The sequence below is a fragment of the Microbacterium sp. EST19A genome (genome assembly GCF_019969685.1).
GTDB lineage: Bacteria > Actinomycetota > Actinomycetes > Actinomycetales > Microbacteriaceae > Microbacterium.
In genome coordinates this window covers 1626241-1681786 of sequence record NZ_JAHXYZ010000001.1, presented here as the reverse complement: position 1 = coordinate 1681786, position 55546 = coordinate 1626241, and the positions used below count along the sequence as shown (strand labels likewise).

At 65.3% G+C, this 55546-nt stretch carries 59 protein-coding genes and 2 pseudogenes (2 of these 61 running past the window's edge); 27 read left to right on the top strand and 34 right to left on the bottom strand.

The window, feature by feature from the left end; translation table 11 throughout:
* Window positions 1-424, top strand: the 3' end of a protein-coding gene (locus LC452_RS08325) for an MFS transporter (RefSeq protein WP_223624070.1). It extends 815 nt beyond the left edge of the window; the window shows 424 of its 1239 coding nt (coding positions 816-1239); the start codon falls outside the window, past its left edge; it ends in the stop codon at window positions 422-424.
* Window positions 425-578: 154 nt separating this feature from the next.
* Here LC452_RS08325 and LC452_RS08320 read toward each other — a convergent pair whose 3' ends face one another.
* Window positions 579-2000 carry an MFS transporter gene (locus LC452_RS08320; RefSeq protein ID WP_223624068.1) on the bottom strand — a complete coding sequence of 474 codons (1422 nt, stop codon included), beginning with the start codon at window positions 1998-2000 and terminating at the stop codon, window positions 579-581.
* A gap of 91 nt (window positions 2001-2091) precedes the next feature.
* Window positions 2092-2658 (bottom strand): TetR/AcrR family transcriptional regulator, encoded by a 567-nt coding sequence (locus LC452_RS08315; RefSeq protein WP_223624066.1) that lies wholly within the window; start codon window positions 2656-2658, stop codon window positions 2092-2094.
* Between the two features lie 101 nt (window positions 2659-2759).
* Here LC452_RS08315 and LC452_RS08310 point away from each other — a divergent pair, with 101 nt between their 5' ends.
* Together LC452_RS08310 and LC452_RS08305 are read left to right on the top strand one after the other, a co-directional pair.
* Entirely contained in the window at window positions 2760-3248 is a 489-nt protein-coding gene (locus LC452_RS08310) for a DUF2975 domain-containing protein (RefSeq protein WP_223624064.1), read from the top strand.
* Window positions 3248-3463: a helix-turn-helix transcriptional regulator gene (locus tag LC452_RS08305; RefSeq protein WP_223624063.1), complete on the top strand. Its 216-nt coding sequence runs from the start codon at window positions 3248-3250 to the stop codon at window positions 3461-3463. The genes LC452_RS08310 and LC452_RS08305 overlap by 1 nt, the downstream gene beginning before the upstream one ends.
* A gap of 23 nt (window positions 3464-3486) precedes the next feature.
* Here the strand turns inward: LC452_RS08305 and LC452_RS08300 are convergent, their stop codons facing one another.
* Window positions 3487-3987: a MarR family winged helix-turn-helix transcriptional regulator gene (locus LC452_RS08300; protein WP_223624061.1), complete on the bottom strand. Its 501-nt coding sequence runs from the start codon at window positions 3985-3987 to the stop codon at window positions 3487-3489.
* Between the two features lie 102 nt (window positions 3988-4089).
* Here LC452_RS08300 and LC452_RS08295 point away from each other — a divergent pair, with 102 nt between their 5' ends.
* Window positions 4090-5031: an NADP-dependent oxidoreductase gene (locus LC452_RS08295; protein ID WP_223624060.1), complete on the top strand. Its 942-nt coding sequence runs from the start codon at window positions 4090-4092 to the stop codon at window positions 5029-5031.
* Window positions 5032-5161: 130 nt separating this feature from the next.
* On the opposite strand, the gene panB is transcribed toward LC452_RS08295, so the two are convergent.
* Genes panB through LC452_RS08275 form a run of 4 tightly spaced genes read right to left on the bottom strand, consistent with a single transcriptional unit; the run spans window position 5162 to window position 8077 of the window.
* Window positions 5162-6031: a 3-methyl-2-oxobutanoate hydroxymethyltransferase gene (panB, locus tag LC452_RS08290; RefSeq protein ID WP_223624058.1), complete on the bottom strand. Its 870-nt coding sequence runs from the start codon at window positions 6029-6031 to the stop codon at window positions 5162-5164.
* Window positions 6028-6420, bottom strand: a complete 393-nt coding sequence (gene panD / locus LC452_RS08285; RefSeq protein WP_223624718.1) for an aspartate 1-decarboxylase — start codon at window positions 6418-6420, stop codon at window positions 6028-6030. Before panD ends, panB begins: the two co-directional genes overlap by 4 nt.
* Complete coding sequence (panC, locus tag LC452_RS08280; protein ID WP_223624056.1) at window positions 6420-7271, bottom strand: pantoate--beta-alanine ligase; 852 nt, start codon at window positions 7269-7271, stop codon at window positions 6420-6422. Before panC ends, panD begins: the two co-directional genes overlap by 1 nt.
* Window positions 7268-8077 carry a Rossmann-like and DUF2520 domain-containing protein gene (locus LC452_RS08275; RefSeq protein WP_223624055.1) on the bottom strand — a complete coding sequence of 270 codons (810 nt, stop codon included), beginning with the start codon at window positions 8075-8077 and terminating at the stop codon, window positions 7268-7270. The genes panC and LC452_RS08275 overlap by 4 nt, the downstream gene beginning before the upstream one ends.
* A gap of 215 nt (window positions 8078-8292) precedes the next feature.
* Between LC452_RS08275 and LC452_RS08270 the strand changes: the two genes are divergently transcribed.
* A complete protein-coding gene (locus tag LC452_RS08270; RefSeq protein WP_223624053.1) occupies window positions 8293-9132 on the top strand; it encodes a hypothetical protein in 840 nt (279 codons plus the stop codon).
* A gap of 6 nt (window positions 9133-9138) precedes the next feature.
* On the opposite strand, the gene LC452_RS08265 is transcribed toward LC452_RS08270, so the two are convergent.
* Genes LC452_RS08265 through LC452_RS08240 form a run of 6 tightly spaced genes read right to left on the bottom strand, consistent with a single transcriptional unit; the run spans window position 9139 to window position 15562 of the window.
* The gene (locus tag LC452_RS08265; RefSeq protein WP_223624051.1) at window positions 9139-10134 is read right to left on the bottom strand and encodes a BadF/BadG/BcrA/BcrD ATPase family protein; all 996 of its coding nucleotides are present in this window, start codon (window positions 10132-10134) and stop codon (window positions 9139-9141) included.
* On the bottom strand, window positions 10131-11402 hold the full coding sequence (locus tag LC452_RS08260) for a 6-phospho-beta-glucosidase (protein ID WP_223624049.1): 1272 nt from the start codon (window positions 11400-11402) through the stop codon (window positions 10131-10133). The genes LC452_RS08265 and LC452_RS08260 overlap by 4 nt, the downstream gene beginning before the upstream one ends.
* A gap of 55 nt (window positions 11403-11457) precedes the next feature.
* Window positions 11458-12366 carry a carbohydrate ABC transporter permease gene (locus LC452_RS08255; RefSeq protein WP_223624047.1) on the bottom strand — a complete coding sequence of 303 codons (909 nt, stop codon included), beginning with the start codon at window positions 12364-12366 and terminating at the stop codon, window positions 11458-11460.
* Between the two features lie 2 nt (window positions 12367-12368).
* The gene (locus tag LC452_RS08250) at window positions 12369-13355 is read right to left on the bottom strand and encodes a carbohydrate ABC transporter permease (protein WP_223624045.1); all 987 of its coding nucleotides are present in this window, start codon (window positions 13353-13355) and stop codon (window positions 12369-12371) included.
* Window positions 13352-14683 carry an extracellular solute-binding protein gene (locus tag LC452_RS08245; RefSeq protein ID WP_223624043.1) on the bottom strand — a complete coding sequence of 444 codons (1332 nt, stop codon included), beginning with the start codon at window positions 14681-14683 and terminating at the stop codon, window positions 13352-13354. The genes LC452_RS08250 and LC452_RS08245 overlap by 4 nt, the downstream gene beginning before the upstream one ends.
* Before the next feature lie 54 nt (window positions 14684-14737).
* Entirely contained in the window at window positions 14738-15562 is an 825-nt protein-coding gene (locus tag LC452_RS08240) for a 6-phosphogluconolactonase (protein WP_223624041.1), read from the bottom strand.
* Window positions 15563-15677: 115 nt separating this feature from the next.
* On the opposite strand from LC452_RS08240, the gene LC452_RS08235 reads away from it, so the two are divergent.
* Both LC452_RS08235 and LC452_RS08230 read left to right on the top strand, forming a co-directional pair.
* Window positions 15678-16409: a GntR family transcriptional regulator gene (locus LC452_RS08235; RefSeq protein ID WP_223624039.1), complete on the top strand. Its 732-nt coding sequence runs from the start codon at window positions 15678-15680 to the stop codon at window positions 16407-16409.
* A 95-nt stretch (window positions 16410-16504) separates the two neighbouring features.
* Window positions 16505-17191, top strand: a complete 687-nt coding sequence (locus tag LC452_RS08230) for a hypothetical protein (RefSeq protein ID WP_223624037.1) — start codon at window positions 16505-16507, stop codon at window positions 17189-17191.
* Between the two features lie 65 nt (window positions 17192-17256).
* On the opposite strand, the gene LC452_RS08225 is transcribed toward LC452_RS08230, so the two are convergent.
* Complete coding sequence (locus LC452_RS08225) at window positions 17257-17583, bottom strand: hypothetical protein (protein ID WP_223624035.1); 327 nt, start codon at window positions 17581-17583, stop codon at window positions 17257-17259.
* Window positions 17584-17839: 256 nt separating this feature from the next.
* The gene (locus tag LC452_RS08220; RefSeq protein ID WP_223624034.1) at window positions 17840-19078 is read right to left on the bottom strand and encodes a S9 family peptidase; all 1239 of its coding nucleotides are present in this window, start codon (window positions 19076-19078) and stop codon (window positions 17840-17842) included.
* A gap of 191 nt (window positions 19079-19269) precedes the next feature.
* Between LC452_RS08220 and LC452_RS08215 the strand changes: the two genes are divergently transcribed.
* Window positions 19270-19830 carry a dihydrofolate reductase family protein gene (locus tag LC452_RS08215; RefSeq protein WP_223624032.1) on the top strand — a complete coding sequence of 187 codons (561 nt, stop codon included), beginning with the start codon at window positions 19270-19272 and terminating at the stop codon, window positions 19828-19830.
* Window positions 19831-19900: 70 nt separating this feature from the next.
* On the opposite strand, the gene LC452_RS08210 is transcribed toward LC452_RS08215, so the two are convergent.
* The 3 genes and pseudogenes from LC452_RS08210 to LC452_RS22170 form a co-directional block, all read right to left on the bottom strand.
* Window positions 19901-20920 (bottom strand): hypothetical protein, encoded by a 1020-nt coding sequence (locus tag LC452_RS08210; RefSeq protein WP_223624031.1) that lies wholly within the window; start codon window positions 20918-20920, stop codon window positions 19901-19903.
* A gap of 244 nt (window positions 20921-21164) precedes the next feature.
* A complete protein-coding gene (locus LC452_RS08205) occupies window positions 21165-21653 on the bottom strand; it encodes a hypothetical protein (RefSeq protein WP_223624735.1) in 489 nt (162 codons plus the stop codon).
* A gap of 150 nt (window positions 21654-21803) precedes the next feature.
* A pseudogene (locus LC452_RS22170) lies at window positions 21804-21905 on the bottom strand (DUF2510 domain-containing protein); the annotation flags it as partial.
* 233 nt (window positions 21906-22138) lie between these two features.
* Between LC452_RS22170 and LC452_RS08195 the strand changes: the two are divergent.
* The gene (locus LC452_RS08195) at window positions 22139-23128 is read left to right on the top strand and encodes an Ltp family lipoprotein (protein ID WP_223624029.1); all 990 of its coding nucleotides are present in this window, start codon (window positions 22139-22141) and stop codon (window positions 23126-23128) included.
* A gap of 131 nt (window positions 23129-23259) precedes the next feature.
* On the opposite strand, the gene LC452_RS08190 is transcribed toward LC452_RS08195, so the two are convergent.
* Both LC452_RS08190 and LC452_RS08185 read right to left on the bottom strand, forming a co-directional pair.
* The gene (locus LC452_RS08190; protein WP_223624027.1) at window positions 23260-23856 is read right to left on the bottom strand and encodes an HAD family hydrolase; all 597 of its coding nucleotides are present in this window, start codon (window positions 23854-23856) and stop codon (window positions 23260-23262) included.
* 4 nt (window positions 23857-23860) lie between these two features.
* Complete coding sequence (locus LC452_RS08185; protein WP_223624025.1) at window positions 23861-24370, bottom strand: hypothetical protein; 510 nt, start codon at window positions 24368-24370, stop codon at window positions 23861-23863.
* Between the two features lie 256 nt (window positions 24371-24626).
* Between LC452_RS08185 and LC452_RS08180 the strand changes: the two genes are divergently transcribed.
* Window positions 24627-25085: a hypothetical protein gene (locus LC452_RS08180; protein WP_223624023.1), complete on the top strand. Its 459-nt coding sequence runs from the start codon at window positions 24627-24629 to the stop codon at window positions 25083-25085.
* Window positions 25086-25324: 239 nt separating this feature from the next.
* Here LC452_RS08180 and LC452_RS08175 read toward each other — a convergent pair whose 3' ends face one another.
* Entirely contained in the window at window positions 25325-26056 is a 732-nt protein-coding gene (locus LC452_RS08175; RefSeq protein ID WP_223624021.1) for a hypothetical protein, read from the bottom strand.
* Between the two features lie 399 nt (window positions 26057-26455).
* On the opposite strand from LC452_RS08175, the gene LC452_RS08170 reads away from it, so the two are divergent.
* From LC452_RS08170 to LC452_RS22165, 6 genes and pseudogenes are all read left to right on the top strand, one after another.
* Entirely contained in the window at window positions 26456-27205 is a 750-nt protein-coding gene (locus tag LC452_RS08170; protein ID WP_223624020.1) for a hypothetical protein, read from the top strand.
* A gap of 2 nt (window positions 27206-27207) precedes the next feature.
* Window positions 27208-27405, top strand: a complete 198-nt coding sequence (locus LC452_RS08165) for a hypothetical protein (protein WP_223624018.1) — start codon at window positions 27208-27210, stop codon at window positions 27403-27405.
* A 271-nt stretch (window positions 27406-27676) separates the two neighbouring features.
* Window positions 27677-28342, top strand: a pseudogene (locus LC452_RS08160) (SulP family inorganic anion transporter); the annotation flags it as partial.
* 371 nt (window positions 28343-28713) lie between these two features.
* Complete coding sequence (locus LC452_RS08155; RefSeq protein ID WP_223624016.1) at window positions 28714-29634, top strand: DUF4747 family protein; 921 nt, start codon at window positions 28714-28716, stop codon at window positions 29632-29634.
* Window positions 29635-30431: 797 nt separating this feature from the next.
* The gene (locus tag LC452_RS08150; RefSeq protein WP_308116469.1) at window positions 30432-32072 is read left to right on the top strand and encodes an adenylosuccinate synthetase; all 1641 of its coding nucleotides are present in this window, start codon (window positions 30432-30434) and stop codon (window positions 32070-32072) included.
* A gap of 47 nt (window positions 32073-32119) precedes the next feature.
* Complete coding sequence (locus LC452_RS22165; protein WP_374197766.1) at window positions 32120-32731, top strand: hypothetical protein; 612 nt, start codon at window positions 32120-32122, stop codon at window positions 32729-32731.
* A 27-nt stretch (window positions 32732-32758) separates the two neighbouring features.
* Here LC452_RS22165 and LC452_RS08140 read toward each other — a convergent pair whose 3' ends face one another.
* A complete protein-coding gene (locus LC452_RS08140; RefSeq protein WP_223624010.1) occupies window positions 32759-33286 on the bottom strand; it encodes a nucleoside triphosphate pyrophosphohydrolase family protein in 528 nt (175 codons plus the stop codon).
* 508 nt (window positions 33287-33794) lie between these two features.
* On the opposite strand from LC452_RS08140, the gene LC452_RS08135 reads away from it, so the two are divergent.
* The 4 genes from LC452_RS08135 to LC452_RS08120 are packed head-to-tail and all read left to right on the top strand — an operon-like array spanning window position 33795 to window position 41921.
* Window positions 33795-35768 carry a class I SAM-dependent DNA methyltransferase gene (locus LC452_RS08135; RefSeq protein ID WP_223624008.1) on the top strand — a complete coding sequence of 658 codons (1974 nt, stop codon included), beginning with the start codon at window positions 33795-33797 and terminating at the stop codon, window positions 35766-35768.
* Entirely contained in the window at window positions 35765-37630 is a 1866-nt protein-coding gene (locus LC452_RS22055) for a DUF262 domain-containing protein (RefSeq protein ID WP_223624006.1), read from the top strand. Before LC452_RS08135 ends, LC452_RS22055 begins: the two co-directional genes overlap by 4 nt.
* Window positions 37630-38985, top strand: coding sequence for a hypothetical protein (locus LC452_RS08125; RefSeq protein ID WP_223624004.1), 1356 nt, complete (start codon window positions 37630-37632; stop codon window positions 38983-38985). Before LC452_RS22055 ends, LC452_RS08125 begins: the two co-directional genes overlap by 1 nt.
* A 2-nt stretch (window positions 38986-38987) precedes the next feature.
* Window positions 38988-41921, top strand: a complete 2934-nt coding sequence (locus LC452_RS08120; protein WP_223624002.1) for a type I restriction endonuclease subunit R — start codon at window positions 38988-38990, stop codon at window positions 41919-41921.
* On the opposite strand, the gene LC452_RS08115 is transcribed toward LC452_RS08120, so the two are convergent.
* Window positions 41918-42556 carry a MerR family transcriptional regulator gene (locus LC452_RS08115; protein ID WP_223623999.1) on the bottom strand — a complete coding sequence of 213 codons (639 nt, stop codon included), beginning with the start codon at window positions 42554-42556 and terminating at the stop codon, window positions 41918-41920. The two genes, LC452_RS08120 and LC452_RS08115, sit on opposite strands and share 4 nt — an antisense overlap.
* Window positions 42557-42628: 72 nt before the next feature.
* Between LC452_RS08115 and LC452_RS08110 the strand changes: the two genes are divergently transcribed.
* Window positions 42629-43147, top strand: coding sequence for a DUF4188 domain-containing protein (locus tag LC452_RS08110; protein WP_223623997.1), 519 nt, complete (start codon window positions 42629-42631; stop codon window positions 43145-43147).
* Between the two features lie 17 nt (window positions 43148-43164).
* Here LC452_RS08110 and LC452_RS08105 read toward each other — a convergent pair whose 3' ends face one another.
* Window positions 43165-43389 carry a hypothetical protein gene (locus LC452_RS08105; RefSeq protein ID WP_223623995.1) on the bottom strand — a complete coding sequence of 75 codons (225 nt, stop codon included), beginning with the start codon at window positions 43387-43389 and terminating at the stop codon, window positions 43165-43167.
* Window positions 43386-44426, bottom strand: coding sequence for a hypothetical protein (locus LC452_RS08100; protein ID WP_223623994.1), 1041 nt, complete (start codon window positions 44424-44426; stop codon window positions 43386-43388). Before LC452_RS08100 ends, LC452_RS08105 begins: the two co-directional genes overlap by 4 nt.
* 164 nt (window positions 44427-44590) lie before the next feature.
* On the opposite strand from LC452_RS08100, the gene LC452_RS08095 reads away from it, so the two are divergent.
* The 3 genes from LC452_RS08095 (at window position 44591) to LC452_RS08085 (ending at window position 45978) form a co-directional block, all read left to right on the top strand.
* The gene (locus LC452_RS08095; RefSeq protein WP_223623993.1) at window positions 44591-45001 is read left to right on the top strand and encodes a hypothetical protein; all 411 of its coding nucleotides are present in this window, start codon (window positions 44591-44593) and stop codon (window positions 44999-45001) included.
* 28 nt (window positions 45002-45029) lie between these two features.
* The gene (locus tag LC452_RS08090) at window positions 45030-45386 is read left to right on the top strand and encodes a hypothetical protein (protein ID WP_223623992.1); all 357 of its coding nucleotides are present in this window, start codon (window positions 45030-45032) and stop codon (window positions 45384-45386) included.
* Window positions 45387-45708: 322 nt separating this feature from the next.
* Window positions 45709-45978: a hypothetical protein gene (locus LC452_RS08085; RefSeq protein WP_223623991.1), complete on the top strand. Its 270-nt coding sequence runs from the start codon at window positions 45709-45711 to the stop codon at window positions 45976-45978.
* 15 nt (window positions 45979-45993) lie between these two features.
* On the opposite strand, the gene LC452_RS08080 is transcribed toward LC452_RS08085, so the two are convergent.
* Window positions 45994-46863, bottom strand: coding sequence for an NAD(P)H-binding protein (locus LC452_RS08080; RefSeq protein ID WP_223623990.1), 870 nt, complete (start codon window positions 46861-46863; stop codon window positions 45994-45996).
* 82 nt (window positions 46864-46945) lie between these two features.
* Here LC452_RS08080 and LC452_RS08075 point away from each other — a divergent pair, with 82 nt between their 5' ends.
* Window positions 46946-47656, top strand: a complete 711-nt coding sequence (locus LC452_RS08075; protein ID WP_223623989.1) for a YafY family protein — start codon at window positions 46946-46948, stop codon at window positions 47654-47656.
* A 24-nt stretch (window positions 47657-47680) separates the two neighbouring features.
* Here LC452_RS08075 and LC452_RS08070 read toward each other — a convergent pair whose 3' ends face one another.
* The 6 genes from LC452_RS08070 to LC452_RS08045 form a co-directional block, all read right to left on the bottom strand.
* Complete coding sequence (locus LC452_RS08070; protein WP_223623988.1) at window positions 47681-48214, bottom strand: 2'-5' RNA ligase family protein; 534 nt, start codon at window positions 48212-48214, stop codon at window positions 47681-47683.
* An 87-nt stretch (window positions 48215-48301) separates the two neighbouring features.
* Entirely contained in the window at window positions 48302-49450 is a 1149-nt protein-coding gene (locus LC452_RS08065) for an FAD-binding oxidoreductase (protein ID WP_223623986.1), read from the bottom strand.
* A 28-nt stretch (window positions 49451-49478) separates the two neighbouring features.
* Window positions 49479-50267, bottom strand: a complete 789-nt coding sequence (locus tag LC452_RS08060) for an amino acid ABC transporter ATP-binding protein (protein ID WP_308116468.1) — start codon at window positions 50265-50267, stop codon at window positions 49479-49481.
* Window position 50268: 1 nt separating this feature from the next.
* Complete coding sequence (locus LC452_RS08055) at window positions 50269-51204, bottom strand: amino acid ABC transporter permease (protein ID WP_223623984.1); 936 nt, start codon at window positions 51202-51204, stop codon at window positions 50269-50271.
* 2 nt (window positions 51205-51206) lie between these two features.
* Window positions 51207-52112: an ABC transporter substrate-binding protein gene (locus LC452_RS08050; protein WP_223623982.1), complete on the bottom strand. Its 906-nt coding sequence runs from the start codon at window positions 52110-52112 to the stop codon at window positions 51207-51209.
* Window positions 52113-52184: 72 nt separating this feature from the next.
* Window positions 52185-52913, bottom strand: coding sequence for a GntR family transcriptional regulator (locus LC452_RS08045; RefSeq protein WP_223623979.1), 729 nt, complete (start codon window positions 52911-52913; stop codon window positions 52185-52187).
* Window positions 52914-53031: 118 nt separating this feature from the next.
* Here LC452_RS08045 and LC452_RS08040 point away from each other — a divergent pair, with 118 nt between their 5' ends.
* Entirely contained in the window at window positions 53032-53733 is a 702-nt protein-coding gene (locus LC452_RS08040; protein WP_223623977.1) for a hypothetical protein, read from the top strand.
* 97 nt (window positions 53734-53830) lie between these two features.
* Here LC452_RS08040 and LC452_RS08035 read toward each other — a convergent pair whose 3' ends face one another.
* Window positions 53831-55006, bottom strand: a complete 1176-nt coding sequence (locus LC452_RS08035) for an epoxide hydrolase family protein (RefSeq protein ID WP_223623975.1) — start codon at window positions 55004-55006, stop codon at window positions 53831-53833.
* A 121-nt stretch (window positions 55007-55127) separates the two neighbouring features.
* On the opposite strand from LC452_RS08035, the gene LC452_RS08030 reads away from it, so the two are divergent.
* Window positions 55128-55364, top strand: coding sequence for a hypothetical protein (locus tag LC452_RS08030; RefSeq protein ID WP_223623973.1), 237 nt, complete (start codon window positions 55128-55130; stop codon window positions 55362-55364).
* A 45-nt stretch (window positions 55365-55409) separates the two neighbouring features.
* On the opposite strand, the gene LC452_RS08025 is transcribed toward LC452_RS08030, so the two are convergent.
* On the bottom strand, window positions 55410-55546 hold the end of the coding sequence (locus LC452_RS08025; RefSeq protein ID WP_223623971.1) for a cupin domain-containing protein. 178 nt of this gene lie beyond the right edge of the window; only the last 137 of its 315 coding nucleotides appear in the window; its start codon lies beyond the right edge, outside the window; the stop codon is at window positions 55410-55412.

Here is a 55546-nt window from a genome sequence, read left to right as displayed (position 1 = left end):
CGCCGTCGCGATGCTCGCGGGCGTCGGCGCGATCACCGCCGTCGTGATGCGGCGGCGGTCTCCGCGCACGCTGGTCGTGTTCGGCACCGCGGCGCTGGCGGTCGGAACCGCTCTCTCCCTGATCGCGCTGGGCATCGGCTCGCTCCCCTTCTACCTCGCCGCGACCGCGGTGACCGGCATGGGCTTCGGCACCGGATTCTCGGGCGTCGTCGCCTCGCTCGCTCCGCGCATCCCGGCGACGCAGCGCGCTGACACCTTCGCCGTCATCTACCTGCTGGCCTATCTCGCCTTCGGGGTTCCGGCTGTGATCGCCGGCTCGCTTGTCGGCGTCGTCGGCCTCGAGGGAGTCTGCATCGGCTACGGCGTCGTCGTGATCGCCCTGGCCCTCGTCGCGCTCGTGTCGCGCGTGCGTCGAGCGGAGTGACCTGACTGCGGCAGCATCCGCCGCTCCCGGCATCCGCACTCACGCTTTCGGGAGGAGAACTCGCCGCAGGGCTGAGGAATCCATAGGGATCCTCCTCCCGACCGTGAGTTCTCCTCCCGACACCCGAGGCAGACCCTCACCCCGAGACGACCGCTCACCCCCGCCGCCACACCGCCACGACCCCCGCGCCGATCACGGCCAGCGCGGCCGCACCGAGGAAGAGCCAGGCGAAGCCGCCGGTGAGAGCATCCGCCGCCGTCGCGCCGCCCGCCTCGAGCGTCGCGGTGCGCAGGCCGGCGATGGTTCCGAGCACGGCCAGGCCGACCGCGCCGCCGATCTGCTGACTGGTGTTGATGAGCCCGCCGGCGAGTCCGGCCTCGCCGCCCTCGACTCCTTCGACCGCGAGTTGTGTGGTGGCGACGAACGCTCCTCCGAGGCCGACGCCGATCAGCAGCGTGGGTCCGAGGAGCTGCGTCAGGAAGACGGCATCCGACGGCGCCGCAGCGAGCCAGACGAGCCCACCGGCGAGCACGAGCAGCGATCCGGACAGCACCGGGCGCGTGCCGAGTCGAGCGATCAGCGCGGGCACCACTCCGGCGACGAGCACGAGAGCGCCGGCGAGCGGCAGCTGCGAGAGTCCGGCGGCGAGCGCGTCGTAGCCGAGCACGGCCTGCATGTAGACCGACAGTGCGAAGAACAGGGCGACCATCGCGGCTCCACCCAGCAGCATCACGACGTTGCCGAGCGCGAGGTTGCGGTGGCGGAACACCGACAGCGGCACGAGCGGCTCGGCGGTGCGGCGCTCGATCACGACGAACACGGCACCCAGCACCAGCGCCGCGGCGAAGAGCACGAGCGGCAGCGGATGCACGAATCCCAGCTGTTCGACGGCGCTGAAGGCTCCGACGAGAGCGACGAGTGCGGCGGTCACGGTGACGGCGCCGGCGGCATCCAGTCGTCCCTGCATCCGAACGCCGTCACGCGTGATGAGGAGCGGGATCGCGATCAGCACGATCGCACCGACCGGCACGTTCACGAAGAACACCGACTGCCAGCCGAGGGTCGCGGTGAGCACACCGCCGAGCAGCACGCCGGCGGCGGATCCGATGCCGGCGACGCCGCCCCACACGCCGAGCGCCTTGGTGCGCTCCGTCGCGTCGGGGAACAGGTGCGTCAGCAGCGCGAGAGCGGCCGGGGCGAGCAGCGCCGCGGATGCCCCCTGCAGCGCGCGAGCCGCGAGGAGCATCTCGGCCGACAATGACAGCCCGGCCGGAGCGGATGCCGCGACGAAACCGCCCGCGCCGATCAGGAACACGCGCCGATGACCGTATCGATCGGCGAGCCGTCCGCCGAGGAGCAGCAGGCCGCCGAACGCGAGCACGTACGCCGTGATCACCCAGGCGAGGGCGGCGGTGTCCATGCCGAGCTGACGCCCGAGCACCGGCAGCGCGATGTTGACGATCGAGGCGTCGAGCACCACGAGGAACTGCGCGAGCGCGAGAACGCTGAGCGCGAGCCAGCGGCGTGAACTGCGCGGCGCAGCATCCTGCGCGGTGGGAATGGTGAGAGTGCTCATGATCTTCCTTTCGAGGTGATGAGTGATTACTCACTCACTCTTGTGGACAGACGGAAGGCCGAACCGGACGGATGCCGATTCAGCCGGTGATTCAGTCGGGGTGGCGGATGCCGCGGGTCAGCAGGGTCGCCCACTGCTCCGGGCGTCCGTCGAGCTGCGTGGTGACGATGAGGTGGCACAGCTGGCCGAACGCGATGAAGCGCTGCACGTCTTCGTCGGAGCCGCCGGAGCGACTCTGCGCGAACGTCGTCACGCGACCCAGACCCGAGCGGAGCGCTGCTCCGATCTCCGGGATCTCGGCGACGGACTGTGCGTGCACCTGCAGCATGAGCAGCGTGCGGTCCGAGATCAGGTGCGCGTACGCGTCGCCCATGGCGTCGAGGATCGCCTCCGGCGTCTGGTTGGCAGCGGCATCCGCTCCTTCCTCGAGGGCGACGAGAATCGCCTCGAAGCAGGCCTCGAGCGCGGCGATGAACAGCGCCTCCTTGCCCGCGTAGAGCTTGAAGACGTAGGCCGGCGAGATCTTCGCCTCGCGGGCGACGTCGGCCACGGTCGTGCCGTGATAGCCGCCGCGCGCGAACTCGGCGAGCGCTGCCGTCGCCACGAGGGGGCGGCGGGCGTCGGCCGTGGAAAGGATTGAGCTGCGCGTCGTGGACATATGAGTGACTGTACACTCACTCTTCACGCACGACAACCACGACTTGCATGATCGAACGATAAACGATAGATTTCTGCTGTTCTTCGATGAAAGGTGGGGTCATGGGCAAAGTGACGATCGTCGTGCTGCAGGTCGTGATCGCGATCGCGCTGGTCGGCTCGGTGGCGGTGCAGGCTCTCATCGCGCCCCTGCTCTGGCTCGACCTCGGCGAGGAGGAGCTCTGGGGCCGCATCGTCTTCGTCGGCATCGTCATCGTCGGCGTCGCGACCCTGCAGGTCTTCGGCATCTGCGTCTGGCTGCTGCTGAACAAGGTGCGGCGGGGATCGATCTTCTCGGAGTCGTCGTTCGCGCCGGTGAACGTGATCATCGGCGCGATCCTCGTGGCCGCGGCGCTCACGTGGGTCCTGGCCGCGATCCTGGCTCCCGGCACGACCGCGCCCGGAGTCGTGGCCCTGCTCGGCGGCGCGGGAGTCGTGCTCGCCGGCATGGCCCTGCTCGTCGTCGTCATGAAAGCGCTGCTGCGTCAGGCGATCGACCGCGAGGCGGAGGCCCAGACGCTCCGCTCCGAGCTCGACAACGAGGTGATCTGATGCCCGTCGTCGTCGACATCGACGTGATGATGGCCCGCCGCAAGATGAGCGTGGGCGAGCTGGCCGAGCGCATCGGCATCACGCCGACCAACCTCGCCGTGCTGAAGAACGGGCGCGCGAAAGCCGTCCGGTTCACGACACTCGATGCGCTGTGCGAGGTGCTCGAATGCCAGCCCGGCGATCTGCTGCGCTGGGAGGCGGACCCCGCCGACTGACAGCCCCGGTCAGCCGCCCCCGGTCAGAGCGACTTGCGTCGCCGCGGAGCCGCCGAGCGCGGCGGGTTCTGCCGCATGTGATCCCGGACCCGTCCGAGCACCCGGCCGAGCACGGCGACGTCGTCGTCGGAGAGCGGTTCGAGGAACAGCTCGTCGAGCACGGCGATGTGCCCGGGGAAGACCTTCGCGAGCACGGCGCGCCCCTCGTCGGTGAGGGTGACGGTGATGCCGCGCTCGTCCTCCTGCGAGGGCGCCCGCGTGACGAGTCCGCGCTGTTCGAGCACCTGCGCCTGGTAGGTGAGTCCGCTGCGGCTGTAGACCACTCCGTCGGCGAGGTCCGTCATGCGATGGCTGCCGGTCGGCGAATCACCGAGTCGCGCCAGCAGCTGGAACTGCACGTAGCTGAGGTCGCCGGCATCCTTCAGCTGCTGCTCGACCGTGTGCCGCAGCAGGCTGCTCACCTCGATGAGCGAGAAGTACGCGTCGAGCTGCGTCGGGTTCAGGGGCCGCGGTGCCGTCGTCATGTTCCGAGCGTAGCAGTTGCTTCGAATCTGAAGCAGTGCTATCTTCGTCAACAGGTGCTTCGAATTCGAAGCACACGATGCAAGAGCAACGAGGAGAAGATCATGAAGGTTCTGCGATTCCACGAGACCGGCGGCCCCGAGGTCCTGCGCTACGAGGATGCCGAGCGCCCTGAGCCCGGTGCCGGCGAGGTGCGCATCCGCGTGGCCGGGTCGGCGTTCAACCCCGCCGACACCGGCATCCGCTCGGGCACGCTGCCGTTCCCGGTGGCCCTGCCGCACACCCCGGGATACGACGTCGCCGGCACGATCGACGCGATCGGCGACGGCGTGACGGCGTTCCAGCCGGGCGACGCGGTCGTCGGCTTCCTGTCGATGACGGCTGACGGCTCGGCCGCCGAGTACGTCGTGACGCCGGCGGATGTCCTCACGGCAGCACCGAAGAGCATCCCTCTGGCAGATGCCGCGGCACTCCCCTCGATCGCGCTCACCGCCTGGCAGGCGCTCTTCGACGAGGGCGGGCTCACCGAGGGTCAGCGGGTGCTGATCGTCGGCGCCGGCGGATCGGTCGGAGGGTATGCGATCCAGCTCGCGAAGCGCGCGGGTGCGTATGTCATCGCGACCGCGAGCGACCGCAGCCGCGCGAGCGTGACGGATGCCGGCGCCGACGAGGTCATCGACCACGCGGGCACCGTGCTCACCGATGCGGTGTCGGAGCCGGTCGACCTGCTGCTGAACCTCGCACCGATCGAGCCGTCGGAGTTCGAGGCACTCGTGCCCCTGGTGCGTGACGGCGGCGCGGTCGTGTCGACCACCGCCTGGATGACCACCCCGGGTGACGAGGCGCGCAACGTCTCGGCGCACACGGTGTTCGTCCGGTCGGATGTCTCGCAGCTGGCGAAGCTCGTCGAGCTGGTCGACAGCGGCGAGCTGCGGGTCGAGGTCGCTCGGCGGATCCCGTTGAGCCAACTGGCCGAGGTCCACGCGCAGGCGGCGACCGGCACGCTCCGCGGCAAGGTCATCGCGATTCCGGATGCCGCGGTGTGAGGTCGGGCGCGCAGCATCCGCTCTGTTCGCGGTTCACGCGGGTGCGCTCCGGGAGGGGATGTGCGCTTCGGGAGGACGGAATCCGGGATTCTGTCCACCCGAAGCGCGAATCTCCTCCCGAGGCGTACGCCTACCGCGCCGCGAGCAGCTCCCGCATCCGCGCAGCCTCGTCCGCCGGCATCCCATACCCGTGCTCGACTCCCGGGTACACGCCCCCGCGGACCTCGGCCGCGTAATCCGCAACCCCGGCAACAGCCGCACCCCGCAGGGACGCGTACCGCTTCACGAACTTCGCCGCTCCGCCGTCGTACAGGCCGAGCAGGTCGTGGAACACGAGCACCTGGCCGTCGGCATCCGCTCCGGCTCCGATCCCGATGACCGGGATGTCGAGCAGGGGCATCAGCGCCGCGGTGACCTCCGACGGCACCGCTTCGATCACGAGCATCGAGCAACCGGCGTCCTGCAGCGCCAGGGCGTCATCGATCACGGCGAGCGCAGCATCCGCTGTGCGCCCCTGCGCGCGGTAGCCGCCGAGGGCCGTCGCGGTCTGCGGGGTGAGGCCGACATGACCGACGACCGGGATGCCGGCACGCACGAGTGCCCGCGCCCGGTCGACCGTCGACCCGCCGCGCTCGATCTTGACGAGGTCGACGCCGGCCTCCTTGACGAAGCGCTGGGCGGTCGCGATCGCGAGTTCGTCCGACGCCTCGTACGACCCGAAGGGCAGGTCGCCGACGAGCAGCGGCACCGTGAGCCCGCGCCGCACGGCCTTCGTCAGCATGAGCATCTCGTCGACCGTCACCGGCACCGTGCTGTCGTAGCCGAGCACGGTCATGGCGGCCGAGTCGCCGACGAGCACCATGTCGACGCCCGCCTCCTCGACGATCTGCGCGCTGGGGTGGTCGTAGGCGGTGACCATGACGATGGGTTCGCCGGCATCCTTCTTCGCGGCGAGGCTCGCGAGGGTGACGCGCTTGCGGGGTGCCGCGTGCGCGCTCACAGCGCGGCCTCGGTCAGCAGGCGGTCGACGGCATCGTCGACCTGGATGATGCTGTTCGCGCGGTCGACGTGCACGACTGTCGGCGTGTAGTCCGTGAGGTCTTCGGGGGAGTAGTCGGCGTAGGAGATCACGATGATCGTGTCGCCGGTGTGCACGAGGCGGGCGGCGGCGCCGTTGACCTGGATGACGCCGGATCCGCGCTCTCCGACGAGCGTGTACGTCTCGAAGCGGGCGCCGTTGTCGACGTCGACGACGTGCACCTGCTCGTGCGGGAGGATGTCGGCGGCCTCGAGCAGGTCGGGGTCGATGGTGATCGATCCGACGTAGTGGAGGTCGCTGCCGGTGACGGTCGCGCGGTGGATCTTCGACTTCAGCATGGTGCGTCGCATCACGCGCTCGCTTTCAGGGTGTGGTTGTCGATCAGCCGAGCAGCGCCGACGCGGGCGGCCACGGCGAGAAGCGCATCGTTCTCGACGCGCGTGACCGTCTCCAGGGTCGACGCGTCGCGCAGTTCGAGGTACTCGGGCGTGATCCCGGCTTCGGCGAGCACGCGCTGGGCGGCGGAGAGGATGCTGTCGGCATCCCGCTCCCCCGCCTCGCAGACGGATGCCGCGGCGTCGAGCGCCCGGTTGAGCGCGGTGGCCTGCGCGCGGGCATCCGCGTCGAGGTAGACGTTGCGCGAGCTCATCGCGAGTCCGTCGGCCTCGCGCACGATCGGGCAGGCCTCGATGCGCACGTCGAGGTCGAGGTCGCGCACGACGCGGCGGACGACGAGGACCTGCTGCGCATCCTTCTGCCCGAAGTAGGCGACGTCGGGTCGCACGATGCCGAACAGCTTCGTGACGACGGTGGCGACGCCGTCGAAGTGGCGTGGTCCGCGGGCGGCTCCGTCGAGCACATCGGTGAGGCCCGCGACGTGGATGTTCGTCGCGAATCCGTCGGGGTAGATCTCGGATGCCGCGGGCGCGAAGAGGATGTCGACGCCTTCGGCCTCGGCGAGCGCGGCATCGCGAGCCTCGTCGCGCGGGTAGGCGCCGAGGTCTTCGTTCGCGCCGAACTGGGTCGGGTTGACGAAGAGCGAGACCACGACGAGGTCGTTCTGCTCGCGCGCACGGCGCATGAGCGAGAGGTGCCCCTCGTGGAAGGCGCCCATGGTGGGGACGAGGCCGACGGTCTTGCGTTCGTGCCGGGCTGCGTGCACGGCGGCGCGGACCTCGGGGATCGTGCGGAGGATGTTCATTCGGCCGTCGCCTCCGGTTCGGGGATCACGGTCGGCGGGGCCTCCGAGCCGATCGTCGGCTTTCTGGTGGCGCGGCTGGCGACAGCGCGGGTCGCGCTGACGAGTTCGGAGAAGAGCGGGGCGAGGTGCGGGGCGGCCTCCTCGACGGCGTCCCGTTGGCGCTCGATCGTTCGCGCGTCGCCGCGGACGACGGGTCCGGTGAGCACGTCCGGGGCGCCGGTGGCCACCCAGTTGTCGACAGTGCGGCGGACCAGCGGGGCGAGCAGTTCGCGGGCTTCGTCCGCGGGGATGCCCGCTGCGGAGGAAAGCTGCTCTGCCGCGTCGAGCAGTGTCAGCACGAAGTTCGAGGCGAAGGATGCCGCGGCGTGATAGCTCGCGCGGTGCGCGTCGTCGACCGTGAACGGGCGAGCACCGAGGGCGCGGGCCAGGTGATCGGCGATGGCGAGGGCCTCGTCGGTGCGGCCGGCGATCGCGGCACCGATGCCGTGGAACACGTCGGGCGTCTCGGAGCCGGTGAACGTCTGCAGCGGGTGGATGCTGAAATCGACGTCGTCGAGCGCAGTCGCGCCGGAGACGTGTCCGACGAGCCGCACGTGCGGACGCGCGACGAACGCGACGGCCGGGATCGCGGCATCCGGCACGCAGAGCAACGCGACGTCGGCAGACGGCATCGACTGGTTCCGACGAAGCGGCCCGAGGACCTCGAAGCCCGCGGCTCGGAGGCTGCGGGCGAGAACGCCGCCGAGACGTCCGGCGCCGATGACGGCGATGGTCGTTCCAGGCGCGAGAGCAGAGGCAGGATTCATGGTGTGAGCCGGTCAGATGGGATGACGCGGATGCCACGAGTATCTGCCCGAAGCGGCGTTCGCTCCAAATCTGGGAGCAATGTGTCATCTGCAGGTGGCATTTAGATTGTCAGAATTACGCTCGTCAGTCATCATCGGCTTGCATATTGATCTCAGTATCTCGACTCGGCCCGCGTGGAGAGATCGACGAGTGCCCCACCGATTAGGCTCCCCCTATGCTCCGCCGCACCATCGAGCTCCACGTCGATCGCGACAGCGTCGCCATGGGCGATGACGTCGTCTCGCACGCCGGCGTCCTGTCGGTTCCCCGGGGAACGCTGCTCAGTGCGGCGCTCGAGTCGGCCTCGCCCGAGATCCGCTCACCCGGCTGGTCGTGGGTCGCAGTCGTCGATGGCGCGACCACGGCCGTGTGGTCCGTCGACCACGGTGTGCAGCTCCTGGTCGCCGACCGGAAGATGAAGCGCGGACCGGTCGACGTCTTCTTCCGCTACTTCGTGCAGATCGACCCGGCATGGCTCTTCGACCGGCTCTCGCAGGGCGCCGGTGCCGATCGGCGAGCACTCGAAGAGGAGTACGCCCCGATCGCGCGCGAGAAGTACCGGGCCGAGCTCCGCCGTCGCGAGCGTGAACTCGACGGCCGGTTCCTGAGCGCCGAGTGCGTCGATGCCCTCCGGCACTACGGCGCCGACATCACCCTGCACGCCGACGTCGCCTGCGACTTCACCCACGACGGCGAGACCTGGACGGCGAGACGTGCAGACACCATGTTCCAGGTCTTCCGGGGCCGGGGTGGACCGATCGCCTCGATCCGGCCGCATGCCCTCGGTGAGGCCTGGCTCGTCGGCATGCTCGGCGCGGCGGCGCGCACCGCGGCAGGGCGTGCCGAGCTTCCCGACGCCGAGCCCGGTCCCGGCCTGGAGCTCACGGCATCCGGTGGCCGGTGGATGTCACGCGGGGCGACGGTCGTTCAGGTGTACTCAGAACTCGCCGCTCGGGTCGCACAGTTCGCCTACGGACGCTCCGTCACAGAAGTGCGCACGTTGCTCGACACCTGACTCCGGTCAGCCGAGCGCAGCCTCCACCTGCCGCGCCAGCTCCCCGGCGTCCGGCGCATCCCCACCGAGCAGGTCGTACGCGAGCAGCAAAGACCCGACGATCGGCGGCACGGTCGCGACCGAGATCGTCGCGCGCCTCCCGTCGACGTACGGCGCCCGGATCCACCCGAGAAGGAACTCATTGCCCGACTGCAGCAGTCCGCCGCCGAGCAGCACCGGCACGGGTCCCTGATCGTCGGGCCAGTCGAGACGCCGGCGAGTGGTCTCGATGAAGGTCACGACCTCGTCGGCCACACGCGCGACGAGGGCCTGCGCCACGGCATCCCCCTGCGTCGCGCTCTCGAGCGCCACCCGCGCGAGCTCGACGAGGCGGTGCTCCGACAGCCGCCCGAGCATGATCTCCTCGGTCACCTGCAGCGGCCGCTCGAGACCGAAATGCTGCGGGACGGCGTCGGCGAGCGCCGTCGGCGACCCGCGACCGTCCTCCGCACGGCAGGCGAGGGACAGCGCCTCGCGACCGAGCTCCATGCCGCCGCCCCAGTCGCCGCTGACCGTGCCCATCGCGTGATACCGCACGTGCACGTCACCGCGGACGCCGACGCAGTTGATGCCGGCACCCGCCACCACGGCGACGCCGTCACCTCGGTCGGGTCCGGTGCGGAGCAGCGCGAAGGTGTCGTTCAGCACCGTGATCCGCTCGGCGAGCGACGCCTCGGCCGCAAGCTGGGTCATGGCATCCTCCTGCTCGGGCAGGTCGATGCCGGCGAGTGCGAGGCAGGCCGCATCGAACCCCGAGCGCGCACCGCCGGCTCGTTCCGCGAGGTCGATCAGCGGGGTCAGCATCGAGTCGAGCCCGCCGAGTCCCGACTGCAATCCCGGCCCTGACGCGACACCGACGACTCGGCCCTCGAGATCCGCGACGACGACGTGCGTCTTGGAGTTGCCGACATCGACGCCGAGTACGAGCCCGTTCCCGTGCGGCTCCAAAGAAGACGACGTCACGAGACCTCGACCGCGAACTGCGGCAGGTGCGCGGCGCTCGACTCGAGCAGTCGCGGCACGAGACCCTCGACCATCTCCCACTGGCCGATGAGCGGATGCGCGAGCATCGCCCGGCGCACATCGTCGATGTCTCCCGAGAGAGCCGCCTTCACGGCGATCCGCTCGTAGGCGCTGACGTGCTGGATCGGGCCGAGCAGCTCGGGCGGCACGGCGGCCTGCGGCTGAGGAACCACACCCGCGGCGCTCACGAGGCACCGCGTCTCGATCACATCGTCGTCGGCGAGCCCCGGGATGAGACCGGCGTTGCGCACGTTCAGCACGTGGGCGGTCGGCTCGTCCGCGTACAGCGAGGCGAGCAGGTCGACCGCGGCCTCGCTGTAGAAGGCACCTCCGCGCTTCGCGAGCTGCGGCGGCTTCTCGAGCAGCAGCGGTGACCTGTACTGCTCGAGCAGTTCGGCCTCGAGCTCGGCGACCACCGTGGCGCGCGGCGTCTCCGAACGGAGCCGTTCGAGCACGGAATCGTGGAAGTAGTAGTACTGAAGGTAGTACGACGGGATCGCGCCGATGAGCCGGATCAGCTCCTCCGGGAACGGGTACTTCTCGAGCACCTCCGGCATCCGCTCGTCGAGCAGCCGAGGCAGCACGTCTTCGCCGTCGACGAGGATGCGGCGCGTCCACGAGAAGTGGTTGAGCCCGACGGGGTCGACCGAGACGCGGGCCGGTTCGATGTCGAGCACCTGCGCCGCCCACCGCTCCACGCCGATCGCGTAGTTGCACAGCCCGATCGCGCGATGCCCCGCGTCGAGCAGCGCCCGCGTGACGATGCCGACCGGGTTGGTGAAGTCGATGATCCAGGCATCGGGCTTCGCGACGCGACGCACCTCGTCGGCGATGTCGAGCACCACGGGAACGGTGCGCAGCGCCTTGGCGAGTCCGCCGGCACCGGTCGTCTCCTGCCCGATGCAGCCGCAGTCCAGCGGGAAGGTCTCGTCGCCGAGCCGCGCGGCCTGCCCGCCGACGCGCAGCTGGATGAGCACGGCATCCGCATCGGTCACGGCTTCGGTGCGATCCGTCGTGAGCGTCACGTGGGTGTCGAGGCCCTGGTGCGCCAGCATCCGCTTCGCGAACTCCCCCACGACCGACAGGCGTTCCGCGTGGACGTCCATGAGCACCAGCTCGTCGACCGCGAGACGGTGGTGCTGGGCGGCGAGTCCCGAGACGAGCTCGGGGGTGTAGGTGGAACCGGCGCCGATGACCGCGACCTTCATGTGGGGATCCTTCCGAATCGTTCGTCGATGTGTGAGAGAGCGGATGCTGCCGCCCTCATTCCTTCACTCCGGACAGCGCGATGCCCTGCACGAACTGCTTCTGGGCGAAGAAGAACAGCACGATCACCGGGATGACGAAGAGCAGCGTGGCCGCCATGGTGAGGTTCCATTGCACCGAGTGCACCGACCGGAACTGCGAGAGCCCGATCGACAAGGTGTACCACTCCTGGTTCGAGGCGAGGTACAGCAGCGGATTGAAGAAGTCGTTCCAGCTGTAGAAGAACGCGAAGAGCGCAGCCGCGGCGATGGCCGGCTTCACCATGGGCAGGAACACGGTCCAGAGCAGTCGCAGCTCGGAGGCGCCGTCCATGCGTCCCGCGTCGAGGTACGTGCGCGGCACCGACACGAAGAACTGCCGCAGCAGGAAGATCGTGAACGCGTCGCCGAAGAGGCTCGGGATGATCAGCGGCAGCGGAGACCCGACCAGTCCGAGCTGCGCGTACGCGGCGTAGAGCGGCACGATCGTGACCTGCGGCGGCAGCATCATCGCGGCGATGACCGCGACGAACAGCACGCGCCGCCCGCGGAACCGGAAAGTCGCGAGGGCGTAGGCGACCGGAATGCTGGTGGCGACCGCGAGGATCGTGCTCGACCCGGCGATCAGCAGCGTGTTGGCCATGTACCGCAGCAGCGGCACCTTCTCGAAGACCTCGACGAAGTTGGCGAGGTTCACGGGGTCGGGCCAGATGCGGCTCGTGAGCGCCTGGTCGTCGGTCATCAGCGCGGTCGTGATGATGAAGAGCAGCGGCGCGAGGAACATCAGCAGCAGCGCGATGAGGATCGCGTGCCGTCCGACGGCTGCGAGCAGCCGCTGACGGCGAGCGCGGGCACGGGTCGCGCGCGGCGATGGCGTGGTGGAGCGGCCGGATGCCGGCGCGACGGGTCGATCGATGATGGCGGTCATGGTCAGCCTTCCTCGCCGTGCACACGGCCGCGGGTGGCCCGGATGAGCACCAGCACGACGACGAGGGTCGCCGCGAACAGCACCATCGAGAGCGCGGCCGCGTAGCCCATGTTGAAGTAGCGGAATCCCTGCTGATACAGCACCTCGGTGAAGAAGAGGAGGGTGTTCTGCGGGTAGCCGATGTTGTCGGCGGTCACGCCGGATCCGCCGCCGATCACGGTGCTGACGACGTAGGGCTGCGCGAACAGCTGCAGGCTGCCGATCACGCCCATGATCGTCGAGAACAGGATTACGGGCGAGATCGTCGGCAGCGTGATGTGCCAGAAGCGGCGCCAGCCGTTCGCGCCGTCGAGCTGCGCGGCTTCCTGCATCTCGAGCGGCACTTCGAGCACGGCCGCGAGCAGGATGACGATCGTGTTGCCGACGCCCCAGGTGGTGAGCAGCAGCAGCGACACCTGTGAGGTCGCGGGGTCGCTGAACCAGAGCGGCTTCGGTAGTCCCAGAGCGCCGAGGATCGCGTTGACCGGACCCGTGCCCGGGTTGAGCACGAACGAGAAGGTCATCGCCGCGGCCACGGGCGGCAGCAGCGTGGGCAGGTAGAAGAGGGTGCGGTAGATGCCGGCGCCCGAGCGGACGCGGGCCAGGGTCGCCGCGATGCCGAGCGAGAACATCAGCTGCAGCGGCACCGAGACGAGGCAGAACACGAGGGTGTTGCGGATCGCGGTGCCGATCTGCTGATCGCCGTCGAACATGAACTGGTAGTTGGCGAGCCCGATGAACTGGGGCGCGTTCACCATGTCGTAGCGGGTGAACGAGTAGGCGAGGTTCGCGACCAGCGGGTACCCGAAGAACAGGACGAGGCCGATGAGCCCCGGGCTCAGGAAGGCCAGGATCGTGAGGGTCTGGCGCCGCTTCCGCTTACGGAGCGCCCCGGAGCGGTCGGGCGACGTGGTCGCCTGACCGCTCCGGGTGAGGGGTGCCGTCGTCACGGCGCGTTCCCTCCGGAGGCCTGGGAGATCTGGCTGTCGATCTGCTTCGCGACGCCGGCGAGCCCCTCTTCGGCATCCTTCACGTCGCCCGCCTGCCAGCCCTGCAGCCACTGACCCAGGAGCTCGCGCGGTGCGGCGCCGGCCGGGGTGCCGGGGATCGAGCGGGTGTTCTCGTTCGCGGCGATGTCGAGCATCACGTTGAACTGATCGATCGTGCGGATGCTCTCGTCTTCGAGCGCCGCGGTCGTGGTGGGCACGTTGCGGAGTTCGAGGGTGAGGTCGACGAGGTTGTCGGTGTCGGTGGCGAGGTACTCGGCCAGCAGCCAGGCGGCGTCGGAGTGCTTCGATCCGCGGGGGATGCCGACGGTCGTGCCGCTGATCGTGCCGCCGCCGTACGTCGCCTCGTCCACGGTCGGGATGGGGGCGGTGCCGTAGTTCAGGTCGGGAGCCTGGTCGTCGATGAACGCGACGCGCCACTCGCCGTCGACGGCCATCGCGAGCCGGCCGGTGTGCAGCGGGTTCTCGGCCGAGAACTCGGCGCCGAGGCCGGCGACGTACTCCTGGAGGTCGTCGTAGCCGTACCAGTCGATGAGCTCCTTCTGCCATTCGAGCATGGCGGCCCACTGCGGGTCGGAGGCCATGGCCGCCTTGCCCTCGTCGTCGTACCAGGTGAGGTCCCAGCCGGCGGTGAAGGTCGCGACGTTGTTCTCCTGGAAGTCGAGGAACGGCACGAAGCCCGCGACCTGGATGCTGCCGTCGGCGTTGCGCACGGTGAGCTTCTTGGCGGCCTCGGCGAGCTCGTCCCAGGTGGTCGGCACGGCGACGCCGGCGGCATCCAGCATGTCCTGGTTGAAGTAGAGGCCGTAGACGTCGGCCATCACCGGGAGCGCGCAGCGGTCGCCGTCGTAGGACGTGTACGCCTCGGTCGATGACAGGATGCCGTCGACATCGGCATCCGACTTCGCGATGCGATCGTCGAGGTTCTGGAAGACGCCCGTGGAGCAGTAGCTGGCGACGGCCTCGCTGTTGTTGGCGAGGGCGACGTCGGGGGCGGTGTTGCCGCGCACGGCCTGCAGCAGGGTGTCGTCGTTCTGGCCGCCGGTGTGGTCGACGGTGATCCAGGGGTACTTCTCCTCGAAGGCGTCGAGGCGGGCGTCGATCACGCCTTCCTCGCGGTCGGTGAAGAAGCTCCACAGCGAGAGGGTGATCGGGGTCTTGTCGTCGGGGCCGCCCTCTCCGCCGTCGGCCGGTCCCGAGCCCGTGCCGCAGGCGGTCAGGGCGAGGGCTGCGACGGCGATCGCGGCGAGTGCTGCTGGTCGAGTGCGCATGTGTACTCCTCCGTTGGGGTGGTGCAGGCGGTGAGGGCTCGGGTGCTGCGGGTGCTACTGCGGGGCGGATGCCGTGGCGTCGGCAGCCGCCTCGGGGAGGAGGCTCGCGGCGTCGCGGTCGAGGTTCACGTGCACGTTGCCGTGCTCGTAGGCGAACGTGGCGGGGAACTCGGGGTGGAACCCCTCGGCGGCGAGAAGTCGCGCCGTCGAGGAGGCTTTTCCGGCGCCGTGCACGACGATCTCGACGCGGCGGGCGTCGGAGAGGGTGGCGAGGCCGACGCTGACACCGTGGGTCGGCACGTCGTCGAGCGAGTCGAACTCGGGGAAGGTGCCGAGGTTGTCGAGGCGCGTCGAGTCGGCGAGCGGGATGATGCGGGTGCGGCTGTCGAGTGCGCTGCCGGGAGGGTTGAAGGCCACGTGGCCGTCGGAGGAGCCGACCGCGACGTAGAAGATGTCGATGCCACCGGCATCCGCGATCCGCCCGTCGTAGGCCTCGGGGTCGGCGGGGTCGGGCGACCAGAGGTGGGCGACGCCGATGCCGGTGAGGGGCTTGACCGCGTCGCTGAGCTTCGCGATCACCTGCTCGCCGTACTGGCGGCAGCTGTAGTGGGCGGTGACGGGGGGAGCCGTCCAACCGTCGCCGTCGGGGATCGCGTAGTCGTCCATGAGCACGAGGCGCACGTGGCCGAGGTCGCGGGGCGTCTCGCGCAGCTGGGCGGCGAGGGCGTCGATCACGGGAGTGAGGGTGCGACCGGCGGGGATGCCGACGATCAGCAGGCGACCCTCGGTCGCGGCACTGTCGATGGACTCGATCAGTTGGGCCGCGAGCGTCGCGCTCAGCTCGTCGACGGTCGAGCTGATGGAGTGGGGCAGGGTCACAGCGGTTCTCTTCTCGTGGTGGGTGGCGTGATCACTGTAGGGCGATCGTGCACGATCGAGAGACCAAAATGGACCAGATTAGACCAAAATACTAGATTGGTCGTAGCGTAGGAGCATGACGAACGAACCGCGCCGGGCGGGCGCAGGAGTGGCGGATGCTGCGGCCGACCAGCTCCGGCGACTCGTGCGGGCGGGCGCCTTCACCTCCACGGGACGGCTGCCCAGCGAGCGCGACCTGGTCGAGCAGCTGCAGGTCAGCCGCACCACCGTGCGGCGTGCGCTGGCGGCGCTGGCCGAGGAGGGGCTGGTGAGCCCGGCGCCCCAGTCCGGGTGGTTCGTGAACGAGGCGCCGCTGGGAGAGCCTCCCCGCACGCTCATCAGCTTCACCGAGATGGCGCGGCGCCGCGGGGTCGTGCCGGGCACGCGAGTGCTGTCGCACGTCGTGCGCGAGGCGACGCTCGACGAGGCGCAGCAGCTGCAGACGGGTCCGCTCAGTCCGGTGGTCGAGGTCGAGCGGCTGCGGTCGCTCGGCGATACGCCCATCTGCATCGATCACACGGTGATCCTGCTCGAGCGCACGCCCGGCATCGAAGACGTCGACCTGTCGGACACGTCGCTCTATGCGGAGATGGGCGCTCTGGGCACGGAGCCCGCGCGATCGAACTTCGTGGTCGAGGCGATCGGGGCGGATGAGCGGGAGGCCGAACTGCTCGAGGTACCGGTGGGGAGCCCGCTGCTGTTGGGGGCCGAGACGGCGTTCGATGCGGTCGGGAGGCCGATCCTCATCGGGAGTACGAGGTACCGGGCGAATGTGTACCGGTTCTACAGCACGATGCTGCGGCGGTAGGGCTCGGGCGACGCGTCGCGAGGGGGACATTTGTCACTCGTCCTGATGACACGTGGGCACTGGGCACGCGGCCGACGATCGAGTGCGATGGAAGCATGTCCATATTCGACGAAGACGATGCCGACGCGCTCGGCATGCTCGGCGATGCCGACGACGGAACGACGCCCCGCCGCCAGAAGCGCGGTGACGGGAGTCCGCTCCCGCCGTTCCGCTGGTGGCATCTGGTTTCCGGTCGAAAGCTGTTCTCGCTGACGTTGCCGCGGCCGGGCGGGCCGGATGTGATCTACGCGGTGGATGTGCGGACCCATGACGACGGCGATCCTCGTGCACACCTCTATCGCGACGGGGCGCAGGCCGTCGTGTCGAAGCTGCCGGCGGCGTTCACGGTCGAGGGCGGCGTGATCCAGGTGCGGGCAGGGACGTACGGCCTGCGGCGGATGCACTACGTCACGCCCGATCGATCCGAACGTCGCCTCACTCCGCATCCGAGATCGGCGATCGGCCGCCGTCTCCGACTCGAGCAGACGCACCCGGTCGCGAGCCGATGGATCGCCGCGGTCGCGATCGTCGTCCTCCTCGTCGGTGTGGGAGTGAACGTGCCGCAACTGGTGCAGGTGATCTCAGAGATCCCACCCATCGCGGAGCGCTTCGGCACGTTCGTCTCCCCTATCCATCTCCCCCTGTGGCTCAACATCACCCTCGGCGCCGGTGCGGCGTTGGCCAGCATGGAGCGCGGCCTCCGCCTTCGCTACCACTGGATGCTCGACGGCCTCGGCAATTGAGCGACCGGGGATCCGCTCGCGATCAACGTTTGGGCCTTGGGTCGCTGAGCTTGTCGAAGCGCCCGTCATTCGACTTTGCAGGGTGGAAGGTCGACGGTGCCAGCCGATCCGCAGGTGAGTCTCATGCCCCACGTTCGATCGCCCCGGCAGTTCACCATCTTGAACTCCGACCAGTTGTAGCTTCCGAACTTGCCCGGCCAGGCCCAGAAGATGACGGCGGAGTCTTCGAACTTCACCTCGATGCCGCTGTCGCCGAACCATGTCCATGTCCCTTGGCCCGAGTAGAGGCCGCCCGAGTCGTCCCAGCAGATTCCGGAGTCGGTCTTCACCCATTGACCCTCCGGCACGTCAGAAAGCTCGGCGACGCCCTCGGGAGAGATCGTCAGCGACATCGTCGGGTCTGTCGAGCTGGAATGTCCATCTATGCGCCCGCCCTCCCACGCCGCTGAGGGCTGCGGCCTGGATTCGGGTTCGCGTTCACCGCAGGCAACTAAGCCAGCCGTCAGAAGGATGGTGGCAGAGGCAATCGCCGCAACTCGTCGGAGCATGCCGCCATTCTGTTCGTGGTCGATGGGAAAGCTCTGGGCGCGATGTGGGAGCGAGTTCGTGGGTGTGGAGGTGCCGGGCGAGGTATGAGGTGTGCGAGGATCACCGTCCCAATCGATCGTCCAGCCAGTCCAGCATCCGCTCTGCCGTCAGGGTTCGGGCCAGGGGTTGGCAGTGTTCGCCCGCTCCTTCGGCGGCGGTGAAGCGGATGACGGTCGACACGTTCGGCGTGAGGCTCGCGAGCTGGTCGGACTGTCCTGGCCAGAACTGCTCGCCCTCGGGCGCGAGGATCGCGAGCGGAGTGACGATCTGCCCCGCGACGTCGGCGACGGTGTACTTCCGGACGGCTTCGATCGTCTCGCCGTAGCCCGTGGTGCCGTAGGGGCGGGCGCGGAATCGCCAGGTGCGGGCGGTCTCGGGAGAGAACTTCATCCCGAGCTCCATCTCCTTGTCGAACTTCGCGGTCTCCCCCGCGTCGAGCAGCTTCAGCAGGCTTTTCGGCAGGTGTCCGGTCCATGAGGTCGACACGTCGACGACGCCCGGATCGGTGATCGCGGCGGCGAAGCGGTGTTCGAAGGCGAGGGCGCGGGCCACCCAGTACCCGCCCTGGCTGATCCCGTAGACGGAGATCGACATGGCGTCGACTCCGTCGAGACGGGCGACGAAGTCGAAGACCGGGGTGAGCACGTGTTCCCAGTCGGGGCGGAACGGCACGTTGCGTTCGAAGAGCTCGGACTGCTGGCCAGGTCCGTCGAACACGAGCACGTTGTATCCGCGTTCGAGGGCGGGCGCCACGCACGAGGCCCAGAGGGCGGCGAGTGAGCCGTCGCTTCCGTTGACGGCGATGAGCGTCGGGGCGCCCTCGGCGACGGACGGTCGGAAGAACCAGCCGGGAAGACTGCTGGCCTCGTACGGGATGCTGACCTCTTCGACGCTCGCGGAGGTGTGCGCGATGAAGCCGTTCCAGGCGTCCTGCTGCTTGGTGAAGGTGGGGGCGAGGTCGTCGGTGCTCTCCAGGGCGCTGACCGCATTCACGGCGACGCCGTAGTAGGCCGAAGCGCGGAGGAAGGCGCTGGCCGCGCTGACGCGGTGCGTGCCTGCGGCGGCTTTCTGCGCCGTCGCGAACGTGCGATCGGCAAGGTCGAACCAGGCTTTGTACCAGCCGTCATGATCGTTCTTCTTGATACCGGCGGTGGCGGCGAGGACCTCGCCCGGCTCGCCGGCGCCGTACACGCTCTGACCGAGGACTCCGCGGATCTCGTAGTCGTAGTCGGGATTGTCGTTGAAGGGCCGGATGCCGGTCGGGGCGTGGTGGAACGGATCCGGGAGATGAGCGTTCATGGGGAGGTCGCCTTTCCGGTGGGGAGCGCGGATGCCGGTATTCAAGCAGGTCGGCGAAGGGTTGTGGAGGTGACTTTTACGCGCCCCCCGGTCGTTGAGCGAGCGAAGCGAGACGAAACGCGGTGACATCGTCCGGACGGTCTGCTACGTTCCGGAGAACCCCGGCGTCACGCATCAAAGGAGACCGGCGCATGAGACCACTGCGGTATGCGATCAACGTCACGCTCGACGGCAGCGTTCACCACGAGGCGGGGCTCACTCCCGACGAGGAGTTCATGGACTTCTGGACCGCCGAGATGGATCGGTCCGATGCCGAACTGTACGGCCGGGTGACCTACGAGATGATGGAGTCCGCGTGGCGGCGGCCGGCGGACGGCGTGTGGCCCGACTGGATGGATGAGTCCGAGGTCCGGTTCGCCGAGCGCATCGACCGTGCCAAGAAGTACGTCGTGTCGAGCACCCTCACTGAGGTCGACTGGAACGCCGAGCTGCTGCGCGGCGACCTGGGCGACGCGGTTCGCCGACTTAAGCAGGAACCGGGCAAGGGCCTCTCCGTCGGCGGCGTAACACTCACTCTCGCGCTCGCGAACCTCGGTCTGATCGACGAGTACACGTTCGCCGTGCATCCGGTCCTCGCCGGGAGCGGGCCGCGGTTGTTCGATGGGTTGCGGGAGCGGATCGAGCTCGAGTTGGTGGAGCGGCAGGAGTTCCGGTCGGGCGTTGTGGTGCAGCGGTATCGGGCGCGGGCTTGAGACGCCGGTCGTTTGAGCGAGCGCCAGCGAGCCGAAACGCCCTTCAGATCGAGATGCTGAACCGCACGCGTTACAGGCCGATGATCTGTGCCTTCATCGCCGCTGCCTGCTCCGGAGTGATCGCCCCCGCCCGTTCCAGCTCCACGATCCGCTCGATCTGACTCGTGATGTCCGGGGCGCTGGCGGCGGGTGCCTCGGGAACCGGGTCGGCTTCCGCAGGGCGCACACGTTGGATGCCAGCGGCGATCGCATTGACGCGCTGAGCAGTGGCTCGCGCGTCGGAGAGCGCGCCGATGGGGATCCGTGTCTTGAGCACCCATCCTCGTGATCCGATGTGGAATTCCGCCACCCGGGTGTCGGTCTTCTCCTTCTTACCGAATGCCATGGCAGGGATCAGCGCGGTTCCCGGCAGGATCGAGCCGAACGCCGCGGCGGTCATAGAGGGGCGCGTGGTGACCTGCACCTGCCCATCTACGTACACCTGAGCCTCGGTGAGGACATCGATCGGATAGGCCACCCTGCCCATGTGCACGCGGTCGTCGAAGACGACGATGTTGGGCCCGAAGGCCGCCCCGACGACGACGCCGACCTGCTGCGGGATGTGCGCGCCTCTGGCCACTCGCAGCTCTTGGAGTTTCGCCGCGGCGAACTCGACTCCACTCTTGACCTTCTGGGATTTTGCCCACACGATCAGATCGTGGGAGAGTGCCACTTCTCTGGCATGATCGGCGGCGGATAGAACCTCTGAGATTTCATCGATTCTCCGCACGAGCGCCCGCCCATAGACGTCGCCTACGGCGGTCAGCTTCTCGGCGCGCGTGACCTTTGCGGTCGTGAGCGTCCGACCTGTGGCAACTGTGAATTGCCGCGCGATCTCCTCGACGACCTTGCCTGCCTGGTCCTGCATCTTCGACGGGACGCTGATCTGGATGACCTTGCGCCCTTCGCGGAGCTTGATCCCGACGGATGTCCGCTCGAGGGTGGAGATGTCATCCCAGAGAACAACTCTCGGCTTGTCACCGACGGCACCGCGTCCGAGCCACGAGGTTCCCTCGAGATACAGACCCTCTGGTCGCAGATCGACGATCACACCGGATACAGCGAAGGGCAGCAGCGGTCCTTCCGGAATCGGAGGGGCCTGCTGGGAGACGGAGCTGACGGGATCGGGGGCGACGAAAGTAGGCGGCGGAGCGATCGGTCGGTGCATATCCAGCCACCGCTCGCCGTCCCAGTACGACTCCCACTGATCGCCGTTCGGATACCAACCCGCACTCGCCATGCTCATATCGTTCTCCATCGCGCCGCTCTCTCCCTCGAGAGCACTCCAGCCGAATCTACTGCGCGGTGTTCGCCACTCCGCGGCTCGCCTCGACCTGCGCGCGAACGATTTCTACCGCGGCGAGGATGGTCGGACCGTCCTGCGTTCCGATGGCGTCAGTGAGGCTGTCCTGCGTAGCCTCCAGAGCGGCGAGGGACGCCGGCCAGGTGGCGGCGACGTTCTCCGGCACATCCAAGGCCTGAAGCTGGCCCTGGTTGAAGGCCAGTTCCCCGCTGTTGCTGAGCAGGCGCCAGAAGCCATCCTCGTTGACTGTCGTGACGATGTCGTCGAGGTCTTTGAGCATGTCATCGAGGTGCGAGCCCGCCTGGGCACGGAAGCCCACCGCGTCGACCGTCTCGACGACTGGCGCCGGCGGCGGCGTCTCGACGACTTCTTCCGGCGTCGGGCTCGGGACCGAGACCACAGGGGCGGTGCTGGCTTCGGAGGCCGTCTCGGAACGGCCTCCCGAACCGATCGCCGCTCCGACAGACCCCACGACGATCACACCGGCAGCGATCGCACCTCCGATGAGCCACTTTCTCTTCGACGAAGCCGGAGGCTTAGGCGCTCCAGGAGCAGGCGCGGAGAAAGCGGCGGCTCCCGGTGCGGGTGGCGGCGAGAACTGCGGCGCGGCTGCCGTAACGGGCTCGGGGACTGCGATGGGGGCGACGTGCTCGGTCCACCGTCCACCATCCCAGAACCGATTCTGCGTCGGATCTTCGGGACTCGGGTACCACCCGGCGGCGACGTTGCTCACGTTTGCTCCATGCTGCTGAAGTGCCCCCAGTTGGGCCCATCTGAGAGTAGCGACCAGCTGGGCCCAACCTGCCCGCACGCGGTTACGATTTCGTCACGCCTTCGTCGGGAATGGCGGCGACAGGGCGACCGTGACCTCCCGCCCGACCTCCGGTGTCGGAATCACCGATAGCATCAACTCGAGATTTGACCTATGGATTCCCTGAGAGGTCGATCACCGCTGAGAGGAACCTGATGTCAGACCCTACGCCCGCGCCCGGTTGGTACCCCGCGCCGCACGCCAACAATGAGCAGCGTTACTGGGACGGTGCACAGTGGCTCGAGCCGCAGCCCGCAGCCCCGACCGCGGTGCTTACAGACGCCGTGCCGGCCGCCGGCGCCGCCCCCTGGGCGAGTGCAGCGTCGGCGGATGCGGCGGCGGAGTCAAAGCCGACCCCTGTCCTGTCGATCGTCGCGCTCATCGCCGGCATCATCGCGTTCTTCACGGGGATCGTCCCGATCCTCGGAGTGATCCTCGGCCTGGGCGCGATCGCGCTCGGTGTGTTCGCGCTCATGAAGCAACAGCGCAAGGGTCTCGCCGTTGCAGGTATCGTGCTTGGCAGCATCGCCGTCATCACGTCGATCGCCGTCACGGCCGGGATCGCTGCGAACCTTCCCGCATCTGACAAGAAGCCGGTGGCAGCGGTGCAGCAGACCAGTGAACCGGCTGACGAGGAGGTCGCTGAGGAACCGCCCGCGACGATCACTGTCCCCGACGTCGTCGGGCTGCCCGTCTCCGACGCAATCACCGTGCTCGAGGATGCCGGGCTGGACGCCCCTCAGCTGACGTCGTTCGAAGACCCGGCCGCCCTGGTCGTCTCGACCAGCCGCGCCGCAGGCTCAGAAGCCACCGAAGGCGCAGCCATCACGATCGTCGTGGCCGAAAAGCCGAAGCTCACCCTCGGCCAGCAGAACGCGATCGCGAAGGCGCAGGACTACCTCGACTATTCCGGGTTCTCCCGCACGGGCCTGATCGGCCAGCTCGAGTACGAAGGGTTCTCTACGGAGGACGCGACGTTCGGCGCCGACAATGCCGGTGCTGACTGGAACGCAGAAGCCGCGGAGAAGGCCGCCGACTATCTCAACTACTCGTCGTTCTCACGCCAGAGCCTGTACGAACAGCTCGAATACGAGGGGTTCCAGGCAGCCGAGATCGAGTACGCCCTGTCGGCCGTCGGTTACTGATCTCGCTGTCCCCAGGACGGGGGACCGCCACCCAGGCAGAAAGCTGGGTGGCGGTCTCTTTCATTCGTCAGCGGCGCGAGAAGGTGTCCCCCGATTCCTTGCCGGCGGTTGGCCGGGAATGAGCAGACGCCTCAGATCGCGACGCCTACTGCGCGCAGCGCACCCAGGAAACCATCCGCTGACGTGAAGTGGTGCGTCGGCATCCCCAGTGCCTCCGCGCCCGCGAGCGTGCCGGCCGAGTCGTCGGTGAAGAACACCTCCGATGCCTCGAGCCCGAGCGCGTCGAGCACGTGCTGGAACGCGCGCTCGTCGGGTTTCGCCCAGCCGATCTCCGCGGAGTTGAAGATCGCTTCGAAGCGCTCGATGAGCCCGAGCTCAGCCGCCTCGGCAGGGATGGTGTCGGTGCCGTTCGTGAGGATGGCGGTGCGGATGCCGGCGGCTCGAAGCGCATCCACGATGGCAAGCACCTCGGTGTCGACCGTGGATGGCTGACGTCCCCACTCTTCGGCCGCTGTCGTGGAGCCGAGCGTTGCACCGACCCGATCGACCCAGGCGCCACGTGAGATCTTGCCCGTCGTCACCTGTTCGAGCAGCCTCGGCTCGAAGGCTGCTTCCAGAACGCTTCCGGGCGTCAAGCCGTACTCGACCTCGATGTCGGCGGTGTAGCCCGCGTCGAAGTGGCGGACCACGCCATCGAGATCGAACAGCACTGCGTGGATCGGAGCCACAGGCTCAGGGGCCCGTCATCGGTACAAGGTCGACGTCGATGAATCCGAAGGGGAAGGGGCTGAAGATGGTCCCGCCTCCCCGAGCGAAGTCCTCGATCGGGACCAGACGCAACCATACCCAGGACACGACGATCGCCACGATCACGAGGGCGACGACGATCAATGCGGCACGGTCGAGGGTCCGCAGGGCCGTGGACTCGTCAGACGCCTTCATCACACGTCCGATCGCGATCAGGATGATCAGTGCGATGCCGACGAAGAACACCGGACTCGGCCCGAGCGTCAACTGGACGCAGCGGGGAGCTTCGTCCACCGCCTGGCCCGACGCGTCGATGAATCCGCCGTCGCTGTCCACACCACCCGCGCAGTAACCCGCGCTGCCTCGCGTCAACGCGGCATATCCCAGCACCGCGACCACCGAGATCATCAGAACCCGGCGGATTCTCCCGATCACTGCGCGGCCTGCGAGTGCAGCGGCATCCGCGCTTGCGGGAACGGTACGGAGCAGAGTCACGGCGGTCTCCTTCGAGATCGGTCCTCTTCATCATGTCGCAGGGCTCAACCGGTGGGAAGCGCCGCAGCCCGGTCGTTGGGCTACGCTTCGGTTCGCTTCGCTCGCCCAGTGGGGTCTCCGCGAGACGAAACGCGTAGGTCATGGCCCCGGTGTCTGCCTGCTGAGCCCCGTGGGCGCAGCATCCGACACATACAATCGCGATGCAGGAGAAGCGCCGGCTCGGGCTTCGGTGCCGGCGTGAGTGAGGGGTCAGAGGATGTTCGGTAAGAAGAAGCAGAAGATCAGCCTCAACGACCTGATGGAGCAGCTCCGGCCCGACCTGAGTCGGGAATCGCTCGGAGTCGGTCCCGCCTTCCCGGGCGTCACCCCGAACCCGCTCCTGAGCGGTGAGGCCCGCAAACGCAAAGCGGAACTTCGCGCAGGGGCACTCGCGCTCGGCGTTCTCGTGGGCTGGCGGGAGGTCAGCAGCGACGGCAGTCCCCGCGTCGTCCTCATGCTCGATGTCGATACTGCCGACGGCATCTCGTTCCGCGGTATCGCCGACGAAGACCTCACGATCACCGAGCTCACCCGGCTCGCCCCCGGACAGACGATGCCCGTGCGCTACCGTCCGGCGGTCATGGACCACTACGTCGCCCTCGCCGGGGATGCGGATCCGGCCGACGTGCAGAAGGTTGCCGACGAGATCGCTCGTCGGAAGCGAGACGGAATCTGAGTTCATCGAGCGAAGGTTGTTGGTCCGGGCCGCTCAGGCGTAAAACGGATATGACCAAGAACAACAAACTCCCCCGCCCTACTCACGATCACACTCCCGGTCGCCGAATGCTGCGGAAGTGGACGAACGTCGCGGCCCGAGCCTTCACAGTCGGGGCATTCAGGATGCTCGGTGCCCTCGCTGTGCTCCTGCTTTCCTCGCTCGGGTGAGTCGCCCCGGGACTGAACGAAGAAACGTCACTACGCGAGCAGCCCCAGCAGCGCCGATGCCGCCGCGGCGAGACCAGTACCCGCTGCGTTCGACGATGCGTCCGTCGCGAATCCGACCAACCATCGCAGCGCGGACCGCACCTGCGGCTCCCGGTACGACCGGGCGTCGTTGGCTTGGCTGAGGATTGCGGCGATCTCTGCCAGACGGGCTGAAGTAGCGCTGTCGTACCGCCCCATCTCGCGGTGGATGTCGAGCACCAGCTCATCGACCCGACGTTCGACCTCGTGCCAGTTGAACTCAACATCGCCGGTGAACACCTGATCACCCGTGCCGAAGTGCGCCGGTCCGTTCACGACGACCGATGGCTCCGACGAAGGCCGCATCGTGTACTGCTCGTACGACGACTGCGTGAGCGCTGCGGATTCGGGAAGGTTCGTCCGCAGGACTCTCTGGAACGTCCAGTCGAAGCCCGGAAGGATGATCCATCCACGACTGACCATGTACCGCAACAGGGTGAGGAGCTTGTCGTTAGTCCATCCGATGCTGCGCCAGTACGAGAGCGGCACCTTGATCGGCTCCCGCGGGCCTGAGCTGTACGCGCGAAGGTCCGTCAGCACGGCCTCGGCCATCTCGTCCATCTCGAGCTGGTCGAACTCCACCGACTCGAACTGTCGGATGCGCCACCGGACGACTCCGAAGATCAGCATCGCGATGACGATCAGAATGATCAACGAACCGTATGTTCCGAGCCACTCGCCCATTCGTGCCTCCCCAGGAGCCTCTTCGCGTCGCCGAAGAGTACCAGCGCAGCTCGACTGCGATCCAGACAGCGGGAGCCCACATCCTGCGGGCAGCGGATGACAGGCAGGGAGAGGGGAGCAGCATACCGGTGTACTCGTGCGCGGCCCCGGTGTGTCCCGGCCGTCGTGCCGTTGGAGTCTGCCTACCGTGACCGGGCAGTGAGCTTCTTTCTCGCTGACAGCACAAATACGGAGGGTGATGAAATGCGTCGAATGTCAGGACGATCACGGGTATCTGGAGGTGTGGCTGCTGTTCTGGTAGCCGCAGTGATTGCGGGAGCTTCTGCCCTACCCGCGTCAGCGGACGATGGGAGCGGGGCCGATGACCTAACCGTCGATGCGTCATCTCAGACGATCACGGTGGAAGCGAGTGATATCAGTCTCCAGCTGCCGGGCGAACCGACGACCACAGCGGTGGATACATCGCTCGTGTCGGACGACCTGTTCTCCGGGCAGGGTGCCGCGTTGCTGAATACCACCACCGATTCTGCTGTGCTCAGCAGTTTCGCCACCGATGACGGCGTGCAGACCCTCATCCAGATCGCGGGCGCGGACGCGCCGGCTGAGTACCGCTTCCCGTTGAACCTTCCCGACGGTGGACAAGCCGCGCTGTTCGATGACGGCGCGGTGATCATCTCGGATGCGTCCGGGGTCGCCGTCAGCGGATTCCGCGCACCGTGGGCTGTCGATGCGAACGGTGCACCGGTACAGACATCGTTCCGTATCGACGGAAATGAACTCGTTCAGGTGGTCAACTTCGGCGCGGACACAGCTTTCCCGGTGACGGCGGACCCTGACCTGGGTACGGAATGGTGGGGCTACTACGTCCAGCTCACTCGCGCCGAGACGAAGCGGGCGGGAACGATCATTGCCAACAACCAGGGACCTGTCGTGCTCGCTGGTGTTGCCTGTGGCGCGATACCCGCCCCGCCTGCCGTCGTTGCCTGCGGAGCTGCGATCGCGCTCGCGTACTTCAAGATCATCGACCCCATCAACAGAGCCAATAATGCGGGCAAGTGTGCCGCGATCAACTACCCGTGGCTCGCCATCTCCAACCCGCAGGTGGGGTGGACGTCGATTAACGTTACGACTGTCAACTGCCGGAGGTAACTGTGTCAAAGCACCTTTCCAGAGCACTGATCGCGATCCCGTTTGCGTTGTTCCTGTTGCTCATGCCCCTGATTTCCGGGCTGCCCATCACATGGTGGAACGTTGTCGCTGCGGTCTTGTTCGTCATCGTGTTCTACGTCAGCCAGACCTACTACGACAAGCGTCGCGAGCAGAAGAACAAGGCTGACCGCGCTTCCTAGCAATCACTCATCGCGAATTCGTCTCGTAGTGCTCCAAGAAGGGACCTCATGACCGGTCCGTAGAACCGGAGTACCACGCACAACGGTTGAGGGTGCCAACCTGGCAACGAAGGTCGGCACCCTCAATCGCGTTCGCAGAAGGTTCGCTCACCTTCATCTGGGTACCATCGCGACTCGACCCGCGGATACTGCGTTTGGCCCGTCGGGGCCCACGGCATCCGCCCTAGGCTGGATCGTCTGCCCCCTCGGGGCGCCCTTCCCAGGATCCTCCATGTCTGCAACGACGGTCGATGATCGTGCCCGCTATCGGGCGAATCCCACGGTGCTTCAGGCGCTGAAGAATCCGCGGATGCTGACCCGCGAGGTCCTGGCCGGACTCGTCGTCGGGCTCGCGCTGATCCCCGAGGCGATCGCGTTCTCGGTGATCGCCGGCGTCGACCCGAAGGTGGGACTGTTCTGGTCGTTCATCATGGCGGTGTCGATCGCATTCCTCGGCGGACGTCCGGCGATGGTGACCGCGGCGACTGGAGCCGTGGCGCTGGTGATCGCTCCGGTCGCGCCGACGTACGGGCTGGACTACTTCATCGCGACGGTGATCCTCGCGGGGGTTTTCCAGGTGCTCATCGGGGTGCTCGGCGTCGCGAAGCTGATGCGGTTCATCCCCCGCAGCGTCATGGTCGGGTTCGTGAACGCGCTGGCGATCTTCGCGTTCAGCTCGCAGTTCCCGCAGCTGATCGACGTGCCGTGGCTGGTGTATCCGCTGGTGGCGCTCGGGATCATCGTGATGATCGTGATGCCGAAGATCACCAAGATCGTGCCGGCTCCGCTCGTGTCGGTCGTGATCGTGACGGGCGTCGTGCTGGCGTTCGCGATCACCGTGCCGACCGTCGGCGATCAGGGCGAGCTGCCCCGCAGCCTTCCCTCGTTTTTCGACCCAACGCCATTTTCGCTTCGAGCGACGACCTGATGACCTTGTTCTCTTGGTTGGAGGATCCGGAGCGGGTTGCGATTGATCTCACGAGGTCGCATGTGTGGGAGGCATCAACCGTTTCCGCGTTGGATGCCATCGAGACAAAGTATGCGGTGTCAGGAAGACGATGGAGGTCGTTGGAATGAACGAGAGAACCCAGCGGATGCGGAGGCGGTTGACGGGCGGGGTCGGGCAAAGCAGCAGCGACTATGCGCACCGCCCCCTTCTCGACGCCGTGACCGGCTTCTGTTCCCCAATCGGGCGGCCGCTGCCCCAGCGACGTTCCGGGTCGACCGAAGCGCAACCCTGCGATATTCTGCAGTCGACGAGGGGGACCTTTGGCAATCATCAAGACACTTGACGCGTACAGTGTTCACGGGCACCTGCGTGCAGGCGCTACAGACGAACAACTTCTGGACTATGTGACGTTCTTTGCGCAGCTGGCTAGTGACGGCGTGGGCGAGTCGGTGCGAGTTGGAGCCGACACAGTCGCGCTTGTCGAGGTCGTCGGGCTCGGCGCCAGGACTGCTTTCCGCTTCGCTTCGGGCAACGCGAGCGAAGTGGCTGAGGCCTATGACCCCGCAACCGGGACGACGACCGCTGTCCTTCTTGACCGTGAGCGGTTCATCGTGAACTGGGTCTGGGTCATCGTGGATCCCACAGCCCGGATAGTCGCTCTCGAACGTAAACGACCCGGCGTACCCGTTTTTCAGTTAGAGCGGTTCATGAACGAGTTCGGTCGAAATAACGCCTATCGGCGACTGACCGTGTCGCTCCACCCGGTCCCGAGCCCTTCTTTCACCGAGGAGATCCTGAGCTTTACGCGGATTCGCGAAGCTTCGGTCACTATCCAGCGCCCGAACCACAGCTTCGACGCAGCAGCACGCGAAGCTGTTGCTCAAATTGCAAGGGACTCGAACGCGGGTACCGCCACAATTCAGATCAACGCGGAGCGTAAAGAATCACTCGAGAAGAACAGCGGGATCGTTGCCGATATCATCGCCTTCGCCAGTAACGCGCTCAGTCCTATCGTCAACGCAGTCGTAAAGGGCGTTCGGCCGGGGTTCGGCAAGGAGCGGACGGTGTCGCTGCACAAGCACCAGCTGAAGGCCACCGCAGAAGTTTCCACTACCGCGACACCCGCTGAGCAACTGGAGACGTTGGATGCGACAGCAGCAACTCTAATATCTTCCGCCTCGGACTCGGCTAACTCGATTGAAGAGTTCGGCGCGCTCGGTTCAGAAACCGCCGACGGCTGAGCGAGATGAAAGTGGCATGACGGATCCACGCGCTGAACCCAGTGGGAAGCTGCGCTCGGACGCGGAGTCGGATCTCAAGATCTTTCGTGGCCAGGTGGTTCCGCGGCTGCGGGGGATCTTAATGAGTTGGTCCTCAGCGATTGCAGTCGTCTTCGGAATCGGCACTACGTGGGCCGCCATAACTCTCCCAGCGCGAGATCTCATGATCGAGTCAATCGCGGGGTTTGGTTTAACCTACGCCTCAATTTCTCTTGCTGCATGCGTTAGCGGTCTAGTACTGTCGCTTGCCCTGCCCGGCGAAGAGAGACTCCGACGCTGGTCTGGTATGCGAGGGTTTACTCCAGGAAAGAGCCTTCTCAGCGACCTGATATTTACTTTTTTTTGGGCAGCCGTTTGTCAGTTTATGGTGATGCTCACCTGCATCGCGGCTCTGCTATTCGGCGGAACGCTGCGTGTAGAGCCTCAACTACCGCTTCCGAACAGCCACACCTTTGCGCTAGCAGGAGCCCTGGTGATCGTATTCTACGCATTCGCTCAGCTCGCGGTTGTTCTTCGCACGCTCCTCCAAGTCGGCGTTTTAGTTATCCAAGAGGAGCAATCATCAAACTAGAGCCCCCATACGAACGGGTTCCTCACGGACAATCGAACCGCGGATCAGATGCGATGTGCCGGACCATCTCCCAGTTTCGTTTGGGCCACACGAGGCCGTCGAAGGCGTTTTTCACACTGCCACCCGCGAGTCGGCGCCCTTAGCAGCGTCGCGGCGGGCATGATGAGCGGAAGCGACCGCTTGCGTCGTGCCGTGCGTTGGGAGCAATGTGGTTCTCATTATTGCGTTGTCCGGTTCCGTGGCCTCTGGAAAGACAAGCCTCGCCACCGCGTTGAGTGAACGTTGGGACGGACGCGTGGTGTCGACGCGCGATGCGTTGAGGCGAAGAGCCGCGGCCCGCGGAACGCACCTGAATGATCGGGCGGCCATGCAAACCTTCGGCGATCAGCTCGATATCGAAACAAGAGGCGAGTGGGTCACCGAAGTCGCTGCCGAGACGACCGGCGACAGCGCGCGGCTCTTGATCATCGATGCGGTGCGAATTCAGGATCAAGTTTCCGCACTACGAGCGAGATACGGGCGCCAGGTCATTCACGTCCATCTCGTGACCACCGACCGGGAGGAACTGGCGAGGAGATATCGTTCTCGCGGAAAGGTCGTCGGAGAGATCACCGAGTTCGATTCGTATGACGCGGTCAGGGACAATCCGACTGAGGCCGCCATCGATCAGCTCGCTGATCACGCCGACGTCGTCTTGGACACTCTGCGCAACACGCCAGCTGACTTACTCGTGCGTTGCGAAGCCCGCTTAGGCCTGCTGCCCTCACCGACGCAAGCGCTAGTCGATGTCTTGGTCGGCGGCCAATTCGGCTCGGAGGGTAAGGGGAATATTGCCTACTATCTTGCCCCGGAGTACGACACCCTCGTGCGCGTTGGGGGTCCGAATGCCGGACACAAAGTAATGCACGCAGGACAGTCGTACACGCACCGCTCCCTCCCATCCGGTGCACTCGCGAATCCCCAAGCGGATCTAGTAATCGGGCCGGGCGCAGTACTTAACTGGGAGGTTCTGTCGCGAGAGTTGGACGAGACAGGGGTAGACCCTGCCCGCATGAAGATAGATCCCCAAGTGATGATGATCACCCCCGAAGATATTGCGGCCGAAGTCGAACTACGTGCCGCCATACGGTCCACCGGTGAGGGTGTTGGCGCGGCTGCTGCTCGGCGCATCCGCGATCGGAGCCTCACCCAGACAACGCTGGCAAGAGACGCGGCCGAGCTAAAACCCTTCCTGTCGCCGACGGCCGACCTGTTGAACGCCGTGTATGAGCGCGGCCAGCGGGTGCTTGTCGAAGGAACCCAGGGCACCGGGTTGAGTCTCTTTCATGGACAGTATCCTTGGGTGACCAGTCGCGACACCACCGTGGCCGGAACGCTTGCGGAAGCCGGGATCGGGCCGCGACGGGTTCGCAGAGCGATAATGGTTGTCAGAACCTATCCGATACGAGTTCAGGGTGGCTCCGGGCCGATCGGCCACGGGAAGGAGCTGACCTGGGAAGAGGTTCAAAAACGCTCAGGAGTCTCGGACGCGCAAGCGACAGAGCTTAGCTCTGTCACGAGACAGGAGCGCCGCGTCGGTGAGTTCGATTGGTCGCTTCTACGTCGATCTGCGGAGCTCAACTCGGCAACTGACATCGCATTGACGTTCGCAGACTATGTTAATGTCCGAAATAGGACTGCGTACCGGTACGAGCAACTTACCGACGAGACATTGCAGTTCGTCGAAGAGGTCGAAAGCGTGACAGGCGCATCAGCCTCCCTCATCACAACCGCTTTCTCAGAACGGAACATTATTGATCGCCGAACTTGGCGAGCGGCGAGGAGATAGCTTTGAATCGCGAGGACTTTATCTCTCGATTTCCGCAAGTCTTCCATATGGCGGAGTCTGGATCATGGCCCTCCATTTTGGAACGCGGTTTACTTTCTACCCAAGCGCTCGTAGATATGTATCAGCCCGGGGAGGCGCTTCGTCGTGAAATTCTACAACAGGTACGAAGGCGTATGGTCATACTCCACCGCGAAGGTCTGCCAGACGCCGCTGTTCGCGACCAGCTTCCCTTGAAATTCATCTCTCAGCGTTTGCTCCCCGGTGACACACTCCAGGACTTCCTCGATGCGCTCAACTCCAGAGTCTTTTTCCACGTAGCCGAAGACCGTCTTCACCGCCTTCTCGGAGCCCGAGCATATCGCGGAGCACCACACGACGTCCTTATCTGCGACACTCGAAAATTGCTGCTGGCGCATGACGATGTGGACCTGGCTCCATACAACACGGGCAGTGTGCATGTCCCCAACATGCCCGCTCGAGGACCATCAACTTTTGTTCACCTGGAGGACTATCCATGGGAATATTGGCGTCGAAAGCGGGGTGAGACCGATGCTGTCGTTGAACTGACGATAAAACATTCTGCCCTGCTAGAGTCCAGCATTCTGAGGGTGGAAAGCTGGTACGACGGCAAACTCGCTTCAATTACGTTCGAACGCTAAATCGTCGTGCGTCTACGTGGGCTCAGATCACCAGTCAAGAAAGAGGGGCGGCTGATCGAGGAGCGTGTTCCGGATGTCTGGCGGAAAATATCCATCTCCCTTGAGGACTTTGCCGTCCTGGCGCAAAACGGGTGAACCATCCGGCCCCAACTTGCTCATGTTTGCCCGATGAATCTCCCTCAGGACCGCATCGAGGTCAATGCCATACGTGATAGCCGCCCCGTATGCTACATAAACGATGTCCCCCAGCGCATCAGCAATCGCGACGACATCTTCATTCGCGACAGCCTGCTTGAACTCCTCAAACTCCTCGCGAATCAGTTCAATCCGCAAGTTGCTCAACTCCTGCCCTATTGAACCGCGTGGTCGCGAAGCGATCGGCAGGTTGAAGGCCACATGGAACTCGCCTACCAGATAGGTGTTTTGCGCGTTGCTCGCCCGTCTCTGCGCTGTCTTTCGAGCCACAACTCGCGGTGGAAGCCCAAGGTCGAGCTCGGGCTGAACGTACTTGCCGCCCCCCTCTGTTCTCGCCACCAAGCTCATCTTGCGTCCCATACGGCAATAGTCCTCCCCCTCACACGATTCTTCAACTCATGAGGTCCGAGGCTCCATCCTCGACGCCGCACCTCGCACTCTAGACTCCCGAATGGAGAGACGGAGATGGTGCGGCGCGCATCAGCTTGCGACCCGGCGCGACCGCAGAAGCGAGGCATTTCAGCTCACCGCCTGGCTGCCCACCGCTCGGGGGCGACGAACGACGGTATGAGCCAAGCCAGTCCGAAAGGCACTCGGGCGCCAGGCGAACGGAGACCGTTCTCGGGCCGTCCAGGATGCGGCGCGCTGTGGTGCTTCACGGGCGCCTCGCCTCTGGAGTGGCACGTTCGGAAAGAGGCTTGGCGACACGGGGCGCTGTCGTCATTTGCGCCTGGGTATGGCTGAGAGGATGTCACTGCGTGTCACATCATCGCGACCGGCCTGCTCACCGATCGCGTTCCGCACGGGTGCTTGCTAGGGCTCGTGCGCGAAAGCTGGACGCTCAGACGATCAGCTGAAGGAGAAGGTCTTGTCAAACACCTCGATCAACCACGGAAGAATCGCCTCGCTCATCTGGGGCATCGCCGATGACGTGCTGCGAGACCTTTACGTCCGGGGCAAGTACCGCGACGTGATCCTCCCGTTCACAGTGCTGCGCCGACTCGACAGCGTGCTCGTCCCGACGCGCGACGCGGTGATGGCGATGAAGAAGATGCTCGACGACGCAGGCATCGCTGATCAGGACGCCCCTCTTAGAGATGCAGCCAGGCAGGACTTCTACAACACGTCCGGGTTCTCGCTGCAGGAGCTGCGGCACACATCGAATTCGACGCGGCTAAGGCAGAACTTCGAGGCGTACCTCGATGGGTTCTCGCCCAACGTGCAGGACATCATCGACAACTTCGAGTTCCGCAACCAGCTGCCGCGGCTAACCAAGGCCGATGCGCTCGGCGCGTTGATCGAGAAGTTCCTAGCTCCTGATCTGGACCTCTCACCGAGAGGTCTCGACAACCACGGGATGGGCACCGTCTTCGAGGAGCTCGTACGCCGTTTCAACGAGGAGAACAACGAAGAGGCCGGTGAGCACTGGACTCCCCGCGACGCAGTGCGCTTGATGACCCGGCTCATGTTCGAGCCGATCGCTGATGAAATCCCATCCGGGACGTACCGTCTCTACGACGGTGCGATGGGCACCGGCGGCATGCTCACCGTCGCTGAGGAGACGCTGAAGCATCTGACCGAGTCATCTGGGAAGAGGGTCTCCACTCACCTGTACGGGCAGGAGATCAACGCCGAGACCTATGCCATCGCGAAGGCGGATCTGATCCTCAAGGGCGACGGCAGGGCCGCCGACAATATTGTCGGTGGCCCGGAGTACTCAACCCTTTCGAACGATGCTTTCGCCGGGCAGGAGTTCGACTTTATGCTCTCGAACCCGCCATACGGGAAAAGCTGGAAGACCGACCAGGATCGCCTCGGCGGTGCAAAGAAGATCATCGACCCTCGCTTCATCGTCACGCATGACGGTGACAGCGAGTACTCGCTCGTGACCCGCAGCAGCGATGGACAACTGATGTTCCTGGCGAACCTGATTTCCAAGATGAAGCAGGAGACTGAGCTGGGCACTCGGATCGCCTCTGTTCATAACGGATCCTCGCTGTTTACTGGTGACGCGGGCCAGGGTGAGAGCAACATCCGCCGCTGGATCATCGAGAACGACTGGCTTGAGGCGATCGTCGCGCTACCGCTCAAGATGTTCTACAACACCGGCATCGCCACCTACGTTTGGGTGCTCTCCAACCGCAAGGAGCAGCGCCGCAAGGGCAAGGTGCAGCTCATCGACGCGACCGGCTGGTCCACGCCGCTGCGCAAGAACCTCGGGGAGAAGGGCGTCGAAGTCAGTTCGCGCGACGCTGACAAGGTGCTCGAAGCGTTCATGGCGTTCGACCAGTACGAGGGCACCGATCGATCAAAGGTTTTCGACAATGCCGACCTGGGCTACAAGAAGATCACCGTCGAGCGTCCGCTCCGCATCCTGGGCGTGGAGGCGAACCGGGTGTACACGGCGAAGGAGATCAAGCAGCTGAAGGAAGAGGGCGTGCGTGACGAGACTGCGCCGGCGGTGGTCAAGAAGGCGCTGCCATACGCCGCGGTTGCTGACGCGCTGCATGGACGGTACGAGACTGTCATCGACGGGCGAACTCGCGTGGTCGAATACGAGCCCGACACTGAGCTTCGCGACACCGAACAGGTGCCCTTGACCGAGCCGGCTGGCGACAGTGCCGACGGTGTGGAGGCGTTCTTCCGTCGCGAGGTGTTGCCGTACGCACCGGATGCGTGGATCGACGAGTCGAAGACGAAGATCGGATACGAGATCTCGTTCACCCGTCACTTCTACAAGCCCGCCCCGATGCGCACGCTGGCCGAAATCCAGGCCGACATCCGCGCGCTGGAAGCCGAGACGGACGATCTGATCGCCGAGATCGCAGGAGGGGAAGCGTGAGCGAGCGCGCGAACAGCATCGACGGGGTTGCCAAGACGATCGCCGAGATCCTCAAGGACAAGAAGTACTCGATCGACTACTACCAGCGTGAGTACAAGTGGGAGACGAAGCAGCTCGCGGAACTGGTCACAGACCTCACCGCGAAGTTCCTCCAGCTCTACAGCCCAGACCACAAGCGCACCGCGGTCGGGGGCTACCCCGGCTATTACCTCGGATCGATCATCATCTCGCAGAAGGGAAATCAGCCCTTCGTCGTTGATGGCCAGCAGCGACTCACAACGCTCACGCTGCTCCTCACATATCTGCGTCGCCTGCAGAGCGAGCTCGGTACCCCCGAGGTGAAGATCGACGAGCTGATCTACTCCGAGTCGTACGGCGAGAAGTCGTTCAATCTCGATGTGGCCGATCGCAACGACTGCATGCAGGGTCTGTTCGAGCAAGGCGAGTACGAGGCGCCACCCGAGTCTGTCGAGTCCGTGCACACGCTCGTGGCTCGATACGGCGAGATCGACGGGCTCTTCCCCGATGAGCTCAAGGGCGACGCGTTGCCATACTTCATCGACTGGCTCAAGGACCGAGTGCAGATTGTTCAGATCACGGCGTACAACGACGACGACGCCTACGCGATCTTCGAGACGATGAACGACCGCGGACTCAAGCTCACGCCGGCCGACATGCTCAAGGGCTACCTGCTGGCGAACATCGACGACGGCCTGCCCCGCGCGAAAGCCAACGACCTCTGGCGGTCGTGGATGCGCCGACTTGACGATCTCGGGGAGGGCCTTAGCGCGGACTTCCTGAAGACCTGGCTGCGTAGCCAGTACTCGACCAAGATCCGCGAGCGCAAGAAGGACGCTAAGCCCCAAGATTGGGACCGCATCGGCACCGAGTTCCACCGGTGGCTCCGCGGAGACTCCAAGCGAATCGGCCTTACCAGCTCCGATGCATTCGGCACTTTCGTCACCCGCGACCTCGACTTTTACGCACGCCAGTACGAGCGCCTGTCTCAGGCCGAAATGACGTTCGATCCGGCGAGTCCGCTGCGATTTATCCGCTTCAACGCCGACCATCGCTTCACACTGCAGGATCAGATGCTGCTTGCTCCGCTGCGCATCGACGATGACGCCGCGAGCATCGACACCAAGCTGGAGATCGTCGGCCGGTTCGTCGACATCCTGTTGGCATGGCGCGTATGGAACTTCCGTGCCACCGACTACTCGACCATGCAGTACGGCATGACGGCTCTCATGTTCCGCATCCGCGGACTCAGCACCACTGAGCTCGCGCGTGAGTTGCACCGGTACCTTCTCAACGAAGACGAGACGTTCGACTCGAACGACGACCTTCTCATGCACCAGCAGAATCGTGGGCAGCTGCACAAGATCCTCGCGCGCCTCACCGACCACGTCACCACGCAGTCGGGGCAAGCGTCGAACTACGTCGAGCTCACCAGCGGCACCGGGGTGAAGTACGAGGTCGAGCACATTTGGGCGAACCACGCTGAGCGTCACACCGACGAGTTCGCTCACGAGTCTGACTTTGCCCGTCACCGCAACCGCATCGGGGACCTGCTGCTACTGCCGAAGCAGCACAACGGCAGCTACAACGACGACACCTACGAGCAGAAGCGACCTCGCTACTTCTCACAGAACCTGCTGGCGGCATCCCTCGATCCGCAGGCTTATGAGAAGAACCCAGGGTTCGTTCGATTCGTGCGAAACACCGGGCTCGACTTCCGTGCGTACGACGCGTTCACCGCTAAGTCGGTCACCGAGCGAGGGGACCTGTACCGATCCATCGCCAAGAAGGTGTGGGACCCTGAGAAGCTACTCCGCGTCGCCGGGATCGCGGAGGCGGAGTGATGTTCCGCAACTTGCCGCGCTATGACAACTATCGGGCCGCTGGTTCCTGGGTTGGCGAGGTGCCCGATACATGGAGGTGGGAACCCGGGCGAACTATCTTTGTGGAGCGCAAGAATCCTGGCCATATCGAAGAACAAATGCTGTCCGTCACGATAGGTCGTGGAGTTATTCGGCAGATTGATTTGCTCTCGTCCGGTTCAAAGAAGGACTCCTCGAATACTGACAAGTCGAAGTACAAACTTGTCGAACCAGGTGATCTGGTTTACAACAAGATGCGAGCATGGCAAGGTGCGGCTGGAAGGTCCGCGCACCGCGGCATCGTTAGCCCGGCGTACATCGTAATAAAGCCACGGTGCGCGTCTGCCGAGTATTTTCACCACGTCGTGCGAACGTCGATGTTCTCCAAGGAAGCTGAGCGCTGGTCATACGGGATCACGTCTGACCAATGGAGTCTTCGGCCCGAGCACTTCAAGATGATCCGCTTCCCTCTACCGCCAGCAGAAGAGCAGGCGGCGATAGTGAAGTACCTCGCCCACGCCAACGCCCGCATCGACAAAGCTATCGCCGCCAAACGCCGCCTAGTCTCCCTCATTGAGGAACAAGGGAATGCTCATCGGGCGATGGTGTTGAGTGAACTGGGTTCGTCGCAGCGGTTGGCAACCACGCTTTGGGAGGGGCCCACAAATGGTGTTTCTCCGGAGGTCTCGCAATCCGGGGAGCTGAAGACGTTCAGCATCTCGGCAGTTCGCAATGGTGTTGTTGGCGTTCGCGATTCAGATGTCAAGTACGTCGATCACTCAGCGGTGTCAAATCTCACGAAGTATGAACTACAAACCGGCGATGTCTTGATGGTACGTGGCAACGGAAACATCAAGCTTGTGGGTCGCGCGGCCCTCGTTTCTGAGGACATGCCTGGCAGTATTTATCCAGACCTACTGATGCGTCTTCGTTTTCGGCCTAACGCGAACCCTGGATTCATGGTTGCTGTTCTGAACTCGCCGTTGGTTCGAGCTCAGATCGAAAATACGGCTCGGACTGCAGTTGGAACATTCAAGTTAAGCGGGTCAGATGTTCGTGGGATACGAGTTCCTGTCCCAGATCTCCGCCTCCAAGAGCAGATCGTTCGCCAGCTTGATGAAATCAACGTATCCGGCTCCCAGATCGTTGGCCGGCTTGACAGGGAGGTCTCGCTCCTCCAGGAGTTCCGTGCCCGACTCGTTGCCGACGTCGTTACCGGCCAGGTTGATGTCCGTGCGATCTCTGCGGCGCTGCCTGACGCACCTGATTCGTTCGACGCCCTGACCTCAGCGTTCGACGATGATCTCGAGGAAGCACTGAGCGAAAGCGAGGAGTAAGCATGCAGCGACTCAACGAGGAGAGCCTGGAGACGCTCATCGTCTCTCAAATGAGCGAAGGCGGCTGGGTCGAGGGTGCACGCTCCGACTATGTCGCGTCCTACGCGCTCGATCTAGGCCAGTTCACCGCGTTCGTCGAGGCGACCCAGCCTGCCTTCGTCGATCTGCTGGGCCTCGCAGCGGATACGTCCACGCGCCACAAGTTCCTCGCACGGCTCCAGGGGGAGATCACGCGGCGTGGCGTCGTTCATGTGTTGCGCAACGGCGTCGACCACCACGGTCTCCACATCGATCTGTATTACCCAACGCCGGTGGACGGGAACGAGAAGGCGGCCGACCTGTTCCGCGCGAACAGGTTCGAGATCACCAGACAGGTGCATCACAGTGTCAGCAACGCGGGCGACGCTGTGGATCTCGTCGCGTTCGTCAATGGCCTGCCAGTCTTCACCTTCGAGCTGAAGAACAACATCACGAACCAGACCGTCGAGGACGCCGTGCAGCAGTACCAGCGCGACCGAGACCCGCGCGAGCCGCTGTTCGCGTTCGGACGCACGATCGCGCACTTCGCACTCGACGATCAGCGTGCGCGGTTCTGCACCGAGCTCAAGGGTGCTTCGTCGTGGTTCCTACCCTTCGATCAGGGATTCAACGACGGTGCAGGCAACCCGCCGAACCCTGATGGGGTCATGACGGACTACCTGTGGCGGCGGGTGCTCGCGCCGTCGAGCTTGGCGGGGATCATCGAGAACTACGCGCAGGTCGTGATCGAGAAGAGCCCGAAGACTGGCAAGAAGGTGTCAAAGGCAATCTTCCCTCGCTACCACCAACTCGAAGTGGTGCGCCGTCTCCTTGCTGACGTCGAGGTGAACGGGGCTGGCCGTCGCTATCTCATCCAGCACTCGGCGGGCAGTGGCAAGTCGAACTCGATCGCGTGGTTGACCCACCAGCTCACCGAAGCCACACATCAGGGCCACATCGCGTTCGACTCGATCATCGTCGTGACGGACCGCATCATCCTCGACAACCAGCTCACGCAGACCATCAAGTCGTTCTTGCAGGTGGGGTCGACCCTCGTGCACGCCGACCGGTCTGGAGATCTGCGGCGGGCGATCACAGCGGGCAAGAAGATCATCGTCACCACGGTGCAGAAGTTCCCGTACATCCTGGACGACATCGGAGCCGACCACCGCGACCGTACCTTCGCGATCGTGATCGACGAGGCGCACTCGTCCCAAGGGTCCAAGACGTCAGCGGCGGTCTCGCGGGCACTCGCCGGCGTAGAAGCCGACGATGACAATACCGTCGAGGACCGGATCAACCGGATCATCGAGAGCAAGAAGTTGCTGACAAACACGAGCTACTTCGCGTTCACCGCGACGCCGAAGAACAAGACCCTCGAGATGTTCGGCGAGCCGGTTCCCAACGCTGAGGGCGGCACCGGGTTCCGGCCGTTCCACTCGTACACGATGAAGCAGGCGATCCAGGAGGGCTTCATCGTCGACGTGCTCTCCAACTTCACGCCCGTGGGCAGCTACTACAAGCTCATGAAGACCGTCGAGGACGATCCCGAGTTCGACGCGAAGCGCGCCTCGAAGAAACTTCGTGCGTATGTCGAGGGAAACGAGCACGCGATCGGGCAGAAGGCCGGCATCATGGTCGATCACTTCCTCGCGCAGGTGGTCGCGAAGCGCAAAATCGGTGGTCAGGCGCGGGCGATGGTCGTGACCTCGTCGATCGCACGATGCATCGAGTACTTCCACGCGATCCGTGATGCACTCGCCGCGCGGAAGAGCCCGTACAAGGTAATCGTCGCGTTCTCCGGTGAGCACGAGTACAAGGGCATGAAGGTCACGGAGGCGAGCTTGAACGGCTTCCCCTCCAACGCGATCGCGGAACAGGTGAAGACCGAACCGCATCGGATCCTCGTCGTCGCGAACAAGTTCCAGACTGGCTACGACGAGCCGCTCCTCCACACGATGTACGTCGACAAGACTCTCTCGGGGGTGCTGGCCGTACAGACGTTGTCTCGACTCAACCGGGCGCACCCGTCCAAGCACGACACGTTTGTGCTCGACTTCGCCAACGACGCCGAGGACATTCAGCGCGCGTTCGAACCGTACTATCGCACCACGGTGCTGGCGGAGGAGACTGACGCCAACAAGCTGCACGACCTGGTGAGTGACCTCGACACCTTTGGGATCTATACCCTCGAGCAGGTCGATGAGTTCGTCGCCCGATACCTGGCGGGGGAGAGCCGTGACCGGCTCGACCCGTTACTTGATGTCAGCGTGGCCGAGTACATCGAGCTTGTTGACGAAGACGATCAGGTGATGTTCAAGGGCAACGCAAAGGCGTTCCTGCGCACATACAACTTTCTTTCCGCCGTCCTGCCTTATGGGAGCAGCGAGTGGGAGAAGCGTTCGATCTTCCTTGATCACTTGGTGCCGAAGTTGCCTGCCCCGAAGGAAGAAGACCTCTCGGCCGGCATCCTGGAGAACATCGACCTGGAGTCGTATCGAGCCGAGAAGCTGAACGCGATGAAGATCGTGCTCGACGACGAAGATGGCACGCTCGCGCCGGTCCCCGCCGCCACTGGCGGCCACCTGGCCGATCCCGAACTCGAAAGGCTTTCAGCGATCGTGAGGAGCTTCAACGACCACTTCGGCAATATCGACTGGAACGACGCTGATCGGGTCGAGCGCTTCATCACGGAAGACATCCCCCGCCTCGTCTCGGAAGACGAGGCCTACCAGAACGCGCAAGCCAATGACGATCCCGTGAACGCCCGCGTCGAGAGCGATCGTGCGCTCGGCCAGGTAATGCTGCGGCTCATCTCCGACGACACTCAGCTGTTCAAGGAGTTCCAGGACAACAGCAGCTTCAAGCAGTGGCTTGCGGAGGCCGTATTCAGAGCGACCTACCGGAAGTCCGCCTAGCTATTAGCTCCGCGTCTGTGCGACCTTCCATCCCCGGCGAACCGCTCCCCCGAACTAACCTGCTGCGCCACCCTTCTCAACGCCAACAACAACGGCTCCACGAGCACCGACCCCAGCACCACGTACCGCACCGCAGCCTCCGCGGACTCCGTCGGCACCCCGGCGATCTCTGCATCCGCGATCCGCCGCATGCTCGCGAGGTACTCCTCCATCGCAGCATCCGGCACGACGAATCCCGCGTTCTCCAACCCCTGCAACGCACGCGCCACAGCGCTCAGCACCGCCGGGTCGCACATCCCCGGCGTCCAGCCGAGCCCGGTAACAAGGAGCTCGGCCTCCGTCAGATCCAGCGCTTCATCCACCGGCGGAGTGATCGCACCGTGGGCCGCACCCAAGAGCAGGTGCGGACTCGCCGGCGGATCATCCAGCGTCGCCAGTACCCGCCGCGTCTCGACGATGCTCACCCCGGCGTCGAGCAGAGCCCGGATCACCCGCAGCCGCTCCACGTGCTTCTCGCCATACGCGGCCTGGGTCGGCGCGCTGCGCTCGCCCTCGGGGAGCAGCCCCTCGCGCAGGTAGTACTTGATCGTTGGCACGGTCACGCCCGTCTGGGCCGACAGTTCGGAAATTCTCATGGCCACCTCTTGACTTCGATAGTAGCGCTATCCATTATGGATAGCGCAGCTATCCAATCAGGAGGAGTCATCATGTCGAAAGTCATCACGGGCCGCATGACCCACCGCCACGAGGGCGAGCTCGTCGTGTTCCACATCGGGATGCAGATCAACCGCTGGTGGCGCCCCGACCTCTGGGTTCCGGTCTTCTTCTCGATGCCGCCGATGCTGCGCGAACTCTCCACCGACCCCGACTCGGGCATGCTCGGCTACCAGCTGCTCTTCGGATCTGGCGGACCCTACGTCGTGCAGTACTGGTCATCGGTGGACAAGCTCTACGCCTACGCGTCCAGCCCGTCGCAGGAGCACCGTCCCGCCTGGACCCGCTTCAACAAGATGGCACGGAAAGCTCCGGGAGCGGTCGGCATCTGGCACGAGACCTTCCTCGTCGACCGCGCCGAGAGCGTGTACGTCTCGACCAAGCCGATGGGGTTGCCGAAGGCGACGGAGATGGTTGAGGTTGGGAAGCGGCAGGACCGCGCGCAGGCGCGGTTTGCGGAGGGGCGTACGGTGGCCGGCCGAGGCGGAGCGGTCTCGCATCTGAGCACATGATCCGCCCCGCCCGACCCTCACGTCTGATCCGCCGGAACCGTAGTCGCTCGGTGAAAGATCACCGCCATCACGGTGAACCAGACAATGTATGGGATCGCCCCGATCAGGACAAGCGGCGGTTGCAACTGAGGATTGATGAGAGAGACGACAGCACATACGACAGCGTTCGCCGTCACCGCTACCGTCCCGGCCAAATGACCGAGTGGGCGCGTGATTGTGCGGAACCACGTCGTGTCACTCATCGGCACGGTCCTCCCCTGTACGTATCCACCCACCAAAACAACCCAGGAATCACGATGGGCGAGGTTGCGGTCACCTGAACGCAACGCTTCGGACTGGAATTCTCCGCGACTCCTGCCTGATAAGCCAGCGTGCCGCTCGCGATGGCGCAGACGGCCGCCATCGCACCGCAGTTGCCGGAGCCGATGACGCCACCCCAGCCTCCGATGGCAATGCTCGCAGTCTCGGCACGATTGAAGCGCACGCGCACCTGGATGACATTTGGACTGTCGAACGTCGGATCGGCAACCACGGGGTACGTCGCCCCGCTGCTCTGGTGCTCTACAACCTGCGTCAGGACCCCACCGTCCGCGACGTAGTAGGTCTCGACAGCCGCGCCCGCGGCATCCGTAGCCCAGGGCACAGCGATATCTGCCACGATCGTAACGATCTGAGCCTCAGGTCCCGCCGCCGCACCATCGATTTCCGCATCCTTCAGGACGAGGGCACTACCGTCTTCCTGAATCTCGACAGTCGCGTCGGTGCCGAAGTCGTAGGAGAACGATTCGGTCTGCGCTTCCGAGGCGATCACGGTGCTGACACGCATTGCATCAGCCGCGGCGAGAACGTTAATTGACGGGACCGCGCTGTCGCCAGCGAAGGTCACCGAGCCGTCATCGCTGACGGCTGCCTCACTCAACGCGGAGGCTCCCGGCAGCGTGACCTCGGTCACGTGCTTACCATCGGCCGAAGCAAAAGAGAGCCCATCGTCCGGATCGACCCCCGTCGCGATCGTGGCGCCATCATCGAGCGACACAGTCAACAGATCATCGGAGTGCACCGGCGGAAGCGCCTCCAGGTCACCGGGAGCCACCGCGGCGACCGCCTCAGCGACAGTATCCGGATCGGCCTCGGTTGAGGCGAAGGCCGGGGACGTGCCCGCCAGGACCAGTGCGCACGTCACCGCAGTGGCGATCATGGCTTGCCCGGCCGAGAGCTTCGTCTTCGATCTCAGCTCCGGCAAGCTTGCTGCTTCCGCGCGACGAATGGTTGTGCCCATAATCTCACTCCCTGTCTTCGTGTCGTTGCACCCTTGTTCGAGCAATAAAACCACACATATGAGGACAGACCGATATTCTCGTAGAGCCGATGGAAGTCGCTAGTGTTGCGGTTGCGAGGCGCCCGCCGGTCGTCGCAGCGTAACCGCAGATCAGGAGGAACATCATGCGTATCAAGACGCCGTCCACCAAGGTCGGGTATCTCCTCGCCGTCGTCGTTGGGATCACGATCACCGTAATTCCGCTCGCAGCCATCAGTTACGAACTCGGGTTCGCGTGGGGGGCCGTAGCTCTCGTCGCGGCTGTCGTGGTGGCGGCTCGAACATTCCGTGGCGCGGGTGAGCCTGACGCCCCGCGCCCCTGGTGGAAGATGACCAGCACACGAGGCAGCGGAATTCTCCTGAGCGTGTTGTTCTTCGTGCAGGGCATCGCGGCATCCGTCGGAGCGTTCGCATCACCAAGCCCATCGCTCGCTGTCACCGGTGGCGTGGTGGCGCTGATCGTCGCTGTCTTCTACCTGAACTCAGCCATCCGGGTTCCGCATCACGCGGCGCAGCCGGTTTGCGCAGAGCTCTGAGCTCTGAGCTGAGGGTCTTCCAGTAGACATGGTTCTGGAGATCGGCGGCGAGCTCGTTGTCTACCTGGTCGCGTGCGCAGTAGGAGTGAGCATCGGTATCAGTTCCGCAATGACACCGCCCAGGGGGCTAGGCGTCATCGTGACGGTGGTCAGCGTGATCATGACGGGCGGCATCGTTGCGACCGGATTCTTCCTCGGGGCGGAGGCGCCGTGGGTCGGTCCAGTCTTCATTCTCGCGGCCATAAGCATGCGGGTGGTGGCGGGCGCCATCGAACTGGCCCGTTACCCTGCGCTGAGTGGAGAATCTTTTCTTCTTCGATCGATGTTGGTGCTCTTCCCTCGACGGGCTCGGATCCCGACGGACGAAAGCACGACGAGGCGGTGAGGAATGAATTGTGAAGGCCGAGGCGGCACAGGTATCGCCGAGCGCCTCTTCCTCATCGCGTCTTCCCTCGGGATCGCTATCGGGATCGTCGCGACCGCGGGGATGCTGCTCGCAGCCACCGCGTTCGCAACCGCCAGCACGTTCGTCATCCCGCTCGTAGCCAGACCCGAAGGGTTCCATGACGCGCAGGGCACGCACGCGGTCACCGTCACCGGGTCCTGGGCGATGGCAGGTGCCGCGACTATCATCCTCACGCTCCTCCTGTCATTCTTGGTACTTCGACGGTTCGGATCATCGCAAAGCCCCGGAAAAGAACGTACGCATGCAAGCAGATGACACCATGCCTTGGACCAAGTCACCGCGGCGTCGGTTCCGAGTGCTCTTCTCACCCCTTCGCCTGAGCCTCTTCATCGCCGCGATCATCTTCGCGATCGCGTTGAACATCGTGTACATCACCAACGGCGGCTCACCCGAATGGATGGGGGCACTCTCCGTCGTGCCCCTCTTCGCTTGCGCCGGCTGGACAGTAGCCACGGACTACACCCACAGGCAAGAAGAGAAGAGCCAGTCAGCACCGACGAAGCCGCACTGACCGACAGCAGACCCGTCACAGCATCCCCACGACTTCCTCCCGCACCCACCCCCGCAACCCGGTCTCCGTCGTCGTCACGACCGTCCTCTCCTGTTCCGGCACGAACCCCTCGCGCATGCCGGTCGACATCCCGAGCACGGCATCCGCCATCGCCTGCGGCATCCCCGCCGCCCGCAGGCCCTCGAGCATCGACGCGTCCGACACCTGCTCGACGACGACGTCCCGCCCGAGCTCCTCCGAAAAGATCGTCTCGACCTCGGCCCACGTCAGATCCTCCGGCCCGTGCACGGCTTGCACCCGCCGTCCACTCCACTCGCGATTCAGCAGCGTCAGCGCAGCGACCTCGGCGATGTCACGCGGAGCGACCCACGCCATCGGCGCCTCCAACGGCAGAACCGTCGTCAGCCTCCCGGTCCGCAGGGCGGCCACATCGAGGAGCAGATTCGAGAAGAAGTACCCGCACCGCAGATGCGTGACGTCGATTCCGAGAGCATCCAGCGCCACCTCGGTCGCAGCGAGCCCGTCGATCTCGCCGACGCCATGGCGCTTCTCCGCACCGATGCTGCTCTGGAACACCACCCGTCCGATGCCGTTCTCCGTGACCGCCGCGACGAGCGCTTCCGTCGCCCGCGCATAGTCGGCCAGCGGATCCTCCGACATCACCGACGGATCCACCCAGTACAGCGCGTCGACACCGCGCGTCGCCGCGACGACCTGCGCGGCATCCTGCGAATCCGCCTCCGCGACATCCACGTACTCGCGCAGCTCCGCATCGATCGAGTCGGGTTTCCGGGTCAGCAGCAGCGGACGGATGCCGGCGCGCACCAGCATCCGAGTCAGGTGATGGCCCACGTTGCCGTTCGGGGTGGTGAGGGCAATGCGCATGATGTTCCTTTCGTCGCGTGTCAGAACACGCTAGACGCAGATGCGGCCTGATTCTGGCCGCATCATGCACGATCATGGAGCGGTGGAATCGCCATCGAACCGCATCCTGCACCTGCTCTCACTGCTCCAGACCGGCGGCGAATGGACGGTCGACGATCTGGCAGAACGCCTCGAAGCCAGTCGCCGCACGGTCCGTCGTGACGCGCAACGACTCCGCGACCTCGGCTACGACGTGCGATCGCGCCCGGGTCCCGGAGCCGCGTACCGACTGCATCCGAGCACGAAGATCCCGCCGCTGCTGCTCGACGCCGACGAGGTCGCCACCATCATCACCGGCCTGCTGGTGCTCGAGACATGGACTCCGGGCGACCCCTCCGCATCGATCGCCCGCGCGAAGCTCGAACAGATCCTTCCCCCGACCCTTCGCCGGCGCGCGGCCGCGACGGCGCTCTCGACGCAGATCCTGCAGACCGACCCGACCCCGGTCGACTTCACCCTCGTCGGGACTCTGTCGGATGCCGTCGCCCACGGCTCGCGCGTCGCCTTCGACTACATTGACCAGCACGGATGCGAGACGCACCGCACGGTCGAGCCCTACCGGCACGTCCTGCGCCAGCGGCAGTGGTACGTCATCGCGTACGACATCGACCGCGAGGACTGGAGGCTGTTCCGACTCGACCGGATGCGCGACGCCCGGATGCTGCCCGGCGTGCACGCCGGACGGGAGTTCCCGTTCGACTCGATCGAGGGATGGCTGACGAGCGACTTCGGGCGAGTCGGAGGGGCAGGGTGAGGCGATTCGTCTCGGCGCGCAGCGCTACGTGAACATCCCGAGCTCGGTGACCGTCGCAGTCGTCGGGTCCCAGAGTCGCAGGCCCGTGGCATGTCCGTGGATATCCCCGCCGACGTGACCGACAGCTCGCTCCAGATCGGAGATGCGGAGCCGTCGAGCGAGCGTGACATGCGGACTCCACTCGCCCGGCGCCGTGTGCGGGGCGTCGTCTCCGCGTCCGGCAACCGCGTGCACCGCCGCGTGGATGTCGAGTAGTTCGGCGGTCGGCACGACGCTGCGGGCCAGCACTCGCCGCTCGCCCACGCCGAACAGCAGAGGAGCGCTCAGCGTGAAGGGGAATGGCGCGCGCTCGAGGAGTACCTGCGCGTCGAACCGGGCCAGATCGGTGCGTACGAGAAGAGTCACGTGCGGGCGGTTACTCGCCGAGGTGTGATGCGCGAGGCTCGACATCCCTTCTGCGGCGAGCGCATCCCACTCGGCGCGAACGGCTGCCTCCGTCGCCGGATCGAGCAGCAACTCGATCGACAGGAAGGAGGGCTTCGGCTCGGGATCTCGCACGCACTGATTATCCCGTGCGGGCGTTTCGTCTCGCTTCGCTCGCTCAACGACCGGGAGACGGGGCGCGTTTCGTCTCGCTTCGCTCGCTCAACGACCGGGGGCGAAATCGACGGCGAACCGCCCCAGCCCGAACGTCTCCAACGACTCGTGACGCGCCCCGCCCAGCACCTCATCGGCAACCGTCGCCGCGAGATGTGCCGCCAGCGTCACTCCACTGTGCGTAGCAACGGCGTAGATGCGCCGATCGGCGTCGACCCAGTCCGCGACCGTGAGCCCGTCTTTCGGGAGCACCCGCGTGCCGAGCTTCACCGACTCGACCGTCGCGTCTCGCAATGACGGGTACAGCTCCTGGACCCGGTCGAGCAGGATGCCTGGCACCGACCAGATCTCGGGATCGGTCTTGGCCCACTGGCCGCCGGTCGGGTGGTCGGCGAAAGTGATCCCCCCGTTGCGCGCGGGTCGAAGAGCGATCCCGGTCGCACGGACGAAGTGTCGGATGCCGGAGTCGACACGGCCGGTGGTGCTGATGATGCCGACCGACGATCCTGGAGTTCCCGTGCCGTCGGCGTTCTCCGACGGATCCAGAAGCGGGAAGTCGATCCCCGCGTCCGCCAGGATGGTCCGCGTTCCGTTGCCGGCCGCGATCACGACCGCGTCGGCGTCATAGCGCTCTGCGCTCCCGTCCTCCGCGACAGCGATCACGTGCCCCTGGCCGACCTCGCGCACCGTGCGGAACGGACGGAAGACCGCGCCGGCCGTGATCGCCTCGTCGATCAGGCTGAGACACATCGTCTCCACGTCGATCCAACCTTCACGGGGGTAGATCGCGCCCCCGGCGATGCGCGCAGGATCGAGCTGCGGCTCCCGCGTCAGAACTTCCTCCCGGGTGAGCACTCGCGCGCCGTATTCGTCCCAGGCGACGCGGGCGACGTTCGCCTCCAGCTGCTCGAGCTCCGACGCGGATTGCGCCACCTGGATCATCCCAGTCTGGTGGAACCAGCGACCACCGCGCCGGGCCTCACGCTCGTGCGCCTGCATCCCGAGGAAGTTGAGCAGGCTGTACTCGGCCGGCGCCTTGTCGTTGCCGTTGATCCAGGCGAACGTCGCGGCGCTCGTCCCCGATGCGGGTTCTGCGGCGTCGATGACCGTGACGTCCGCCCCGCGGCGGACGAACTCGGCCGCGAGCGAGCATCCGATCACTCCGGCTCCGATGACGACGATTCTGGTGCGATTCATGCTGGCGATTCTCCGTGGGATTCGTGGCTCAGAGGGTTCCGACGGAGGCGAAGAACTTCTTCGCCCGGTCGGTCTGGGGATGGTGCAGAAGCGTGCCGGGAGCTCCGCGCTCGATGATCTTGCCGGCATCCATCATGATCACCTCGTCGGCGACCTCTTCCGCGAATCGCATCTCGTGCGTGACGACGAGCATGGTCGATCCGTTCGCCGCGAGCCCGCGCATCACGGCGAGCACCTCGCTGACGAGCTCTGGGTCGAGCGCGCTGGTCGGTTCGTCGAACAGCAGGATCTGCGGTTCCATGGCGAGCGCCCGAGCGATGGCGACACGCTGCTGCTGCCCACCGGACAGCTCACTCGGATAGTGATCCGCCCGATCCGACAGCCCGACCTGCTCGAGATATCGGAGGCCTGCCTCGGTCGCCGACTTCTTGTTCGCCTTCCCGACCAGCGTCGGGCCGATCGCGACGTTCTCTAGGGCCGTGTAGTTCGGGAACAGGTTGAAGTGCTGGAAGACCATGCCGAAGTTCAGCGTCTGACGCCGAGCGACCGAGCCGCTGACCGGCACGCGGTGGCCGCGGCGCACCTCGTGGCCGATCATCTGGCCCTTCAGGAAGATGGCGCCGCCGTCGATGGCCTCCATCATGTTGACGGTGCGCAGCAGGGTGCTCTTCCCCGAACCGGACGGCCCGACGATGCAGGTGACCGTCCCGGCGTTCACATCGAGGCTCACATGATCCACCGCGCGCAGCTCACCGAAGTGCTTGCTGACGTTGACCAGCTGCAGCAGAGGAACATCCTCGTTCGTCGTGTCGGTCATGTCACGCTCCTGCCAGGTCGGTCTGCTTCGCGGTGCTGGCGAGATTCCGACGTGCGAACCCGCGCCCGAAACGCTTCTCGAGGCGCGACTGCCCGAACATCGCCAGCGAGGTCAGCACGAGGTACCAGATGACGGCCACGGTCAGCAGCGGAATGGTCTCGAAGTTTCGCGCATAGATCGTCTGGACCGTGGTCAGCAGCTCGGTGTATCCGATGACGGAGACGAGCGAGGTGCTCTTGAAGATGGTGATCACTTCGTTCGCCATCGACGGCGTGATCACACGGATGAGCTGCGGGCCGAGGATCTTCTGGTACGCCCGGAGGGGCGGCAGACCGAGCGCCTTGCACGCTTCGAACTGTCCCGACTGCAAGGCCAGGACGCCGCCGCGGAACACCTCGGCCGAGTACGCGCCGAGATAGATCGCGAGGCCGATGATCGCGGCGCTGAAGCGCGAGATCACCTCGTTGGTGGGCACCTCGAAGAGGCTCGGTCCGAAGGGGATGCCGATTCCCAGGGTGGGAACGAGAGCCCCGAAGAAGAAGACGAGCAGCAGCATCACCAACGGCGGCATCGCTCGCATCAACCAGATGTAGAGGAGCGCGAACGTGCGCAGGACCACGAGCTTCGACATCCGGCACCAGGCGGTGAGCATGCCGAGGGCGAGCCCGACGACCGTGGTGAGCACCGTCAGGACGATGGTGTTCAGCAGCCCGTTGAGAACGACCTGGCTGAACAGGTACGAGAAGACGAGCTCCCAGTTCCAGTTCTCGTTGAAGACGAACAGCTGAATGAGCACCAGGCCGACGTAGACGGCCAGCACGATGCTGACCCAGAATCCGATACCGACGCGGGGCTTGATCGCCAGTGTCGCGAGCTGCTCGCTCGACCACTTCGGCGTGGCGAACCCCTGTGTCGTCGGGTGGGGGACGGTACTCATGACTATCCCTCCATCGAGACGTCGCTGTTGATGTCCATGTCGGGCAGGGCGGAGTCGCTCAGCCCCCACTTCTCCATGAGCTCGGCGTACGTGCCGTCCTCGACCAGCTGCAGAAGGGCGGCCTGGAGAGCATCGCGTAATTCGGGATTGTCTTTGTGGATGCCGATACCGAGGATGCTCTTCTGCTCCTCGTAGACGATCTTGAACGCATCGGGACTCGTCTTCACGTTGTACGCCATCTGCGGGAAGTCGCCCCAGAAGGCATCGGCTTCACCGCTCTTCACCGACAGGATTCCCGCCCCGGTGTCGTTGTACCCGTTGATCGAGAGCTCCTCGGCTCCGGATGCCGCGCACTCGGCCGCGATCGCTTCGAGGCTCCCCTGCTGCGACGTGCCCCGGGCGTATCCGATGCTCATCCCGCAGAAATCTTCACGAGTGATGGTGTCGGCATCGAAGTCGGCTGCGGTGATGATCGCCGTTCCGTTGCGCATGTAGTCGATGAAATCGATATGCGTCTGTCGTTCGACGAAGTCTGCGACCGACGCGATGACATCGAATCGCTTGGCTTCCAACCCGGGCATGAGGCCGTCGAAAGTACCCTCTTCGAACTTTGCTTCCGTGCCGAGAACCCGGGCTGCTGCCCGCAGGAGGTCGGGGTTCAGCCCGGCGATCTCACCGTCGCTGTCGATGAACTTGACCGGCTCGACGTCGGCATTGATGGAGATCGAGAATCCGTCCTTGTACTGCTCAGGGAGCAGCGCGGCGATCTCGTCATTCTTCTCGACGGAAGCGACGATGTCCGCGGCATCGGACTGCTGGCCCTCCCCGTCGATCTCTGGATTCGCGCACGCAGCCATACCCAGGACGAGGGCGGCTACACCGACTGTCGACACGATCATGCGTTTCATGTGATCTTCTCCGTGATTGGCGACGCGTCGTTGCGCCGGTTGAGGTCGTGCTTCGGGTGTCTCGCGGGCGAGCTACGAGGCGTCGGGTTCGTTCTCGTCGGAGTATTCGATGTAGAACTCCATGGCCCCCGGCTTCAGGTAGTACGCCGCAGACTCGGCCAGCTGCCCATTCGGCTGCCACATCAGGCGACGACGGCGCAGCACGGGGATGCCGGGTTCGAGATCGAGCAGAGCTGCGTTCTCCTCATCGAGCAGCACCGGGTCGAAATACATGCGGGACCGCGCGATCGCGACTCCGTGTTCCGACAGGTAGGAGCGCACCGCCACGTCGGTCAGCGACTCGTCGAGGAGGTCGGGCGTCAACGCGAAGGGGATCGCCGCGATCTCGACGACCGTGGCTTTGTCGTCGGCCGGATCGCGACGCACCCGAACGAGTTGGATGACGGGCTCGGCATCGTCGACCCCGGGAAGAGTGACGTGCGCTTTCCCCGCGGGGATCACAGCTCCCGATATGACTTCCATGCGTCCGGGGAGATTGGCATCTCCGATGCGCGGGTCGACAGAGCGCATGAGGTTCATCTGGCGCGCGCCATCGGCGACATGCGTGCCGAGCCGCTTGCGGCGGATCACCAAGCCGGCCTGCGCGAGATCGTTCAGAACGCGCTGCGCCACAGATCTGCTCACCTTGTACTCCGCCTGCAGTTCGGCCTCGGTCGGCACCTTCGCGCCCGGAGCGAGCTCGCCGGAGACGATCCGTGCTTCGAGACTCGCCCGGATTACCTGATACTGCGGAGTGGTCATGGATAGACCGTACATAACTTTAAATGACCGGTCAATAGTCATCTTTGGTTTCTGCGAGGACAGTCCGTGTCCGCATTCCCCGCTACGTTGGTCCACTCCCAGAGAACGGATCCCTCCGATGGCAGGCGAACGAACGTACCCGGTGCTGCCCTGCGCCGACCTCGACGACGCCCTCGAGTTCTATGGATCCCTCGGATTCGCGACGACGTTCATACAGCGCCGCCCCTACGCGTGCGCGGTCGTCGCCCGACATGACCTCCACATCCACCTGTCGATGTTCGACGGCTTCGACCCGGAAGCTTCGTACGCGAGCGTCATCATCACCGTCCCCGAACCCGGCGAGATGCATGCGGCGTTCGCGGCCGGCCTCAAGGAGCATTACGGCAAAGTGCCGCTGAAGGGCATCCCGCGCATCCTGCCTCTAAGACGGAAAGCCGGCACCGCCACAGGATTCTCCGTCGTGGATGCCGGTGGCAACTGGTTGCGCTTCTACCGCGCTCCCACCGGGAACGATGAACCGGAAGAGGCGGATCCGCGAACAGGGCTGGCCCGGGTCATCGACGTCGCGGCGCGCCAGGGAGACGCTCGCGGCGACGAGGCACAGGGGATCACCGTGCTCGACAGCGGACTCATCCGGTATCCGGACGCTCCGGCCGCGGAGCGGTTCGAAGCGCTGCTCTATCGGGCGGAGCTGAAGATGCGGATCGATCGCGACCCGGCGGACGATTTCGCGGCCGCGGAGCTGCTCGCGAAGGAGCATGAGCTCGGGGCGGATGCTGAGGGGCAGGTCGCGCGCGTCCGCGAAGCGCTAGACGGGTGAAGGCGTTTCGTCTCGCTTCGCTCGCTCAACGACCGGAAGGGGCGCGTTTCGTCTCGCGGAGACCGCACTGAGCGAGCGAAGCGAGTCGAAGTGTCGCTCAACGACCGGAGGCAGGCGCGCCCAACCCTCCGAAGAACTCTCGCAACTCTGCGACCACGACCTGCGGCTGCTCGAACGACGCAAAATGTCCGCCCCGCTCCAGCTCATGCCACTGCCGGATGTCCGTGAACCTCCGTTCGGCCCAGCGCCGTGACGGACGAGGATTCTCCGCCGGGAAGATCGACGCCCCGACGGGCACCTCGATGCGATCGACGACGTCGGTGTTGAAGATCGCCCAGATGTCGGGAAAGCTCTCCCAGTACAGCCGAGCCGACGACGCACCGGACCCCGTCATCCAGTAGGTCATGACGTTATCGAGGAACTCGTCTCGGCTGATCACCGAGTGGAGGTCGCCGCCGTTGTCGGTCCAGGCCCAGAACTTCTCCAGCATCCACGTGCAGAGCGCGACCGGGGAATCGACGAGCGCGTACCCGATCGTCTGCGGCTGGTGCGAGTGCATGGCGGAGTATCCGGACCCGGTCGCGTTCGCGCGTTCGAGGTCGTCGAGCGCCTGCTGCTCGAAGGCCGTCAGACTGTCAAGCGTCGTCCGGTCCGGCGCCACGAGCGGAGGGATCAGGTGCAACCCGATCACCCGGTCCGGGAACTGCCTGCCGAGACTCGCGCTGACGCTCGTGCCCCAATCGCTGCCGGCGGCCCCGAACGTCTCGTAGTCGAGCCGGTCCATCAGTTCCGCCCACGCGCGCGCGATGCGATCGACGCCCCAACCGGTCTCCGTCGGCTTCCCGCTGAACGCGTATCCCGGCAGCGACGGGATGACCACGTGGAACGCCGGAGCATTCGGAGCACCATGAGTCTCCGGCTCGGTCAGCAAACCGACGAGCTTGAGGAACTCCACGAACGAACCCGGCCAGCCATGAGTGAGCAGGAGCGGCGTCGCATCCGGATGAGAAGAACGCACGTGCACGAAGTGGATCTCGAGCCCATCGGCATCCGTCGTGAACTGCGCGAACGAGTTGAGCCGGTCCTGACGAGCGCGCCAGTCGTACTCATGGAGCCAGTAGTCGCACATGTCCCTGGCGACACGCAGCGGAAGGCCCTGGGACCAGTCGTCGACCGTCTCCTTCTCGGGCCAGCGCGCTCGAGCGAGCCGATCGCGGAGGTCGTCCCACGCCTCCTGCGAGTAGGCGATCTGGAACGGACGAATCTCGGTCATGACGCCCACCCCTCACGGTCGGATTGACTGCCGTCTCGTTCCATCCTCCAGCAGGGCGAACCGCGTGGGGCGATTCTGCGCATCTTCCCCACGCGTGCGGGATGTCGGAGACACTGGATCTATGAGCATCCGCGCGAACCTGCGATCGTCAGCCACACGCTGGCCGACGATCATGGTCCTGATCACGTCAGGGATACTGCTGCTGCTCGCCGTCGCGACGTTTTTCGCTGTTCCCGCCATAGCCGTGGGAGAAGCCGACGTGTTCGTTGCGTGGATGCCGTGCGTGTACGGCGTGACGATCGCCGCAACCGTGTTGGCGACCCTCGTGCTTCAGCGGCGTTCGAGCGCGAAGGGCTGAGGGCTGGGGCATTCGTCTCTGGCCACGAAGTCCATCACGCTGAGATCAGGGCCTCGTCTCCACGACAACCACAGTCGAGTCGACGCGGGCCGACGTCTCATGCTGCTCCCCGACATCGAACCGGACCGCCGTTCCGGGAAGCAAGGTCACCTGCTCGTCACCGCATCGAACGATGACTTCAC

What these genes read in the sequence shown, in the direction of transcription:
- LC452_RS08320 (WP_223624068.1), bottom strand. Translation starts at nt 2,000, where the DNA reads ATGAGCACTCTCACCATTCCCACCGCGCAGGATGCTGCGCCGCGCAGT.
- LC452_RS08315 (WP_223624066.1), bottom strand. Translation starts at nt 2,658, where the DNA reads ATGTCCACGACGCGCAGCTCAATCCTTTCCACGGCCGACGCCCGCCGC.
- LC452_RS08310 (WP_223624064.1), top strand. Translation starts at nt 2,760, where the DNA reads ATGGGCAAAGTGACGATCGTCGTGCTGCAGGTCGTGATCGCGATCGCG.
- LC452_RS08305 (WP_223624063.1), top strand. Translation starts at nt 3,248, where the DNA reads ATGCCCGTCGTCGTCGACATCGACGTGATGATGGCCCGCCGCAAGATG.
- LC452_RS08300 (WP_223624061.1), bottom strand. Translation starts at nt 3,987, where the DNA reads ATGACGACGGCACCGCGGCCCCTGAACCCGACGCAGCTCGACGCGTAC.
- LC452_RS08295 (WP_223624060.1), top strand. Translation starts at nt 4,090, where the DNA reads ATGAAGGTTCTGCGATTCCACGAGACCGGCGGCCCCGAGGTCCTGCGC.
- panD (WP_223624718.1), bottom strand. Translation starts at nt 6,420, where the DNA reads ATGCGACGCACCATGCTGAAGTCGAAGATCCACCGCGCGACCGTCACC.
- panC (WP_223624056.1), bottom strand. Translation starts at nt 7,271, where the DNA reads ATGAACATCCTCCGCACGATCCCCGAGGTCCGCGCCGCCGTGCACGCA.
- LC452_RS08275 (WP_223624055.1), bottom strand. Translation starts at nt 8,077, where the DNA reads ATGAATCCTGCCTCTGCTCTCGCGCCTGGAACGACCATCGCCGTCATC.
- LC452_RS08270 (WP_223624053.1), top strand. Translation starts at nt 8,293, where the DNA reads ATGCTCCGCCGCACCATCGAGCTCCACGTCGATCGCGACAGCGTCGCC.
- LC452_RS08260 (WP_223624049.1), bottom strand. Translation starts at nt 11,402, where the DNA reads ATGAAGGTCGCGGTCATCGGCGCCGGTTCCACCTACACCCCCGAGCTC.
- LC452_RS08255 (WP_223624047.1), bottom strand. Translation starts at nt 12,366, where the DNA reads ATGACCGCCATCATCGATCGACCCGTCGCGCCGGCATCCGGCCGCTCC.
- LC452_RS08245 (WP_223624043.1), bottom strand. Translation starts at nt 14,683, where the DNA reads ATGCGCACTCGACCAGCAGCACTCGCCGCGATCGCCGTCGCAGCCCTC.
- LC452_RS08235 (WP_223624039.1), top strand. Translation starts at nt 15,678, where the DNA reads ATGACGAACGAACCGCGCCGGGCGGGCGCAGGAGTGGCGGATGCTGCG.
- LC452_RS08230 (WP_223624037.1), top strand. Translation starts at nt 16,505, where the DNA reads ATGTCCATATTCGACGAAGACGATGCCGACGCGCTCGGCATGCTCGGC.
- LC452_RS08225 (WP_223624035.1), bottom strand. Translation starts at nt 17,583, where the DNA reads ATGTCGCTGACGATCTCTCCCGAGGGCGTCGCCGAGCTTTCTGACGTG.
- LC452_RS08220 (WP_223624034.1), bottom strand. Translation starts at nt 19,078, where the DNA reads ATGAACGCTCATCTCCCGGATCCGTTCCACCACGCCCCGACCGGCATC.
- LC452_RS08215 (WP_223624032.1), top strand. Translation starts at nt 19,270, where the DNA reads ATGAGACCACTGCGGTATGCGATCAACGTCACGCTCGACGGCAGCGTT.
- LC452_RS08195 (WP_223624029.1), top strand. Translation starts at nt 22,139, where the DNA reads ATGTCAGACCCTACGCCCGCGCCCGGTTGGTACCCCGCGCCGCACGCC.
- LC452_RS08180 (WP_223624023.1), top strand. Translation starts at nt 24,627, where the DNA reads ATGTTCGGTAAGAAGAAGCAGAAGATCAGCCTCAACGACCTGATGGAG.
- LC452_RS08175 (WP_223624021.1), bottom strand. Translation starts at nt 26,056, where the DNA reads ATGGGCGAGTGGCTCGGAACATACGGTTCGTTGATCATTCTGATCGTC.
- LC452_RS22165 (WP_374197766.1), top strand. Translation starts at nt 32,120, where the DNA reads ATGGCGGAGTCTGGATCATGGCCCTCCATTTTGGAACGCGGTTTACTT.
- LC452_RS08140 (WP_223624010.1), bottom strand. Translation starts at nt 33,286, where the DNA reads ATGGGACGCAAGATGAGCTTGGTGGCGAGAACAGAGGGGGGCGGCAAG.
- LC452_RS08125 (WP_223624004.1), top strand. Translation starts at nt 37,630, where the DNA reads ATGTTCCGCAACTTGCCGCGCTATGACAACTATCGGGCCGCTGGTTCC.
- LC452_RS08120 (WP_223624002.1), top strand. Translation starts at nt 38,988, where the DNA reads ATGCAGCGACTCAACGAGGAGAGCCTGGAGACGCTCATCGTCTCTCAA.
- LC452_RS08115 (WP_223623999.1), bottom strand. Translation starts at nt 42,556, where the DNA reads ATGAGAATTTCCGAACTGTCGGCCCAGACGGGCGTGACCGTGCCAACG.
- LC452_RS08110 (WP_223623997.1), top strand. Translation starts at nt 42,629, where the DNA reads ATGTCGAAAGTCATCACGGGCCGCATGACCCACCGCCACGAGGGCGAG.
- LC452_RS08105 (WP_223623995.1), bottom strand. Translation starts at nt 43,389, where the DNA reads ATGAGTGACACGACGTGGTTCCGCACAATCACGCGCCCACTCGGTCAT.
- LC452_RS08100 (WP_223623994.1), bottom strand. Translation starts at nt 44,426, where the DNA reads ATGGGCACAACCATTCGTCGCGCGGAAGCAGCAAGCTTGCCGGAGCTG.
- LC452_RS08095 (WP_223623993.1), top strand. Translation starts at nt 44,591, where the DNA reads ATGCGTATCAAGACGCCGTCCACCAAGGTCGGGTATCTCCTCGCCGTC.
- LC452_RS08090 (WP_223623992.1), top strand. Translation starts at nt 45,030, where the DNA reads ATGGTTCTGGAGATCGGCGGCGAGCTCGTTGTCTACCTGGTCGCGTGC.
- LC452_RS08085 (WP_223623991.1), top strand. Translation starts at nt 45,709, where the DNA reads ATGCAAGCAGATGACACCATGCCTTGGACCAAGTCACCGCGGCGTCGG.
- LC452_RS08080 (WP_223623990.1), bottom strand. Translation starts at nt 46,863, where the DNA reads ATGCGCATTGCCCTCACCACCCCGAACGGCAACGTGGGCCATCACCTG.
- LC452_RS08065 (WP_223623986.1), bottom strand. Translation starts at nt 49,450, where the DNA reads ATGAATCGCACCAGAATCGTCGTCATCGGAGCCGGAGTGATCGGATGC.
- LC452_RS08060 (WP_308116468.1), bottom strand. Translation starts at nt 50,267, where the DNA reads ATGACCGACACGACGAACGAGGATGTTCCTCTGCTGCAGCTGGTCAAC.
- LC452_RS08055 (WP_223623984.1), bottom strand. Translation starts at nt 51,204, where the DNA reads ATGAGTACCGTCCCCCACCCGACGACACAGGGGTTCGCCACGCCGAAG.
- LC452_RS08050 (WP_223623982.1), bottom strand. Translation starts at nt 52,112, where the DNA reads ATGAAACGCATGATCGTGTCGACAGTCGGTGTAGCCGCCCTCGTCCTG.
- LC452_RS08045 (WP_223623979.1), bottom strand. Translation starts at nt 52,913, where the DNA reads ATGACCACTCCGCAGTATCAGGTAATCCGGGCGAGTCTCGAAGCACGG.
- LC452_RS08040 (WP_223623977.1), top strand. Translation starts at nt 53,032, where the DNA reads ATGGCAGGCGAACGAACGTACCCGGTGCTGCCCTGCGCCGACCTCGAC.
- LC452_RS08035 (WP_223623975.1), bottom strand. Translation starts at nt 55,006, where the DNA reads ATGACCGAGATTCGTCCGTTCCAGATCGCCTACTCGCAGGAGGCGTGG.
- LC452_RS08030 (WP_223623973.1), top strand. Translation starts at nt 55,128, where the DNA reads ATGAGCATCCGCGCGAACCTGCGATCGTCAGCCACACGCTGGCCGACG.